The 44,883-nt window shown below is 44.2% G+C and carries 26 protein-coding genes (1 of these 26 cut by a window edge); 10 read left to right on the forward strand and 16 right to left on the reverse strand.

From position 1 onward, the window contains the following. From CFT61_RS08965 to CFT61_RS08985, 5 genes are all read left to right on the forward strand, one after another. Nucleotides 1–604: the 3' portion of a GLPGLI family protein gene (locus tag CFT61_RS08965; protein ID WP_089544100.1), read on the forward strand. It extends 221 nt beyond the left edge of the window; the window shows 604 of its 825 coding nt (coding positions 222–825); its start codon lies beyond the left edge, outside the window; the stop codon is at nucleotides 602–604. Nucleotides 605–761: 157 nt separating this feature from the next. After that, a complete protein-coding gene (locus CFT61_RS08970) occupies nucleotides 762–2,390 on the forward strand; it encodes a hypothetical protein (RefSeq protein WP_089544101.1) in 1,629 nt (542 codons plus the stop codon). Between the two features lie 190 nt (nucleotides 2,391–2,580). Then, the gene (locus CFT61_RS08975) at nucleotides 2,581–3,417 is read left to right on the forward strand and encodes a GLPGLI family protein (protein ID WP_089544102.1); all 837 of its coding nucleotides are present in this window, start codon (nucleotides 2,581–2,583) and stop codon (nucleotides 3,415–3,417) included. Nucleotides 3,418–3,475: 58 nt separating this feature from the next. Beyond that, nucleotides 3,476–4,597 (forward strand): tetratricopeptide repeat protein, encoded by a 1,122-nt coding sequence (locus CFT61_RS08980; RefSeq protein WP_089544103.1) that lies wholly within the window; start codon nucleotides 3,476–3,478, stop codon nucleotides 4,595–4,597. A 13-nt stretch (nucleotides 4,598–4,610) separates the two neighbouring features. Next, on the forward strand, nucleotides 4,611–7,214 hold the full coding sequence (locus tag CFT61_RS08985) for a TonB-dependent receptor (RefSeq protein ID WP_089544104.1): 2,604 nt from the start codon (nucleotides 4,611–4,613) through the stop codon (nucleotides 7,212–7,214). A gap of 271 nt (nucleotides 7,215–7,485) precedes the next feature. On the opposite strand, the gene CFT61_RS08990 is transcribed toward CFT61_RS08985, so the two are convergent. Continuing rightward, the gene (locus CFT61_RS08990; RefSeq protein ID WP_089544127.1) at nucleotides 7,486–9,837 is read right to left on the reverse strand and encodes a beta-glucosidase; all 2,352 of its coding nucleotides are present in this window, start codon (nucleotides 9,835–9,837) and stop codon (nucleotides 7,486–7,488) included. 422 nt (nucleotides 9,838–10,259) lie between these two features. On the opposite strand from CFT61_RS08990, the gene rhuM reads away from it, so the two are divergent. Then, complete coding sequence (rhuM, locus tag CFT61_RS08995; protein WP_089544128.1) at nucleotides 10,260–11,252, forward strand: virulence protein RhuM/Fic/DOC family protein; 993 nt, start codon at nucleotides 10,260–10,262, stop codon at nucleotides 11,250–11,252. Nucleotides 11,253–11,314: 62 nt separating this feature from the next. Here the strand turns inward: rhuM and trmB are convergent, their stop codons facing one another. The 7 genes from trmB to CFT61_RS09030 form a co-directional block, all read right to left on the reverse strand. Continuing rightward, nucleotides 11,315–12,085 carry a tRNA (guanosine(46)-N7)-methyltransferase TrmB gene (trmB, locus tag CFT61_RS09000; RefSeq protein ID WP_089544105.1) on the reverse strand — a complete coding sequence of 257 codons (771 nt, stop codon included), beginning with the start codon at nucleotides 12,083–12,085 and terminating at the stop codon, nucleotides 11,315–11,317. Between the two features lie 172 nt (nucleotides 12,086–12,257). Beyond that, nucleotides 12,258–12,968 (reverse strand): ABC transporter ATP-binding protein, encoded by a 711-nt coding sequence (locus CFT61_RS09005; protein ID WP_089544106.1) that lies wholly within the window; start codon nucleotides 12,966–12,968, stop codon nucleotides 12,258–12,260. A gap of 38 nt (nucleotides 12,969–13,006) precedes the next feature. Next, the gene (locus CFT61_RS09010) at nucleotides 13,007–14,407 is read right to left on the reverse strand and encodes a DUF5687 family protein (protein ID WP_089544107.1); all 1,401 of its coding nucleotides are present in this window, start codon (nucleotides 14,405–14,407) and stop codon (nucleotides 13,007–13,009) included. 244 nt (nucleotides 14,408–14,651) lie between these two features. Beyond that, nucleotides 14,652–15,608: a glycoside hydrolase family 43 protein gene (locus CFT61_RS09015; protein WP_089544108.1), complete on the reverse strand. Its 957-nt coding sequence runs from the start codon at nucleotides 15,606–15,608 to the stop codon at nucleotides 14,652–14,654. A gap of 61 nt (nucleotides 15,609–15,669) precedes the next feature. Continuing rightward, the gene (locus tag CFT61_RS09020) at nucleotides 15,670–16,794 is read right to left on the reverse strand and encodes an endo-1,4-beta-xylanase (protein WP_089544109.1); all 1,125 of its coding nucleotides are present in this window, start codon (nucleotides 16,792–16,794) and stop codon (nucleotides 15,670–15,672) included. A gap of 31 nt (nucleotides 16,795–16,825) precedes the next feature. Then, nucleotides 16,826–18,229, reverse strand: a complete 1,404-nt coding sequence (locus tag CFT61_RS09025) for an MFS transporter (RefSeq protein ID WP_089544110.1) — start codon at nucleotides 18,227–18,229, stop codon at nucleotides 16,826–16,828. Nucleotides 18,230–18,241: 12 nt separating this feature from the next. Continuing rightward, complete coding sequence (locus tag CFT61_RS09030; protein ID WP_176425557.1) at nucleotides 18,242–19,447, reverse strand: SGNH/GDSL hydrolase family protein; 1,206 nt, start codon at nucleotides 19,445–19,447, stop codon at nucleotides 18,242–18,244. Nucleotides 19,448–19,696: 249 nt separating this feature from the next. Between CFT61_RS09030 and CFT61_RS09035 the strand changes: the two genes are divergently transcribed. From CFT61_RS09035 to CFT61_RS09045, 3 genes are all read left to right on the forward strand, one after another. Continuing rightward, entirely contained in the window at nucleotides 19,697–23,617 is a 3,921-nt protein-coding gene (locus tag CFT61_RS09035) for a hybrid sensor histidine kinase/response regulator transcription factor (protein ID WP_089544111.1), read from the forward strand. Between the two features lie 84 nt (nucleotides 23,618–23,701). Further along, nucleotides 23,702–25,708 (forward strand): alpha-glucuronidase, encoded by a 2,007-nt coding sequence (locus tag CFT61_RS09040; protein WP_089544112.1) that lies wholly within the window; start codon nucleotides 23,702–23,704, stop codon nucleotides 25,706–25,708. Between the two features lie 142 nt (nucleotides 25,709–25,850). Next, on the forward strand, nucleotides 25,851–27,305 hold the full coding sequence (locus CFT61_RS09045; protein WP_089544113.1) for an AAA family ATPase: 1,455 nt from the start codon (nucleotides 25,851–25,853) through the stop codon (nucleotides 27,303–27,305). Between the two features lie 227 nt (nucleotides 27,306–27,532). Here CFT61_RS09045 and CFT61_RS09055 read toward each other — a convergent pair whose 3' ends face one another. From CFT61_RS09055 to CFT61_RS09085, 7 genes are all read right to left on the reverse strand, one after another. Next, nucleotides 27,533–28,432, reverse strand: a complete 900-nt coding sequence (locus CFT61_RS09055; protein ID WP_089544115.1) for an Rpn family recombination-promoting nuclease/putative transposase — start codon at nucleotides 28,430–28,432, stop codon at nucleotides 27,533–27,535. A gap of 260 nt (nucleotides 28,433–28,692) precedes the next feature. Beyond that, a complete protein-coding gene (locus CFT61_RS09060; protein WP_089544116.1) occupies nucleotides 28,693–30,342 on the reverse strand; it encodes a C10 family peptidase in 1,650 nt (549 codons plus the stop codon). Between the two features lie 63 nt (nucleotides 30,343–30,405). Continuing rightward, entirely contained in the window at nucleotides 30,406–31,158 is a 753-nt protein-coding gene (locus tag CFT61_RS09065; protein WP_142990600.1) for a hypothetical protein, read from the reverse strand. Nucleotides 31,159–31,180: 22 nt separating this feature from the next. Further along, on the reverse strand, nucleotides 31,181–32,791 hold the full coding sequence (locus CFT61_RS09070) for a RagB/SusD family nutrient uptake outer membrane protein (protein ID WP_089544118.1): 1,611 nt from the start codon (nucleotides 32,789–32,791) through the stop codon (nucleotides 31,181–31,183). Between the two features lie 21 nt (nucleotides 32,792–32,812). Further along, entirely contained in the window at nucleotides 32,813–35,983 is a 3,171-nt protein-coding gene (locus CFT61_RS09075) for a SusC/RagA family TonB-linked outer membrane protein (protein ID WP_089544119.1), read from the reverse strand. Between the two features lie 510 nt (nucleotides 35,984–36,493). Continuing rightward, nucleotides 36,494–38,035, reverse strand: a complete 1,542-nt coding sequence (locus CFT61_RS09080; protein WP_367379336.1) for a SusD/RagB family nutrient-binding outer membrane lipoprotein — start codon at nucleotides 38,033–38,035, stop codon at nucleotides 36,494–36,496. A gap of 56 nt (nucleotides 38,036–38,091) precedes the next feature. Beyond that, a complete protein-coding gene (locus CFT61_RS09085) occupies nucleotides 38,092–41,262 on the reverse strand; it encodes a SusC/RagA family TonB-linked outer membrane protein (RefSeq protein WP_089544120.1) in 3,171 nt (1,056 codons plus the stop codon). Nucleotides 41,263–41,780: 518 nt separating this feature from the next. Here CFT61_RS09085 and CFT61_RS09090 point away from each other — a divergent pair. Next, the gene (locus CFT61_RS09090) at nucleotides 41,781–43,037 is read left to right on the forward strand and encodes an ATP-binding protein (protein WP_089544121.1); all 1,257 of its coding nucleotides are present in this window, start codon (nucleotides 41,781–41,783) and stop codon (nucleotides 43,035–43,037) included. A 55-nt stretch (nucleotides 43,038–43,092) separates the two neighbouring features. Here CFT61_RS09090 and CFT61_RS09095 read toward each other — a convergent pair whose 3' ends face one another. Next, entirely contained in the window at nucleotides 43,093–44,412 is a 1,320-nt protein-coding gene (locus CFT61_RS09095) for an ATP-binding protein (protein WP_089544122.1), read from the reverse strand. Between the last annotated feature and the right edge of the window lie 471 nt (nucleotides 44,413–44,883).

Consider the following 44,883-nt stretch of genomic DNA (forward strand, 5'->3'; position numbering starts at 1 on the left):
CCAGTCCAAGGAGCAATGGGAACAGCAAGTCTTACAAATGATACTTTCAGGCGGTGTCATTGACCTAAGAAAAGCCGAGCCGGTAAAATGCATGGACTTTGAATTCCTCAAGAACTACCCAAAGAACGGTCTGACCCTATTTCAAGAATCGTGGGTTTTGACAACCTATCACTGCATCGAAAAGGCCGAGACTCCCGATTGGCAACTCATCCCAGACAGCACTACAACCATCATCGGCTATCATTGCCAACTCGCCAAGACCAACTTCAAGGGAAGAACTTGGTTAGCTTGGTATGCTGAGGATATCCCTGTGCCAGAAGGTCCTTGGAAACTCTGCGGTCTGCCAGGTCTTATACTCCGTGCCTACGATGCACAGCAACAATTCTATCTCAACGCCATCGGGCTGGAAGACCTGAAAGGCAAGGAGACTCTCAAATACGCCAAGCCAGAAAAGGCTGAGAAAGTTTCCCAGTCTGACCTCACCAAAATCAAGCAGAGAGACGATGGAAGTGAGATGCTAAGAGATGAAAAATGGACAGATGAGAATGGAAAACCTATCAAACCAAAAGCAAGGAAACGTGTTTTCAATCCAATCGAGCGATAGGGACATCTCAAAGGCTTTCCATTTCAGATTTTTGCGAGTTTCTACAAAAATCTGAAATAGAAAGCTTATTTTCTTGTTCTTATCGACAATTTATTGTACTTTTGCAAAAAGATTTCTGAAACAACAAATGTAAAGTTGATAATTTGACGATAACAATATGATTTATACAAGCAAGAAAATCATCATATTTCTGTTCACTATCATACAGCTAGCCATTCTCTCTAGTTGCATGGACTCAGGATATCGCCTATCCTTCCCTGAGATAGACGATCTTGCCGACGAATACCCAGCACAAGCCAAGGTATTCCTCTCTCGTGCTGACAGCAACGACAACAAAGGCTACTATAAGCTCTTAACAGCCAAGATAGAGTATCAACTCAATGGTTACATCTATAAAGAAAACTACATAGACGATGCCATCAACATCTTCGTGAACGAAAAGGATGACCCCCTTCTTGCACGTTCCTTATATTATAAGGGAGCCTCGATACTCAACAACTATCGAGATACCGCAAAAGCCATCAAATGGTTCTCACAGGCCATCGCCTACGATAGCAACATGAGAGAAAAGGAGAAGCTGGATATGTACGACATATTGTGTCGCATTACCCACCAAAACATTTACACCGTAGAGTTAGAAGACGAGGCTCGCCAAACCAACAATATCCGCTACCGTGCCTGGGCACTACTCTATCGCAGCATCAACAACCAGGATCAGGAACTTGCCAACCAAGCTTTCGAAGTAGCCAATCAAATCAAAGAGAACAAGGACAGTACCTTGGGACCCATGTACTATCATTACTTCCAAGCCTTGATGGACAGGGGCAATGTGCCTGATTCCATCTTGATAAGCTATGCAAAGAAAGCGCAAGACAATTTCGGAGTAAAATACGACAACAACATCGATTTCTATCGCTTGCTCACAAGAAACAGCAAGGAAACCCATGCCTTCGCCATGCAGCATATCAAAGAAGAATATAACATAAATCAGGAACTCATAAAGTCATGGGGATCCTATTTCTTTGCTTTAGGATATAAGTATTATCTCCCCTTATATTTTCTCTCCCTACAAAAAGGAGATACGCTCATGGCAAACCGTGTTGCCCACGAATTACGACAAGAAGCTCCTTTGCTTGTCAAAGACGAAAACTCAGAAAAGGAAAATCAAGTAAAACTGATGTACGAGGGTGGTAACACCCGTTATCGCTATGAAAAGGTTAAGACCTATATATTTGTAGGAATCATCATCGTGCTCATCATTCTCCTGACGATGACTTACCTCTCCATTTCCAGAATCCGAAAGGCTCACCAAACGATTAAGAACTTGCATGAGTCACTGCACCAGTTAAAAGATGTGGAGAACTCTTCATTATCGGAGCAATGCGAACGATTAAACCACGAAATCACCACCCAGCTTCGCAAACTGAAACGCCGTGACAAGGACATCGAGGAATACAAGGCTCAAATTACCGAGCTCACAGACATCAGCCAAGGCTTGGTGTATTATTCGATGACGATACAAAATCAAAACATCAGCCAGATAGGTAAGCAAGGCATCCGACAACTTCTCGCCAGCTTCAAGGTGATAGACGAGAAGTATAGCGAACGATTGGAGAACTACGACTTGAATCCATCACAAAGCCTCTTCTGCATCCTCTACCATATCGGCAAGAGCGATGAGGAAGTGATGCAAATATTGCAATACTCTCTCTCGAATATCAGGGTAAGAAAGTCGAGAATCAAGAGTGACACTGGAGTAGAGTCGTTCGATGACATCATCAGATAAGCACTCCCATCATTTTTCCGCTATGCTCCATTAAGTTATCGAAGCATTACAAAAAGCTTGTATTTTAAGTTTTTCCTAATCGTAACTCTCTCGTTATCAACATATCTATTCTCACTGGCATGTAATTCCGATTTGGCTATATCTATCATTTGTGTTACCTTTGCATCCGAAATTAAAACATCAAACGACTATGAGAAGAATAACATTATTATTAGCAGCCATACTCACAGTATGCAGCTTGAATGCTCAGAAAGGCAACAAAAATGAGAAAGTGGTCAATATTGACAAGGTAAACTATCGCATCACCTACAATGGGAAAATGGTACCAGATACCACAACAGTTCCCTACAACTATTGGGAGAGCGAAATGCGACTGGACATCGGTAGCAAGACAACTCATTTCTATGATAGAACCAAGCAAATATCCGATTCTATCATGGATGAACAAGCTAAGACTGGGCAATATGACATGAGTAAAATTCCTAGAGGTGGCAGAATCCATTGGGAATTTTACAAGAACTATCCATCAAAGGGGCAAACCACTTTACTGGATAAAGTCCTTGGTAACTATTACCAATGTACAGAACAATTAGAGGTACCAAACTGGCAGCTTATCCCAGATAGCACGACTACCATCATTGGCTATAAATGCCTGTTGGCAAAAGCACTCTTCAAAGGCAGAACCTGGTATGCCTGGTACTCAGAAGACATACCTATAAGCGAAGGACCTTGGAAAATTTCCGGACTGCCTGGTCTTGTTCTACTTGCTTACGACCAGAACAAACAATACATATTCAATGCTATCGGTATGAGCACATTGAATGGGACCGAAAGCATAACTTTCACGGAAAAGGCAAGAGAGAAAGTAACACAGAAAGAGTTAAGAGAGGCTAAGCATAAATTTGATGGCGCAGAAGCTCTCAAAGCAACAGCGAGAAAAACTGGATTTACGTTTAAGAAATTACCCGAAGGTGCCATCAAGGCTCTAAACCGAAGCAACAAGGGCAACCCTATCGAGCTGGAGTAACTCCAGCTCGATTAACTGATCGTATTCTACATCATAACAACAAACGAACAATATAAGAATGAAAAGATTTATATTCATCATCTGTTTGGTATTCCTTGGAATCATCGGAATATCAGCCAAGAAAGAACAAACTCCCATCCATCGCTTGATACTGCAGGGCGACAGTTGCATGAACGAGCATGACTCGTACCATGCCATCACCTATTACCAGCAATATATCAATGAGCATCCACACGATTTGAATGTTCTCAGAAAGCTCGCTTCTTGCTATCGTCTTCGTGGCGACAACAAGAAGTGCATCGCCTGCATGGATAGCATTCCTAACGACAGTCTCAACCATGAAGACTTGCGTATGATGTTCTATTCCTATCTTAATCTTGGCGATAAAAAAAAGGTAGAATTATATGGCATGACTATCTATGGCAAATACCCATACGACGGGGAGGTATTTGCCACCCTACTTCAGCAATGGAACAACTATGGGGAGCCTGAAAGCGTTTCAGCATTCGCCTTGTCGTATGTTGAAAAACGTGACTCCACGAACATTCTCATCAACAAGGAGCTTGCCTATTCACTCTATTTACAGCTTAGATACGAGCAAGCCATCCCTAGATACAAGAAGCTTATAGCCGATGGATTCGACAATTTTGAGTCTAACCTCGTCATAGGATTGTGCTATTATAACTTGGAAAAGTACCGAGAAGCCTATATCTATCTGAACAAGGCGGCAGAGATGAAGAAAGACAACCCAAATATGAACTGTCTCTTCTACTTGGGCATGACTTGCAAGAAGATTTCCGAACAGACTAAGAACATCGTGGAAAAGGAAACCCTGGCAAGACACGCCATCATCAACCTGGAACGGTCTATAACCGTGGCTTACCCTCGCAGTCGTGGACTATATGTAAACCAGCAACTTGCTGAGCTTTATTACTATAAAATGGAATACGAGAATGCAGGTCATGCCTTCGCCCAGTGCATCGAATATGATGACGAGGACGATCCTCACAACTATTATAATGCTGCGCAAATGTATATCGGAGCCAAGATGAAGCCACAGGCAAAACTCTATCTCCAGATGTTCTTGGCAAAAGCTGATAAGTTGAAGGATGAAAAGGAAAAAGCTAAACTTACAGCGAAAGTAAAGGAGCAACTAAAAGGTTTGCAAACAGATAAATAGAAAAAGGCGAATTATGAAGAGAATAATTATCAGTTTTATCGCTTTCTTTCTCTTGTTCTGCATCCCAATGGCGATGCAGAGCAAGAGAAACACTCCTATCTTACTCGATGACAATAACACTACTAGCGGGATTCATGGTTATGTAGAAGATTCATTGACCCATAACCGTCTAGCCAATGTCTCCATCACGCTGCTCCGCAATGGAAAGCCCTTGAAGTTTACAAGGACAAAGGAGGACGGAACCTTCGTGCTCCCTATCACCGAAAAGCAAGCCAACGACAAGGTGCAAGCCACGTTTATGGGGTATAAAAAGACAAAAACATCGATTTCATCGGGAAAAGAAACCATTATCAGCATGGCTTCAACAGCTTTTGTCTTGAAGGAAGTACAAGTAAAAGGCTCTCGCATCACGGGTCGAGACACCATATCTTTCGACCTCACCCGCTTTGCCAACGAACGAGATAACTCCCTGAAAGATGTACTGAAAAAGCTGCCTGGCGTGGATATAGAGAAGAATGGCCGTATCAACTACAATGGTAAGCCCATCAACCGATTCACTGTGGAAGGTCTCGACCTGACCGGTGTCAAATATAACCAGCTGGAAGAAAACATCAAGGCGAAAGATGTGAAAAAGGCCGAAGTCATCGAGCATGACCAGCCTATCAAGGCGCTCCAGAACAAGACCTTTACGGATAATGTAGCGATGAACATCGCCCTGAAGGATAGTGCCCGCGACAAACTGATGCCCACCCTCAAGCCTTACATGCTCGTAGGGCATCCGTCCCACATAGGCGGAAGCGTCAATATCATGCAAATTGGCAAGAAGAAACAGATGATGTATGATGCAGAATACGACAGAACAGGCAAAAATCTCGGCTATGCACTTACCCAACTCGCATCTTACAGCAATCGTCTGGCTCCTGCCTCCCTTCCATCATGGATATCAGTACCATCGCTTGACGCTCCTATCGACGAAGAACGCCTACGCTTCAACACCTCGCAAAAATACTCCATCAACCATATCAAGAAGAACAAGGACGATGCAGAGACTCGCATAGAAGCCAACTATCTTCATACGGTAACCCGACAAGAGCGAGAGAACATGAGTATTTACGACCTCGGCGGCGAAGCTCCCACAGTTACCACGGAGCACAACCACAAGACGATGATCAGCGATGCCTTCAATCTGCAATGGGAGAACAAGGTAAACAAGGCTGAGCATTATGGCAACGAGAGCATCAGCCTCAGCGCAGCACAAAGCGATGGTTTGTCAAACATCAACGACACGCTTACCCAACGTGTCCGCATCCCAAAGCTCGACCTCTCGGCAAGTATCTACCGCCTCTTCGTCTTCAAGAAAAGTCAACTCTCTTGGCGTAGCACTGCCGACTATCACCATGGTGTGGCAGACCTCTACGTTAACGACGAGCGCAATCGCATCCGCACCAACCTTTGGCATACAGCCCACGCCTTACAGTGGATGAGGAATCGCTTCCACTGGACACAGGAATATAGAATGAGTATCGACCTCAACAACATCTATGCGAAATATCAGGAAAGAAGCGATGAAATCGGCAAAAACAACGGATTCATCGAAAACAGTCACGATGAAATCGGTCAAAACAGCCTTAACATCACAGGGAAGTTCACCCCTTACTGGCAATACAAGACCGAGACGTTCCGTATGTCGTTCTCTCCCGATTTCATCTGGGAACGCTTCACCTATCCACAGAAAACTCTACTTACCATATCACCCTACCTTTACTTATATAAGAAATTGGATTTCCGTAGAGAGTTGACTATCTACACAGGATACAGTACAGGAACAGGCAATGCCACCAACTACGCCATGAAGCAATATCGTCAAAGTTATCGCTCTTGGTACACTTCGAGCGACATCATTCCGATAACTCGCTCTCTTTATGGCAAGTTGAGTTACGACTACAAACGCCCTATCAAGGAAATCTTCTTCAGCGCATCGGTCAATGCCAGCAAAAACTGGATGAACACGGCATCCGACCTACGCATCGAGGATGGCAAATACTATACCTCATTATATAAGCAGGACAGCAAGAGCGATAACATCGGAGGTTCGCTCTATATCTCCAAGGGTTTCTACGACCTTCATCTGAAGACCCGCCTGGAGGGCAGTTACAACTACAGCAAGGGTGAGCAATACAGCAGCGGCAAAGCCATCAGCTACACCGCCGACAACTATACTGTGAAGCCTAGTATCGACTTCTCGCCGTCCTGGTGTGCCTTTAGCTATGAGGGAGAATTCTCTTTTTACAACTCGAAACGTCAAAAAATGGCGAAGTCATCGTTATTTAATTGGCGTCAAAGCGTATCTGCCACCGCTACCATCAGCCATGTGGACCTCTCCTTCTCGCTCGTACATTATCGCAATGAACTGCAAGAGGGCAACCACCTAAACACCCTCCTTGGCGATGCATCGGCAGTTTGGAGAATGAAAAAGCTCCGCCTTTCAGCAGAGCTTCGAAACCTATTCAATAAGAAGAACTATATGGAAACCATCTATAGCGGCATCAGTACATTGACCGACAGCTATCATCTTCGCCCTCGTGAACTGATGATTTCCGCCCAGTATTCCTTTTAAACAAGAACTCCCATCTCAGAAAAGAGACGGGAGTTCTTTGCTTTTGAGGATAGGAAAATAGGTGCTGCGAAATTTATAAAGAAATAACTTTACAGACCAAATGTGGTGAAAAATATCTCTTAAGGGAAGATTTTATTTCCCTTAAGGAAAAATATATTTTCCCTTAAGGAAAAAAATAAATATCCTTAAGGGAAAATTTTCAATCTCTTCTTCCCCCATTTTCCGGGAGTTTCTTCTAGATTATCTCTTTCTAGAATATTATTTACACAGACTACTTCTGCTTCAGATAGTTCAACTGAACCTTAGGAGCGCAGGCATTGCTTGTCTTCTCGGTATATTCTGCCACCTTCAAAGTAGCAGTACCCTTGATGTTCTCTACATCACTACCTACCTTGAAGAGATAGTTACCTGCATCTACCTTCCACTGGCTGTGAGCCTCATCGAAGCTGGCGAGATCGCGCTTTTCAAGTGTCATCTTCAAAGTCTGGCTCTCACCTGGATTCAGCAACTTGGTCTTGCCGAAGGTCTTGAGTTCCTTGGCTGGCTTCTCGTAAGCGCCCTTTGGAGCGGTAACATAAACCTCAGCAACTTCCTTGCCGGCAACCTTACCGGTATTCTTGATAGTTACGCTAACCTCGATATTGTTGCCTTTTGCCTTGACAGATGGTTTGCCAAACTCGAAAGTAGTATAGCTCAAACCATAACCGAAAGGATAAGCCACATTCTTCTTGAAGGTGTCGAAGTAGCGATAGCCTACATAGATATCCTCCTCGTGGTTGCTATAATCGTAACCCTTGATGTTACCCTTGCTCCAATCCAGCAGATTCTTGTAGGTGTACATATCATAATCCTTGGCGAAGTTGGCGGTAGAAGGATGATCGGTAGCAGCGATAGGCCAGGTCATGGTCAACTTACCCGATGGATTTACCTTACCGGTCAGAATATCAGCTACAGAGTTACCACCCTCGATACCTGGCTGCCAAGCTACAAGAATAGCATCCACACGGTCTCTCCAGCTGGCTGTCTCCATCACAGAACCAGAGTTGATGATGACAATCACCTTCTTGCCCTTGGCATGGAAAGCATCAGATACACGGAAAATCATATCCTGCTCTATCTGACTGAGGTTGAACTCACCATTGATCTGGCGATCCATACCCTCACCTGCCTGACGACCGATGGTGATGATGGCAGCGTCTGCCTTTGGCTCCTCGCCAGCTACACAGCGCTCAGTAATCTCGATTTCATCGAGCTTTGGCTGACCCTGATCCAGGAACCACATCATCGGATTCTTGTCTGCCTTCAACTTAGCCTTGGCATACTTCACATAATTCTGATAGATTTCTGTAAGCTGAGGAGTAGTTGCCACGCCGATGTTCTTCAAACCGGTGACCATATCCACAGAATAGCCTACATTAACGGCTCCACTACCAAGACCACCCGACATGAAGTCGTAAGAATTGACACCGAAGAGCGCCACGGTCTTCAAGCCCTGGATAGGAAGAGCGGCATCATTCTTCAGAAGTACCATACCCTCGGTAGAACTCTGACGAGTGATGGCAGCATGAGCCTTCAAGTCTGGCTCACCACTATATTTATATCCCTTGAATCGAGGAGTCTTCACGATATATTCGAGCATACGGCGAACATTGCGGTCCACATCCTTGATATCCAGCTTGCCATTCTTTACAGCATCAACAATATCCTGCACCTGTGCTGGATAACCCGGCATCATCAAGTCGTTGCCTGCCTCAACTTCCTGTTCCAGCGGAAGGTCGGCACGCTTACCAATCCAGTCGGTTTCCACAATTCCCTTATATCCCCAGTCGTTGCGGAGAATATCGGTAAGGAGACCCTTGTTGCCCTGGGCATAAACACCATTGATTTTGTTATAGGCAGACATAATAGTCCAAGGATTGCTCTTGCGAACCATCATCTCGAAACCCTTCAGATACAACTCACGGAGAGCACGCTGGCTCAATCGCTCATCCACCTTGGTACGGTCAGTTTCCTGAGAGTTTACGGCAAAGTGCTTGGCACTCACGCCCACGCCCTGGCTCTGTACACCCTGAACAAAGGCGGTTCCGATAAGACCTGTTACGATTGGATCTTCTGAATAATACTCAAAGTTACGGCCGCAGAGCGGATTGCGGTGCAGGTTCATACCCGGTCCGAGCACGACATCACAGCCATACTCCAGGGTTTCGTTACCGATAGCCTCACCCACCTTGCGCACCAGGTCGGTGTTCCAGGTAGAAGCCAGACAGGTTCCGATAGGGAAACCGGTAGCAAAATAGCTACGGCTGTCACCTTCGCGATGAGCATCGATATGAACACCGGCAGGACCATCACACTGTACGGTAGTAGGAATGCCGAGACGAGGGATGGCTACAGTAGTACCCGCAGCACCCGGCACGAACTTCTTCTGATGTCCGAGCATAGCGCCACTGCCCACGAATCCATCGTTACCACCGCCCACCAGCATCTGGGCTTTTTCTTCCAAGGTCATCGCCTTGATTACTTCGTCGATGTTGTTGGCATTCAGCTGAGGTGCAGATTGCGCCATCATTGTAGTTGCCATTGCTCCTGCCGCAACGGTAAGAGCCAATTTCTTGTAGTTCATCATTTTGTCGTTTATTTAGTTAGTTATTACTTTTCTGTTCTTTTAGTCGTTTCGTCAGTTCCATACAGTCCCTGAGAATACTGCATTTCTTCAAAAACTTGCTGCAAATTTAATAAAATAAGGTGGAAACACCAAGCATTTCCACCTTTTTTTCTTGAATTCAACAAGATTATTCCCAGATTTAACAAAAGATATAGTAAGAGAATAACAAACTATACATATCCCTAGCCTAAGACTAGTCATGATATTTAATCTGGAAGTAATCAAAAACAAAACATTCCTTCCATTTCAATCTTTCGCAAATTTCGTCAAAAAGAAGAAAAAATACTCGAAAACCTTGTAGGAATCAGATAATTATCGTATCTTTGCCGAATTATCCAAAAGTTGGGTACTAGAGTAAGGACATTTAAATAATGAAAGGTATGGAGCAGGGAAATTCTTCCATCGAAATCTATCGTTCCCCAGAGGGCAACATAGAGCTGAATGTAAAATTAGAAAATGATACCGTTTGGCTTACACAAAGCCAAATGGCAGAGTTGTTTGCTGTTGACAGAACATCTGTTACACGACACATTCGCAACATTTACAAGAGTCAAGAACTAGACGAAAAGTCAACTTGTGCAAAAAATGCACAGGTTCGTTTTGAGGGTAAGAGACAAATCATTCGTGATATTCCTTATTATAATCTTGACATGATTATTTCGGTAGGGTACAGAGTGAATAGCAAGAATGCGACCTCTTTCCGCCGTTGGGCAACCTCTATCTTGAAGCAATACATTATCAAGGGTTATGCCATCAACCAGAAACGCCTAGACAATTACAACGAACTGAAAGAAGTGGTTCGTTTGATGTCACGTGCGATTACATTACAAGATCAGGTTTCAGAAGGTGAATATAACGGACTATTCAATGTCATCAGCGACTATGTTTATGCCCTGGATACTCTCGACAAATATGATTATCAGACATTGCTTATAGACAAGACGACTCAAGCCGAACCATTCCATGCCACCTACGAAAATGCAATGGAAGCCATCAATGCCTTGAAAGAAAAGTTTGGAGGCAGTAAATGGTTTGCCAATGAGAAGGATGATTCATTCAAGAGCAGCATAGGTCAGATTTACCAAACCTTCGGTGGTGAAGAACTCTACGCTTCGGTAGAAGAAAAAGCAGCCATGCTGCTCTACCTTGTCGTAAAAAACCATTCATTCAGCGATGGCAACAAGAGAATTGCGGCCATGCTTTTTCTTTGGTTTATGGAGAAAAATGGCATTCTGTATGCAGAAAATGGACATAAGAGGATTGCCGACAACACACTCGTAGCACTGACTCTGATGATTGCAGAAAGCAGAACTGAGGAAAAAGATGTAATGGTAAAAGTAGTCGTCAACTTGATTAACAAAGACAATCAATAAGAATTGCCATTAAAAAACCGCACAACAGCTATTGTGCGGTTTTAAATATATATTGCGATAACTTACTTCGCTGTATCCTTTGAGCTTCGCTTATCACGGCGATAACTGCGATAATCATCCAGCGGAATCTCAATATCAGGTTCCACCAGCTCGCCCTCACGTGGCAAGGCGAACTTCTGATACTTGATGTTCAAGCCACGCTCTATCCACATACTCTCATAATAGGTCTGGATAGAGAGAATCTTACGGGTTTCCTCATCGATACCCTCCTGATGATAGAGGTCCTCGGTGCGGAAGAGCACAGGCAGATGGTTGGCATCCACCATATAAGTGGTATAGGTGAAGAGGAAGTTGGAGTCCGTCTTCAGATGGATGATACCGCCATCCACGAGGAAGTGGCGATAACGGTTCATGAAGTATGTAGATGTAAGACGCTTGCGAGGGTTCTTCATCTGCGGGTCAGAGAAGGTGAGCCAGATTTCCTGCACCTCATCCTCGGCAAAGAAGCGGTCGATAATCTCGATGTTGGTACGGAGGAAAGCCACGTTTTTCTGTCCTTCCTCTATCGCCTTCTTGGCACCGGTCCACATTCGTGCGCCCTTGATATCCACACCGATGAAGTTCATCTCTGGATAGAGCTTGGCAAGTTCCACGGTATATTCACCCTTGCCGCATCCCAACTCCAGCACGATAGGGTTATCATTGTGGAAATACATCTCACGCCACTTGCCCTTCATATCGAAAGGCACGTCATCTACAACACTATATGGATACTGGAACACGTTCTCGAAACGCTCCATATCCGCAAACTTAGCTAATTTTCCTTTGCTCATTGATTCTTTTTTTCTTCGTTTGGGTACAAAGGTAATCATTTACCGATAATTATACAAATCGTATAATAGAAATTGTATAATATTAACGTAAAAAGAATCGCCAGAAAGCTATTCTGTAGCTTCGCTGGCGATTCTGAGAGAGAGAGAGATTTATCTATGTAATATCGTGTTCTTATTCCGCCTGAATACCGAAGTACTCGTTGAGTTCGGCGATGGCAGCACCATCAGCATTAGGAAGATCCTTCACCAGCTTGCCTTTCTCCAGCAGGAGGATGCGAGAGGAGATGTCGGCAATGAAGTTGAGGTTATGGCTGGAGATGATGACCGTGGTGCCCTGCTCCTTGCAGATACGCTGAATCATGTGGGCGATAGTCATCTGAGAAGAAGGATCAAGATAGTTGAAAGGCTCATCCAGAAGAAGGACCTTCGGATTGATGATCATCGCTCCAATGATGCCAATCTTCTGTCGGTTGCCCTGAGAGAAATCACGGAGATACTTCTTGGTTCCCATGATTTCATCGTGCATAAAGCCCTCAAACTGCGCCAGTCGCTCCTGCAAGGTCTCATCGTCGATGTTATAGACATCAGCGATGAAATCGAAGTATTCCTCAGGGGTGAGGAAGTCGATGAGGAATCTGCCGTCGATGTAACTGCCGGTATATTCCTTCCAGGTTTCACTCTCGTTCACCTTCTGTCCATTGCTTTCCACGAAACCATCATCAGCCTGAATCAGATCGAGAATCAGACGGAGCAAGGTGGTCTTGCCCGCACCATTATTACCTACGAGTCCTATCAGCTCGCCCTTTGCAACACCCAGATTATCAATATCGAGTACGGTATTGCCATTATATATCTTTTTGAGATTCTGAATCTTGATATCCATTGTTCTAATGTTTTTAATGTGTAGTGTTTAATGTTTACTTAATTTTCCATGAACTTCTCCATGCGCTTATACTTGTTCTTCTCGAAGATGGCAGCAATCTTGGCGATGAACCATTTATGGATGGCGATGCTGATGACTGCCAGCGCTACGCAGGTGATAAACCATGCCGTCTCACCGAAGAAATGATAGATGGCACAGACACCTGCCAGCGGGAAGAGGAAGGCCATGGCATAAAGATTGATCTTCAGATTCGCTCCCTGCATGCTGAACATGGAAGTCTGGAATATCTCCAGACGGGAAGAGAAGAGTGCTGTAGGCAGATTAAAGAGATTGATGAATACTGCCAGACAGAAACCGCTGATGAGCACCTGGATTCCGATTCCTGCCTCCAGGAAAAGGAACGGAAGGGTGAGCAGCAAGGCGACAGCACTCACTACCATATAATAATAGAAGCAATTCTGCAGCATCTGCTTTACCTTTACCGGCTTGGTCATCAAACCATGGAAGAAGTTTGCCTCAATACCAAAGGTCCATTGCGATAATACCACCGATGGCAGCAGGATGGCACCTGCCACATAGAGAGTAGTCATAGCCACCTTATCCCCCATTTCCTGTCCCGGCTCTAAAGGCATCAGGGCGAAGAGATAGGCATCGAAAAGGAAGATGGCGGTAATCATAATCACCATTGTACGGACACGTTTTGCTCTCAATGTGCCGATATATTGCAGGCTGAAGAGATTGATATGGCTGAATCCACGGAACTTGGAAACCTTCTGCTTCTGCTCGTTATAAATCTTTTCGTGATAGAGATAGGCGGTAAGTCCGGTGAATACCGCTCCTGCAAGGAAGAAGAGACCTATCCATCCCATATATACCGGGAAGAAAGAAGCCACAAACATATATCCTATCAGCACGGCAAACATTCCCATCCATCCCAGTATCAAGGGCCATTTCAGAATCCACTCCGTAGCCTTGCGGTAACAGGTGATATAGATGCCGTTGACAAAAGAGAACTCCAGGAACAGGAAGAAGCTGGCTACAACCTCACTTGCCGGCAGGAGATAGATGAACACCGGAAGCGTAAGCACCGGAAGCACATAGTTCCAGAAGCTCACGAGATTGGTAGTGAGCAGAAACTTGTTCCAGATTTTCTCTGGCACAGGGCGCGACTTCACATAATCATCCATTGCCGTAATATCCCGCTTCATCACCATCTTCATGATGATGTCTGGAATCAGCATGCCGATTACGATGCCCGCACCCAACAATGCCGGCATATCTTCACCCTCAAGTTCTCCTCCACTCTCGGTGAAGCCCTGGTAGAAGCCCACGCCCACCATCACATACAGGAAGATGATGTAGCACGCCACGACGGCATCTCTCTTGCGGAAGTTACGGCGCTGTTGCAGCCACCATAACCTTAACAGTAATTTCAACATAATTCTTTCATTTCATTGGTTTATGGATGCAAAGGTAAATAAAAAACTGAGAAATCTATGACAAAACGAAAGAAATAACTTAAAAATAACATTAGATAAGAAACAATTTGCAAGAAGAACTGAGAAGTTATAAGAGAAAAAACAAAAAAGCAGCATCTTCATCCCGAAGATGCTGCTCGTTTCTAACTAAAACTAACTCATGTATCAACTATTCTCCAAAACTATTAAAACCTAAAAAACAATTCTATTTTACCGGCAAGATGTTACCCTCCTCATCATAGAAGAGAGGAGCCACCTTTACGCTGCGAAGCCAGGTTGTATCATTTGATGGCACGCAGTCGTGATGGAACAGATACCACTGTCCCTTATACTCGCAGATGCTGTGATGGGTTGTCCAACCTACCACCGGCTCCAGAATAACGCCCTTGTAAGTGAACGGACCATAAGGATTATCACCTACTGCATAGCAGAGATAATGGGTATCACCCGTAGAGTAACTGAAGTAATACTTGCCCTTGTACTTGTGCATCCAGCTAGCCTCGAAGAAGCGATGAGGATCATCGGCTGGCAACACCTTACCCTCCTCGTCAACGATGACAACAGGCTTTGGCATCTCAGCAAACTGCTGAACATCATCAGTCATCATGGCTACACGGGATGGCAACGGATTCTCCTTGCCTTCTGGAAGATGCTCATCCTTCAGTGCCTTGTTGTCCTTGTACCACTGAAGCTGACCGCCCCAGATACCACCGAAGTAGCAGTAAATCTTGCCATCATCATCCTTGAACACGCAAGGGTCGATGCTGTATGACTTGCGGATTGGGTCGGCATTCGGAACGAAAGGACCTTCAGGCTTATCAGCCACAGCCACACCGAGATGGAACACGCCATTATAATCCTTGGCAGAGAAGATAAGATAGTACTTGCCATCCTTCTCCACTACATCATTGTCCCACATCTGCTTCTCAGCCCATGGCACATCCTTTACATCGAGAATCACACCATGATCGGTTACCTCACCTTCCATCACATCGTCCATAGAGAGAACATGATAGTCTTTCATCTGGAAGTGACCGCCATCATCGTCGAAGCTTTCGCCGCTGTCCCAATCATGGGATGGGTAAACATACAGGCGACCGTTAAACACATTGGCAGATGGATCTGCCATATAATCCTTAGGGAACAAATATCTTGCTTTCATTGTTATCTTATATTTAAAGAGATTGATGATATTATCTTATGAGATTCTATTTGAAGAGATCTTATTTAAAGAGATTGACGATTTCCTTCACCACTGGCTTCACCTCGTTGTTGCGGTCGATGAGCAGTGGATAGTTGGTTCTGCCAGGGATAGGCCAGCCATTCAACCAAGAGTGACCATCGTTGACACCCCAGAAGGTTACACGGCTGATGACATCCTTGTGACGCTCTACAATCTTGAAGAGATCGAGATAACGCTGGTTGAAGAGTTTCTGTGCCTTCTTGTTAAGTCCCTTCACGTATGGATTGTACTTCTTCTGAAGTTCAAACTTCTGACTGATTTCCGCACCGCCGAATCCTTCCGGATTAGGAAGCATGTTCATATCCAGCTCAGTCAGCATCACCTTGACACCTTCACCTGCAAAAGCCTCGATGCTCTTCTCATACTCAGCATAATCAGGATAATCAAAACCATTGTGGCTCTGCATACCTACAGCATCAATACGGAGACCCTTCGCCTTCAAATCGCGAACCAGCTTGCAAATAGCCTCACGCTTGGCTGGCTTCGAAGTAGAATAATCATTGTAGTAGAGTTCTACGTTTGGATCAGCCTCATGCGCAAAGCGGAAAGCCAGTTCGATGAACTCCGGACCGATAATCTTATAATATAGAGACTTGCGGTAAGAGCCATCATCCTCGAAAGCTTCGTTCACAACGTCCCATCCCTTTACTCTACCTTTATAATGAGTAACCACATTCATGATGTGATTATACATTCTGCCAATGAGCACTTCACGGCTTACCAGATTACCCTTATCATCGGTAAACATCCACTTAGGTGGCTGAGAGTGCCATACCAGACAATGACCTATCAAGGTCTTGCCGTTCTTCTCAGCCCAGTCAGCCAGCTTATCGCCATCGGTGAAATCAAAACGATTCACCTCCGGATGATTTTCCTCGCCCTTCATACAGTTCTCGGCAACCACCTGGTTAAACTGCTTCTTCACTACTTCCTCACCTGCCGGGTCTTGTCCGTCTGTCAGAGAAGTATTAACGGCTGCACCCACCAGGAAATATTTGCTCATGGCCTCCTGGAATGTTGGGATTGTCGTATTATTATTGCCTTTCTGGGCAAAAGCTGCAGAAGCAAGCATCAAGCCCAAGGCAAAAGTTGATATTTTCTTCATGTCTAATTTATATTTTTCTCAATTTTAAATGTTACTTTTTCTGTTTGTGCCGAGCCTCAATCTTCTTGTTGATATCATCGATAACCGCATCTGTCAACTCATACTTCGAGATAATGAAGATGGCGAGCAGCAACAAAGCAGCAGGAATGACACATACCAACCAGAGAATACCCTCCTGAGCCACAGGAGTCTGCTCCACGGCCTTCGGATTGTAAGCCACGTAAGCAAGGATGGCTGGAGCCACCACACTACCCAAGGTCATACCCGCCTTGAAGAAGATGCCCGTCAAGGCATTCACGATACCTGCAATACGCTTGCCACTCTTATACTCTCCATAAGAGATAACCTCAGGAACAAGAGCCCACATATAACCCGTAGCTACAATAACACCCGTTGACTTAACAAACTGGGCGATATAGACGAGCATCATACTTGGCTGATCCATCTTTGCCACCAGATAAAGGAATGCCATACCCACGATGGCGATGCCCAGGAACACATAGAACATGTTCTTCTTGCCGATTGCCTTCTTAATCATAGGCACCAGTGGCATGAAGATGAACGATGGTGCCGAACCCAAACCCATGAAGATGGAAAGCTGCTCGGAGGTTCCGTGAAGGTTGCTGTTCATGAAATAAGCTCCTGCCGCATTGCCGATAGACATCATGGCGAAGGCGGTGATGAAGAAGAAGGCTATGATACGCAAAGGACGGTTGTGGAAAAATTCCATCCAAAGGTCGCTTATCTTCACATTGGCACTCTCCTCGGCATTCATTACCACACGCTCCTTACACTGTGAGAAACAGAAGAGGAGCAACAACAAACCAATGACGGCATAGATGGTCATGGTGGTAAACCAAGCCACCGGATCCTTAGGCAAACCATCCGACTGCTGGTCGGTAAAGTATGCGATGAGCAACGGAAGGCCTGAGCCTACAGCCAAACCGCCACAGTTTGCCATAAACATACGAACTGACGTCATCACCGTGATTTCATCGGTATCACGAGTCAGCGATGAGTTCAAGGCTCCATAAGGTACATTGATAAATGTATAGAGCAATGTCATGGCAATGTATGTGATATAGGCATAGAGCAGGGATGGTGCAAAGCCATTCCAAAAGCAGAGGATGGCAAAGCCCGAAAGTGGGATTCCTACGAATACCAGATAAGAGCGATACTTACCCAACTTAGGATTGTGCTTGTCGATAAGGGCACCTACAATAGGGTCCCAAATCACATTTGCAACATTTCCTACCGTAAACATCACGGAAACGTCAACTGCATCGAGTCCATAGATATCGGTATAGAAGAACAACAAGTACATACATGTTGTCTGGAAGATGAGGTTTTGTGCCAAGTCACCAGAACCGAATCCGATGCGCTGCAACCAACTCAATTTGTAGAATCCCTGGGATTCCTGTGAATTCTTTTCCATATCTTTATTCTTTTATTTCAATTTTTCTGCGGCAAACTTGCCCATAGCTTCATATCCCTTAGGGTTGAGATGCAACCAGTCGTCTGAATATTCAGCCTTCAGGCGCTGAGGGTCTTTCGGGTCACGGGTTAATTCATCGAAATCGATGACCTCATCAAAGGCACCGCTCTTTCTGATCCATTCGTTCACGGTTTGGCGCATTGCCTCATGCCAGAAAGAATACCATCCGTTGCCCTTGGTTGGGGTGATCGTTCCGCCATATACCTTGATGCCTTTAGCCTTGGCTTTTGCTATCAGCACCTTGTAGCAAGCTATCAGGGTATCTGTTACATGTTCATAATTTCCTCCGCAGCAACCGATATCGTTGGTTCCTTCGAAGATAATGAGCTTATCCACACCTGTCTGTCCCAGGATGTCACGGTCGAAACGCTTCATGGCTGGTTCACTCAATCCGCCCTGCACCACGCAGTTGCCACCGATACCGAGATTCAATACACCGTATGGCCTCTCTGCATTCAGGGCATCCGAGAGGAAATCGGTCCATCGGTTCTGATGGTTGGTGGTACTTCCACGGCCATCGGTAATAGAGTTTCCGAGGATAGCCACCACAGGGGTAGTCTTATCGGTCTTCACATCAATGGCTGAAAGATTATACCAGTGGTCAGCCTTCTCCTGCTTATCGAAAGCAACATCCGTTGGCTTCACCGCCTTGCCCTTCACATTACTAACAATATAAGATGTGGTACGTGATCCGCGATGGGATGTTGCATTCACCGGTGTCAGCTTGCCATAATCGATGGTAATCGTAAGGCGCTGACCACTCTTCAAGGCATACTTCAAATCATCAGAGAAGATAGCCTTTCCAGGAGCAATGGTCACATTCTTCTTACCTCTGAATTTAAGATACTTCACCGTCTTGGTCTGAATACCCCAGTTACTAGGAACATCTGTATCTGCAATATACACCGATTTGATTTCCACCGGTTCCTTGCTCTGCTCATTGCTGAGCTTCACTCTGAGTTCCTTTCCACCAAAGGATACATGAACTATCTGTCGGCAAGAACGGTTGCTCAAGCTTTCCTTAGGCATATCTCCTTTGCCAGTCCATTCCACTGCAGTAGCCCAAGATCCTTTCCATACCTTCTGGGCAAAAGCTACAGAACTTGACGCAGCCAACACGAGTGCCAAAGATAAGATTTTTATTGCTTGTTTATTCATCGTTATTATGATGCCTTTAATGTTTCTATTGTTGTTGACGATGCAAATTTACTAATAAATTATGAAATAACAGGTATTTTATAGTTACCATTACTTTTCTATTTGTTTCATACTCACAAAAATGGCACAAAAAGATAAAGAAACAAAAAGAAACGAAACATATTGTTGCATTAGAATTTGTTTCTTTCATTGTTTTTTGTTACTTTTGCAGCCGTAATAACCTATTTAAATAAGAAACGGACAAAAAATATGAAGCATATCAGACATTGCCTCACAGCACTCTTTGCTATTGCCTTATCGCTTATGGTATGGGCCGACAGTGGTGAACTCTTCACTTCGGGCAAGCTATCCAGTTCGCTTATCAACTGTATTGTGCAAGACAAGTATGGCTATATCTGGGTGGGCACAGAATACGGACTCAGCAAGTTCGACGGCTACCGCTTTACCAACTATCTGCACAACGAAGAAGACACAACCTCCATCACCGACAATATTATCTCCGACCTTCTGGTAGATAAGAAAGGTAACCTCTGGATTGGTTGCGCCAAGGGATTGATGCGCTATAATTATGAGACGAACAATTTCTCCCGTCTCCAGTTTCCTGATGGCAGAAAGCCACGCATCTATTCGATGGTAGAAAGCCATCGCGGCGATATCCTGCTGGGCACTGCAGGTTACGGTCTCTACTCCGTGAAGAACAACGGCATAGAGAAAACGGCAAACAACAGATTCACCATCAAATGGGAGAGAGCATACGCCAAGCGCGACTCGGATGTATTCTTCACCCATATCTACGAAGACAAGCACCAATATCTCTGGCAGAGCAGTCACCTGTCAACCTTCACCCGATTCATCGAGAAGCAAGGCAAGGTGCAGCGCAAAGACTTCAAATCGCCATACGGAGCCCCTGTGGCATTCATCCAGCATCGCCCGCAAGCCATGCTCATCGTCTGCATGTATGGCATCATCTACTATGACTATCGAACGGGGCGTATAGCCGATGCCGGTTACGACCTGGGTACTTTCAAGAATCATGTAACCATCAACAATGCCACCTTCGACCACGATGGCAACCTCTATATCAGCACCTCTGAACATGGAGCCCTGATTATCAAGAAGGGAAGCAACAAGGTGGAACAGCTGGAAAACAGCAACAGCAATTTCAATCTTTCCACCGCCTTCGTCAACGATATCATCGAAGACAAGGACAACAACCTCTGGATAGGCTGTTACAAGAAAGGTCTCTATCTGCTCAACCAGCGCCAGCAAGCCTTCAGCAGCTGGAGTTTCTCGGCACAGAACTACATCATCGGCAGCAGCGTTTCTTCCATCGCCCCTGGCGAGAATGGCGAAACATGGTGTACGGTGCAAAACAGTGGCGTATTCTGTTTTGATGCTTCAGGAAAGATTATCGCCCACCCTACCTCGCCAGCAGGCACCTGCATCATCTACAAAGACCGCCGGGGTGCATACTGGATCAGCAACGGAAGTGCGCTCTACAGCTACAATCCGCATACGGGAGCCTATCAGGAAAAGCTCACCTTTACCAGCGCAGGTATCTACTGCATGACAGATGACAACCAGGGCAATCTCTATATCTCTGTATATAGCAAGGGCCTATATATATATAATGTGGAAAGCGGAAAGGTTACCGTACTCAATATGCGACAGAGAGGAAACAAGGGATTCCTCTGCAACGACTGGGTGCGCAGCATGGCATTCGACCATACCGGTCATCTGTGGATAGGTACTTCAAATGGCGTTTCCTGCCTCAACACGAAGACACTCAGCTTCAAGGACTTCGGATGGAATAACATTCTGAAAGACAGACAGGCAAATGGCATCTGCGAAGGAAAGAACGGCAATATGATTATCGGAACGGAAGAAGGACTCTATCTTTTCGACCGAAAGAACAACAAGACCCTTGCTCTCCCTCACGCCGAAGTTCTGAAGGGAAAGCAGGTGTGCAGCATCATCAAAGACCATCAGGGCGACTTGTGGATAAGCACCACCATGGGCATCTGGCAGTATGACCAGAAGAACAGACAGTTTATCGGGCACATCAATGGCAACGGACTCACCACCCGTGAATACGTGCTGGGTTCCTCCATGCATACCGCCAGCGACCTCATCGCCTTCGGAACAAGTGACGGCATCACCACCTTCTACCCGGAAAGAGTGAGAGCCAAGAAGATGGAACTGGGAGATGTACACCTCACCAACTTTATCATCGACGGCAAGCCAATCAACTGTCTGACGGATGAGTTCACTATACCATACGAGGAGAATTCGTTCACGCTGGAGTTCTCGCTGCTCAACTACAGGAACACCGACAACATCAGCTTTCAATATCGTATCAACGAGGGAAAATGGAACAGCACCAACGAAGGCTCCAACGCAGTATCATTCAACAAGTTGAAACCGGGCAGCTACACCCTGGAGGTAAGAGCCATGAGCAATGGCAACTTCTCCAAGAAGTCAACCATCATCCACATCAAGGTGTGCGACCCTTGGTATGCTTCCACCTGGGCATTTCTCCTCTATTTCCTGACAGCAGCAGGCATCATCCTGTATATCATCTACCGATATGAGCGCCATCGCAAGGAAGACCTGGAGGAAACCAAGATGCAGTTCCTCATCAATGCCACCCACGACATCCGTTCACCGTTGACACTGATTATGGGACCCCTCAACAAGTTGAAGACAAGAATCACGGATGCCGAAAGCAAACAGGATATCGATACGATAGACCGCAATGCCCAGCGCCTGCTGCTTCTGGTAAACCAGATTCTTGACGAGCGCAAGATAGACAAAGACCAGATGCACCTGCACTGTCAGAAAACCCAGCTCAGGGAATTCCTGAACGGCATCATATCGCTCTACCGTTTCAATGCAGAAGAGCGCAACATCGCACTCTCGCTCCAGGAAGATGCGAGCCTCAACGATGCCAATGGCAAGTTGTCTGTATGGATAGACCGCATCAACTTCGACAAGGTGATTTCCAACCTGCTCTCCAACGCCATGAAGTATACCTTCAATAGCGGCACCATCACTCTCATCATGGGCAAGGACGAGAAGAATGCCATCATCAAGGTACAGGATACCGGCATCGGACTGAAGGAAGAGAAGACCGACCGACTCTTTGACCGGTTCTACCAGGGCAACAACAGCAGCGACCTTCACATCGAAGGCACCGGCATAGGACTGAACCTCTGCAAGGCATTCGTAGAGATGCACGGAGGCAAGATCAAGGCATACAACCGCACCGATGGCATCAAGGGTTCCTGCTTCGAGGTAACCATTCCGCTGGGCAAGGAACATCTGAAGCCAGAAGAGATTCTCAACGAGGAAGAGGACAGAAGCATCGAATCCACCGGTAAAAGAACGCAAGCCAACCGCAATTTCAACATCCTGATAGTAGATGACGATGCAGAGATTGCCCATTATATCAAGACCGAACTGAGCGACTGGTACCGATTTGAACATGCCAGCAACGGTAAGGAAGGTCTCAAGATGTTGCTCACCGGCAAATATGATCTCGTGATAAGCGATGTGATGATGCCGGAAATGGATGGTGTTACCATGCTCAAGAAGATTAAAGGTAACTCTAACGTAAGCGATATTCCGGTCATCCTGCTCACCTCCAAGAGCGAGGTAGAGAACCGACTAGAGGGATTGCGCAAAGGTGCCGATGCCTTCCTGGCTAAACCTTTCAATATGGAAGAGCTTCATATTCTCATAGACAATCTGGTAGATAATGTCCGACGCATCCGTGGCAAATACAGCGGTGCGCAGGGACAGAAGGCTAAGATTGAGCAGATACAGGTAAAGGGCAATAACGACGCTCTCATGGAAAGAGTGATGAAATATATGAACGAGCACCTCGCCGACCCTGACCTCAACGTTGAGAAACTGACAGAGGATGTAGGCATCAGCCGTGCCCAACTGCACCGTAAGCTGAAAGAAATAGCAGGAGTCTCTGCCGGTGAATTCATCCGTAACTTACGATTAGAACAAGCTGCACGTCTTATTGAAGAAGGGCAGATCAACATCACGCAAGTAGCTTATTCTGTAGGATTTTGCAACCAGACCCACTTCTCTACAGTGTTCAAGAAACACTATGGCATGTCACCAAGTGAATATGCTGAAACAAAGAGGAATGAGAAATAAACAACAAATAAAAGAAAATAAGGTATTTTTTCGTATCTTTGCAGCAGAAACAATAATAATACAAAACTAACGATCTGCAAAGATATGAAGAAATACCTTATTTTATTATTTACGGTACTTACATCACTCCATGTTTCTGCACAGAGTGATGGCTCACAGTTATGGCTAGGAAAGCAGTATGCTAACTCATGCCAAGTCATCTCACAGTTGCCCGATGATGCAACAGCCAAGATTGCCAAGCAGGAGTTGGAAAACAACTGGCGCGGCAAGAATGTTGAGCTAAAGATAGACAAGGCTCTGAATCTTGGCGAGGGCTATAACCTCTATGCCCGTCCTGCACAGCAAGGCGACAACATTCAATACGAAGCAACTATCACCGCCAGCAATTCTATCGGTTTGCTCTATGGTGCCTACGAGCTGATTCGTCTTCAGAACACCGATGCCTACAACACAGGTAGCGGCAATCAGCAGAACTTCAGCAAAGCCATCGATGAGACCGAGAAACCACAAGTGGGTCTCCGCATCCTCAACCATTGGGATAATCTCGATGGCAGCATCGAACGTGGCTATGCCGGCAAGAGCATCTTCAAATGGGAAGAAATCAAACTCGGCAAAAACGGCAAGGGTGGCAGCATCAGCAAGAGTCTTCACGACCGCCTCATCACCTATGCCCGTGCCAACGCATCGCTCGGTATCAACGGAAGCGTACTGAACAATGTAAATGCATCGCCAAAGATGATGACGGCTGAATACATTAATAAGGTGAAAGTCATCGCCAACATCCTGCGTCCTTACGGCATCCGAGTGTATCTCAGCATCAACTTTGCTTCTCCTATGGCATTGGGCTATACCAAGACAGCAGACCCATTGGATAAAAAGGTGCAACAGTGGTGGAAGAAGAAAGCAAAGGAGATTTATGCTGCCATTCCAGACTTTGGCGGATTCCTGGTAAAAGCTAATTCTGAAGGACAACCAGGTCCTGGCGATTACCACCGCACTCATGCCGAGGGAGCCAACATGCTTGCCGATGCCGTCAAACCATACGGTGGCATTATCATGTGGCGAAGCTTTGTATATGGTGCTAACCATAAGGGAGAAGACCGTGTAAAGCAAGCTGTCAGCGAATTCAAAGGTATGGATGGAAAGTTCCGTGACAATGTAATTCTCCAGTCAAAGAACGGTCCGCTCGACTTCCAGCCTCGTGAACCATACGCTCCTATCTTCGACAACATCAAGAAAACTCCTCAGATAGCAGAACTTCAGATTACCCAGGAATATCTCGGACAGTCTAAACACCTCACCTATCTCGCCCCGATGTGGAAGGAATTCTTCGGATTCGTCAATCCAAGCAAACTGGCAGGTATCTCTGGCGTAGCCAATATCGGTGATGATGCCAACTGGTGCGGTCATCCTTTCTCACAGGCTAACTGGTATGCTTTTGGCCGATTGGCATGGAATCCTTCGCTCAGCGCAGAAGAGATTGCCCACGAATGGCTCGTTCAGACTTACGAGAATCAGGATGAGAAGTTCACCAAACCTGTGGAGATGATGATGATGACCTCACGTGAAGCTTGCGTCAACTATATGATGCCATTGGGCTTACATCATATCTTCAAGTTCGATCACCACTACGGTCCGGAGCCGGATGGTTTCATCGCCAGCTATCCATTGGAGTGGTGCCCTGTGTATTATCACAAGGCTGATGCCAAGGGTATCGGTTTCGACCGCTCATCCAAAGGTACAGATGCCGTAGGTCAGTATCCGGAACCATATCGCAGTCAGTATGACAACATCGAGACTTGCCCAGAAGAATATCTCCTATGGTTCCATCATGTGCCTTGGACTTACAAAATGAAATCAGGAAGCACCCTCTGGCAGGAACTCTGCATGAAGTACAACATGGGTGTAGCGATGGTTGAAGTATATCGCGACTTCTGGCACACCTCAGCCAAACAGTATATGAAGGGGCATGAGCAGGAATGGCAACATACCGATTCATTACTCAATGTACAGTTGGAAAACGCCAAGGAATGGCGCAATACCTGCCTCAAGTATTTCCAGAACTATGTATCTTCTACAGTAGATAAGTAATAGTAGAACCCGCAGGAAAGTAATGATAAAGTGTCGTAATCTCAGATTTTTCATGAGATTGCGACACTTTTCTCGCTAAAAAGTTGTCGTAATCTCATTTTTTTTGTAACTTTGCGACAGTTTTAAGCATAAAAAGACAGATATGAAAGAGAACATCATCGGAAGAGAACAAGAGATATCCAAGCTGGAGAACTACATCTCTAGTCGTAAATCGGAGTTTATTGCCATATACGGCAGACGACGTGTAGGTAAAACATTTCTCATCAAGGAAATGTTTGAGGGACGTTTTACCTTCCGAGTTACAGGCAAAGACAATGTCTCTACCAAGGAACAACTCACCAATTTTGGCTTTGCCCTCCTTGAGCAAATGAATGTGGATACAATGCCTAAAGACTGGGAAGAAGCCTTCAGATTATTACAAAAGGCTATAGAAAATATGCCGGAAGGCGCGAAGGTCATCTTCTTCGATGAACTTCCATGGTTTGACACTCGTTCCTCTCACTTCATCAGTGTCTTGGAGCACTTCTGGAACGACTGGGCTTTCTATCGCAACGACATCAAGTTGATAACCTGCGGAAGTGCCACTACCTGGATGATAGACAATGTCATCAACTCTCATGGCGGTCTCCACAATCGTGTTACGCACAATATCCTTCTCTCTCCTTTCTGCCTGAGAGAAGTAGAAGACTATTTCAAGGCACAGGGATTCAATTATGAGCGACCAGAAATCATCGAATGCTTCATGGCTGTAGGTGGAATTGCCTATTATCTCTCCCTCTTCGAAAGCGACAAGAGCGTGGCACAAAATATCCAGCAACTATGCTTTACACGTGGTGGCGAACTGACAGAAGAATTCGACCGTCTCTTCAAATCTTTATTCAAGAAAGCAGACAATTACCAAGCAATCGTAACGGCACTGAAAGACAAGGGCAAAGGCATGACGAGACAAGAACTCTTGGATGCTACGCATCTTCCCAACAACGGTAGGTTTACGAGCATGCTAAAGGAACTGGAGCAGTGCGACTTCATCCGCAGTTACAATCCTTTTGGAAAGACCAAAAAGGAATGTATGTATCAACTGATAGACCCATTCACATTGTTCTACTTCAAATTCATGCACAACAAAGGTACATTCTTTGACGACTACTGGATCAAGATGCAATCCACCAGCGAGTATGCCTCATGGTGTGGCCATGCCTTCGAGATAACTTGCCTTCATCACATCAACAATATTGTAAAAGCCCTTGGCATAGATGGTTGCATCAACATCCCATGCGCTTGGTCGTATCGCCCTACCAGCAAGACATTGGCAGACGAGGATGCCGATGAGGATTTGAAACAAGGTGCCCAGATAGACTTATTGATAGACCGCTCCGACAAGTCCATTTCCATCTGCGAGATGAAATACTGTCAGGGAGAATATGAAATCAACAAGGCATACGATGCCCATCTCATGCACCGCCTTAACATATTCAAGAAAGTGACCAAGACTAACAAGACCCTCATCCCTACCTTCATCACTCCATACGGACTATATAATAATATGTATGCAAGAAAAATAACAAGACAAGTAACAGGGGATGACTTGTTTGCATAACATAAGGTACAAAAAGTTGTACGACAACAAGGTATTCCCACTAGGCTCGACAGAGAAGTTACTTTCTAGCACCCAGAATGATACTTTCTCCAACCCGAGAAGATACGCTTTTCTTCTGAAAGATGCAAGGAATTATTGGAAAATGTTTGAGAGTGAGGGAGATAAAAAGAAAAAGGTGTATCCTCGCTTGCCCGATATATGGGGCAAGAAGGATACACCTTATTCTTTTATAGTCCTTTAATTTCCTGCTCTGTCAAACCAGTAATTAAAGCAATCTGCTCTATGCTCAATCCATTAGCCAGCATTTTGCGGGCAATGTTATTTTTCTCTTCAGCACGACCTTCTGCCCGGCCTTCAGCACGACCTTCAGCTTTGCCTTCTTCCATACCTTCCAGTCTTGCATTTCCCAAAACATCATTTTGAATCATGATGGCATTGATATGTTCATCGTATGCATAACGTTCTGCATCCGACATGGAATAGTATTTCAGTTTCTCACGAGCTTCCTGCAGACCTGGTGCCTGGGTTTCTGGCGAGATGACTCCATTTTTCAAGTATTCAACCCATTCTTCCAATGGTGATTTAGCCACCTTATTGAATTCATTAACTCGAACAAGAATATAGGTTGGGAATATCTCTGAAGGCGATTTCCTTACTATCGTATCTTTCTCCTTGGTGCTGATAACAAGATGGTCTTGGGTATGCAAACCCACGAAGTTATTTTGTCCCACATAGATGTAGTCTGATCCCTTGCCTAGATCAAAGTACAGAATGCTGATGGAATATACCTTCTTCACCTCTTTGTAGGTATTTCCCAGATTGATATGCTCTGTGATGGCTTTGGCTACTCCATAGAGCACACGCTCCAGGTAATATAGTTCACTTGTGTTCTGTATCTCGACGATAATGATTTCTCCCTTGCTGTTTTTCGCCTTGATATCAACCCTATTGAACTTATCATTAGCCTGCTGCTGATTACCTTCACTTTCCAGAATATCAACAATCTTGATAGGTTCATTCAGAAATACAGTCAGGAAGCCCTCAAGCACCCCAAAGTTCGCCTTCTGGCGAAGCAAACGCTTGATAGCCCAGTCAAAACGTATGTATTTATCTCTTAGCTCTGTCATATTTGCCTCCTTGTTTTAATGATTCAACTTTCGTGCTGCAAAGATTATGCCAGCGAGAGCAATGAAAGTTTACTTTCAAATTGCCGAGTGCAGCTTTTCTTCTGCAAAGATACGCTTTTCTTCTGAAAGATGCAAGGAATTATTGGAAAATGTTTGAGGGTGAAGGAGATAAAATAAAAAAGGTGTATCCTCACTTGCCCGATATGTTGGGCAAAAAGGATACACCTTATTATATATATGAGGGATATATGTCCGATTGCTTACTTTACAATCTTCATGGTATTGTTTCCACACTTCAGGATAAACAAGCCATTGCCAGGGATATTGTTCTTCTGGAACTCGGAGGTCTTCATCTTACATACCAGCTGGCCTTCGGCATTATATACATAGGTATATGGAGAAGTTTCGCCAGCATTATAAAACAAAGAATTTATACCGGTAGTTCCATGCCAATCTGCATCAGTCACAGCAGTTAAAGCTATGGAATTATCGCTTTTTACAAGAATATAACTATTGTTGTTTCCTTCCGAAATATGTACTGGCTCCCAATAATCATCTGTATCATCTTTCGAAGCCGGATATATACGGTATGAACCATCTGCCAAATCACTAGGCAACAAACACATATTAGATGATGCTTTTGTCAAATAATACATATTCGGCACATTCTTGTTTTCTTGTGATAACAATACATATTGCTTACCGTTTCCTTCAAGAACAACACCTAATAAACCCGTGAAATCCTGATCTGACAGGTTTGCATACTTTCCGTCATTTATCAGTAATTTAGTAGAGCCCAATTTGGTTACCTTGAAGTTGTCTTCTGAGACAATTTCAGAATGGTGTTTGATGTCTGCACTCGGTTTATCCACACCCGATAACATAGTCTGTCCAGTAGAAAATTTATTTCCTGTAGGATTAAGCAAAGCAATATCATAATATCCATCATTATTGCCATCCCATCCCCAATTGACATGAACAAAGTTATTTTGATCGAATCCATCCAATACAAAACAATGTCCACCATTACTTTCATCCACACCCGTATAGATGATAGGGCGACCAGCCTTTAATTCATCATATACTTTGTTTATCCATTCTTTAGTGGTATAATAGTCTCTATAATGAATCTGCAAATTCTTATGATACCCAAAGTTCTTTCGCAAAGCAGTAGCAGCATTATATGAATACGCTCCACTTCCACCTGTATTATACTGCATCTTGATAGAAACACCACACTGATACATCAAGGTTGCTACAGCCAAAGCAGACTCATCAGAGTATTCACCCTTTTTATATGTAGGTGTCATAAGATTCCATTGATAATAGGTATTATTAAAGTCTGCACTCAAAATTCTGTCTTGGAAAGAATAGGTAATGTTTCCAGTTCCCTTTTCAGGATATTGATGGTAATACATTACCTGTGCCATCGCTGTTGCCACACATCCCGTTGGATATATAGCCTTTTCATTCTCCCTTTCTGTAGGACACAAGTTATTGTATGGAGTATCCTGTCCCCATAGAGTTTTAAGTAGAGGCTCTATTGGTTCTTTACTTTCCAATGCTGATGAAGAAGCGGTATGTGACTGGAGAGCCTGATTGGCTGCATTTAGATACCACATCATATCTGGAGATTCCAAGTTTGTTTTCTTGTCAGAATATCCAAGAACGGGCGCATTCGTATCATCGTTACTTACAATAACAAAACCTCCATTACTATATCCCAACACAGACAAGGCATCAAGAGTTTTCAACTCAAGAATCTTATTCTGGTTGTTGGCTCTTGAAAAATTGTGATTTTTGATTAAATAACTTCTAGCAATGGCTAGCTTTTCTTCGCTTGTTCTTTCTTTAGCGAATAATGAACCAAGACTTAAAGTCAAGATCAGAATGAGTACAAGTCTTTTCATAAGCGTTATATTCAAAAAAAGAGAGATCGACCGTTTGATTCGGTCGGTCTCTCTTTATATTTATTATTTTGATGGTTCAAAATCTTCTGGGAAATAGAAATCTTCTGCAAAGTCACCAAATGAACCTACATTAGGAACAAAGTGGGTTAAAGTCATCTTAGCAACCTTATTCTTTGCATCATAGACACCACTACCTTGAACACCAATTACACCATAATCCGGATGAGTCCATGCTGCCTGACCTGCAACGGTAATTTTCTTAGTATTCCAATCAATGACGAAAGTAATGTTACGTCCCTGATCATAGAGATCTGGCAACATATACTTGCCATTACCAAGCTCATATACGATCTGCTCCCATGAATCCCCAGCAAATGCAGAACTGAATGTACCAACATACTTCTTTGGAGTCTTTACATTAATTGTAATAGTGTTAGCGCCATAGTGATAAGCCTGACCTTCAGCCACGCTGATATTTACATTCTCATCAGAACCGCTTTCCAAATTAGAAGTAACAGTAACAGTCTTTGTCTTCTCATTAGCACCGAAGCTTACCTGAGAAGGAACATTGAACTTGCTGTTATCAGATGTCAGAGTCACAGAACCAGCTTCTACAGTATCACGGCGCTGCACTGTAATCTCGAACTCCTGAGCCTGACCAGGTGTAAACATAAAACTTGTTGTGTTAGCAATCAAGAATGCTCCCTTATCTTCTGGTGCAGCAGGATCATAATCATAACTATCTGTACATGATGTCAATCCGATTACCATGATAGCACACAGTAAAGAAAGACTATATTTCAATAACTTTTTCATGTCTTTTTTCTATTTATAAGTTTTACTTACCTGTCCAAGGAGTATATTTATCAGATGGGTCAGGGTTATTGTATTCCTTAACCTGTACATTACCCTCTTCCTCGTTGGCAGAAATTACCCAGTTCATCCAAGCAGGACGACCATTAGAGTTGAATCTCTGCTGATCGAGATGGTTAGTTCCTTCATAACCACGTGTACTGCTATAGTTCAAACGCTTGAGGTCGAAGAAAGACTGACCTTCACCCCACAACTCAATACGCTTGTGGAATACGATTTCCTCTACGACAGCATCCTTGTCAGAAACCTTGCAAGTATAACTTGCATCACGATAAGTCTTCACGAATGATTCAAGAAGCTGCTTACCACGAGCAGGATCCTGATGAGCTGCAGCTTCAGCCTCAATCAGATACATTTCCTCTACACGCATCATTGGGAATGCAGTAGCACTAGCTACAGAATAAGGAGCAGCAACACCTCCGTTTGGACGGAACTTCAAGCCAGAATAGTCTGCCAAGCTCTTACCAAGAGCGTCGTCAACATACATATTCTGACCATCGAGAGCAGAACCAGCAGGAGCCTTCCACTCCAACTTACGCCAGTCTGTGTTACTCAGACGCTCATACAATCTGCGGTCGAGCATGTTGTTACAGCCACCGCCACCAGCATAACCATAGCTAGTCTCATTAGATACCATAGAAGCCCAGTTTGCCAAGTTGCTCCACAAAGACTCCTTAGTATCCTGTGCACCCCACATCCACTTAGAAAGATCGTTGAAACCAGTTGTGGTGTTCAAGCTCTCCTCCTGAGTCATTGGCTTGCCCTTATATTCGTTGATAGCCATGCGAGCATACTTCTCTGCGTTAGCATAGTCCTCAACCCACATATACAAACGAGCATAGAGACCATATACACAATCCAGGTGAGGCAGTGTCTTAGTTGTCTTATTCAACATAGGAATATATTCAGCAGCCTTGTCAAGGTCGCTCTTAATAAATTCCTTCATTTCCTCACGTGTAGCACGCTTGTTGTCACGAGCCTCAGCCTCTGTTGTTTTTTCTGTTACAATAGGGACTGTGAGACCAGCAACATCATTACCATAAGGACTCTTTGGATCAGTACCATCAGTTGGAAGATACTCATACTCACGTGCCATATCCAGATAAAGCAATGCACGATATGCGTATGCGGCACCAAGATAACCCTTCTGGATATCTGTTGCATTCTCTGGATTAACTGCAGAAATCACATTGTTTGTTGTATTAACAAACTTTGTCTGATAGTTGTACAGATACTGTGCAAAGATATAATCACGTCCAGCATACTTATTCTCTGCAAAATAGCTGAACTGGTAATAACCAGCATCGTCTGTTGCACAGAGATCACTAGACTGGATGTCACGAATGTGCATAAGAGCACCATAACCAAAAGCCCAATCATAACGATCTTTGAAATAGCTAGCTGTTGAATATGCAGGAATAGCCATCAAAAGTGCTTCTGTTGCAGAAGATGACTGCTGTACCTGTGATGTTGTTGCTGATCTTGTAGGCTCTGTCTCTTCGATACAACTAGTCAATGACATCGTTGATGCAACAAGAGTCAAAGCAGAAAGGCCATATATTAAACTCTTTTTCATATAATTCTTTCTTTATAAAAATTAGAATGTTACTGTAATACCACCAGATATTGTACGAATTGGTGAATAGTATGCGTTTGATGTTGCACCGGTGATGCTCTGACGTGGGTCAAGACCCTGACGCTTTGACCAAAGCCACAGATTAGAGCCTGTAGCGTAAACACGAACCTTGTTGATACCAACCTTAGAGCACAACGCACGTGGGAGTGTATAGCCCAAAGTTACATCCTGCAAGCTCAAGTACGAACCAGATACGAGGAATCGGTCGGATGTATATGCTGCATATGAATCACCATACTGAATGCGTGGAATATCAGATGAAGTGTTAGATGGAGTCCAAGCATCAAGCAAGTCTGCATGGAAAGAATAACCTCTAGAAATACTCATCAATGAAGAATAAGAAGAATCATAGATCTTACCACCCAACTGATAAGTGAAGTCCATAGAGAAATCAAATCCCTTATATGACACACTTGTACCGAAACCACCGTATGCATCTGGCAAGGCTGTACCGCAAAGGTGCATAGTTGCCTCGCTGGCATTAGTAGTTGTAGTCTCACCCTTGTCAGTATCCTTATAGTAAAGAGCCTCACCAGTCTCCTTATCTACACCAGCATATTTTGCCATATACCATGTATAGATAGGCTGACCTTCACCATAGAAGTAACCACCACCAGCATAACCTCTTACGCCATCAACGGTAATAGCCTTTTTCTCTTCTGGCATAGAAGTAATCTTGTTCTTATATGCTGTAAAGTTGAAATTTGCACTCCATGTAAAGTCCTTGGTACGGATAATATCACCATTCAACTCCAACTCGACACCAGAGTTACGCATATCACCTACATTGTCATAGTAACCAGAGTATCCATAAGATACAGGCAATGAGAAGAATGCCAACATATCGGTTGTCTTACGATAGAAGTATTCTACACTACCAGTCAAACGACCCTTCCAGAGAGAGAACTCAGCACCAACATTCAAGTTACCGCCCTTCTCCCAGCTAATCTTACGGTTACCCTTTGTTGAAGATGGCTTCAAAGAGATACTACCGTTTGAGTTACCGATAGAATAACGGTCGGTGTACAAGTAGTCACCAATGTTGTCATTACCCTGCTCACCATAAGAAGCCTTCAACTTCAACTCGTCAATCCATGAAGACTCAAACCACTTCTCCTTAGAAAGGATCCAGGCAGCTCCAAATGACCAGAAGTTACCCCAACGATTATCTGGATCGAAGCGAGAAGAAGCATCACGACGATAAGAGAAAGAACCGAAGTACTTCTGTGAATAGTTATACTGTGCACGACCAAAGAAACCTTCTGTATTATAATCGGTTGTATATGAGCCAATGCTACCATCAACAATAGCTGCATCCAACTCAGAATTATAGATAGAGAAGATATTACTCTTGCTACCTGACAATACATACTTACGTGTACGATAGTACTCATGACCTACCATTGCCTCAACATCATGCTCGCCAAACTGGTGGTGCCAGTTGAGCAACTGCTGGAAGTTGTAAGACCATCTGCGGGTATGATACTTTGATACATAACCATTTGACTTAGCAGGCTGGCCAAAGAAAGGCTGGCTCAAATTAGACTGACGAGCCTCATCTACCATTGTACTATTGGTAGAAGTAAACTTAAAGTCCTTCAAGAATCGAACCTCAGCAGAACCTACTGCATTGAATGCATTACCCTCTACGTTATTAGTTTCCAGCTGAATATCACTGATAGGGTTAGACTGCTGGTAAATAGGACGCATCAAACCGATTACAGTACCATCACCATAATCATAAGAGTTCATGTTGGTAGTCTGGTTGAACATGATATTACCCTTACCATCACGGATGTACAAAGGATAGATTGGAGCAACGCTGTTTACAGCAAACATATTGCCAGAATCGGCACTATCACCATCACTACCCAAATAGTTTGAATCACTATGAGTATAGTTCATATTACCAGAAACCTTCAACCAAGACTTAATCTGATAATCAGCCTTCATACGACCAGTGAAACGAGTATAATCTGATCCCATGGTGATACCTTCATTCTTCAAATAGTTGGCAGAACCATAGAATGAACCCTGTGTACTGTTAGCAGTAGCAGTAAGGGTATATTCCTGGCGCAAACCATTCTGATAGGTAGCATCTCTCCAATCATCAGGCATCAACATATACTCCTGACCCTTGTAATTGATAACATTACCCAATGTAGCATTAGGGTTAAGCTTACCATTTACACCAATAAGATTCTCACCTGTAGGAACAGAATAAACGTTATAGTTCAAGCCATAATCAGCAGAGTTGATCATATTCTTGTTTGCCCAACCATAAGCCTCGCTAGCACTGTAACCCAACTTATTCTGAGCATAATTGTTCAAAGCTGCGTACCAAGTCTCATAGTACTTAGCAGGGCTTTTAACTATATTATAATCAGGAAGAGCCTTAGAGTTAGAACCCCATTTAGCATCAAATGTAAATGAAGTAGAACCCTCACGACCACTCTTTGTAGTGATGATAACAACACCGTTGGCACCACGAGCACCATAAAGAGCAGCAGAAGCTGCATCCTTCAATACGGTCATAGAAGCAATATCGCTTGGGTTGATAGAGTTCATATCACCATCGTAAGGTGAACCATCAACAACGATCAAAGGAGCATTACCAGCATTGATAGAGCTAATACCACGAACACGGATATTAAAGCTTTCCTGACCAGGCTGACCTGTAGCAGTATTAATCTGCACACCAGAGACCTTACCTGTCAAGGCTGAAACGGCATTAGAGTTTGAAATTTTAGCAATTTCATCGCTTTTAATAACTGCAGCAGAACCTGTAAAAGAGCTCTTCTTGGCTGTACCGTAAGCAACAACCATCACCTCGTCCAGAGAATGATTGTCTGCATCCAAAACAATCATCATGTTCTTGCCAGCCTTTACAGACTTTCTCTGCATACCGATGTATGTAATCTCCAACTTGGCACCAGCAGGAGCATTCAAAGAGAAGTTACCATCAATATCGGTAACTGTACCTGTGTTAGTACCTACAACCTTGATAGAAGCACCGATAACAGGGCTTCCATCCTCAGAAGCAGTAACTTTACCAGAGATTTGACTTTGTGCAAAAGCCATGCTCGTACTGAGAGCAAGACCTGCAACTACTGTCATGAGTCTTTTTTCCATAAATCTCTCTCGTTTTAAATAAATGAATATATAATGTTTATAATTTCTTTCTCTCAACTTTTCTTATATGATTACTCACAAGGAGTTATCGTCATCTTTTTGCCCCCTCCTCTTGCCCCGAGGTGGAGGAGTTCGCTTTTTATACCTTATATTATATAAGGGTCTGTAAGTCTAAAACTTACTTAATTTTAAAGAATATTTTTAATCGGGTGCAAAATTAAGCATTATTTAGGAAACCGCCAAACTTTTTTCAGAAAAAGTTGCACTTCGCCCTGCATTTTGTTATAAAAATCCAGTTTTTATGCACTTTTTCTTATAAAATGTAAAGAAACGGGCGACAGTTCATTTTAAAACCGCCGCCCGTTTAAGAGTTTAGCTTTCTGCCTCCAACTCCTTGCCGGGAAAACAAGGTGTATTACCAAATAATAGAAACGAAAAAGGTGTACCCCCTACTGCCCGATAGCAATAAAAGGGTACACCTTATTTTATGTGATACTTGTAAGTTGCCGATTAGCGGTTACCACCAGCCCACCATACATTTTCGGTAAAGATATACTTACCTGCATCGTTGCCTGAACCGAAAGCTTCCTTCACGTTAGGGTTTGAAAGAACATCGCTTGAACCATAAGGCAAACGAAGTGGCAAACGGTTCTGACCTGCCTGAGTATTGTTAGGGTTGGTCATGGCTACAGGATAGCTACCATCAAGATACTTGCAGCGGCGCATATCGTTGAAGGTCTCCAACTGCTCGTCACGAGTCTGGGCGATATACTTCTGAACCAGAATCTCGTTCAAAGGATTTGCTGCAAACTTAGCAGCAGTCTCACCAGCAAGATAAGCAGCAACAGCATCGTCGCTGAACTCTGTAGCACCTACAGTTGCATAGTCGGCAAGAGAAGCCTTGACTGCAGTCTCGAAGTCAGCCTTGGCATCCTGACCCAAGCGAGCCTTTACCTCTGCGATGATGAAGTAAAGCTCTGACTTGCTCATCAAATGGCTAGGAATCTTAACCTCGTTCACACCATTCAAGAACCAGAGAGGGAAATTGGTAGCACTGGTTGCACCGGCAGCTTCCTTGTCACCAGGAGTCATCAAGCCCAACTCAGCAGGAGCACCATAGTAGTCTGCACCATTATAATTATAGATAGCCTCACGTGGGTCCTGACGAGCTACCATCAAGTCATCAACAGTCTTGGATGAAGCACTATACTCACGGCTATACCAGTAAGCAGACCATGCATCAATCTGGTTGTTGCCATCGAAGATATTCAGGTTAGCACCATCGAAGCCATCAGCTACAGCAGCATTAGCCTCTTCCAGAATCTGAGCATACTGTGCATTCTTGTCGGTAGCACGACCTGCCTCATGCAAGAGATAGCGAGCCTTCAAGGCATGAGCAAGTCCACGCCACTGAGTCAAGTTGCCATTGAACAAGACATCGTAGGCACCAGCATTCTTCATCTTGCCGGCAATAGCCTGATCCAGATTACCCTTGGCAGCATCCAGCAATTCCAGGATGTGCTTGTAAATATCTTCCTGAGAATCGAGCTTAGGAGCAGATACCTTGAAAGCCTCAGAGCAAGGAATGTTACCAAACAAATCGGTCATGATTCCCCAATCGTAAGCTGCCAGAATCTGACCCATAGCCTTGATATCAAGCTGTCCGGCACTATTGCCACCCTCTTCACACTTAGCAATCATCTGCTGAATGTTGTTGAGGTTAAGATAAGTACCGTTCCACTCATTATCGAAACTAGAAGCAGCAGCAATCTCATTGATGCTGCGGAGCTCTGCATTCTTAAGCTGGTTGTTACCTGTACCCAGGATTTGCTCTGTATAAGAAGCAACATACCAGGCGAAGTTACCCGTGTTGGTAGTGAAAACACTAGAAACGATGGCATCTGTGAGCTGGAACTTGGCAGAAACAACGCTTTCACCTGGGTGAGCCTCGTCTTTGTTGATTCTGTCCATGATATCCTCTGAGCAAGATACAGTCATCATAGAAACTGCAGAGATTGCCAAGATACCAAATATATTCTTAAAATTCATCATTGTTTTATCCTTTATTAATATTGATACTTTAAATGATTCCGAGGTGGGTCAGCCGATTAGAATGTAATCTTGAAACCACCACCGAAGCTTGAAGTATTTGGCACAGAGAAACGCTCGAAAGTACCACTCATGTTACCATTACCCTGAGATGACTCAGGATCCAAATCCTTCATCTTTGACCAGAGGAGCAAGTTGCGTGCGAATCCATATACAGAGATATCGATGCCAGCAAACTTAGGAAGCTGGTAGCTCAAGGTTACATCGCGGAGCTTCAGGAAGCTACGGTCGTAGATACCTGCCTCTGTCACGTCATTGTAAGCCATCCAGTAATCCTGCTTGCTTACCTCTACCTTGTTTGGTTCACCTGTTGCAATATCAATACCCTCAGCTACCATAGTACCCTCGTGGTATGGGATAGACTCCTTGGTTGCACCGAAGTAGTTCAATGTCAAGAGTGTACCGTTATACATCTTGCCACCCTTCTGCCAATCCATGGTTGCACTCAAAGACAAGCGCTTCCAGCGAGCCTTCAGGTTGAAGCCCATATTAAAATCAGGTGTACACTCACCCAGGTTCTGGCTACCGGCAGTACCGATAGGAAGACCATCCTGAAGTAAGAGGCGTCCCTGCTCATCGCGCTGGAATGCTACACCATAGATATTTGGATAGGTATAACCTGCCTGAGCACGTACCTGTGGCTCAACGAAACCACCCAGCATGATACTCTCTACGCCATCAGCCAAAGACTTAACCTTGTTGGTCAGCTTGGTGAAGTTTACACCAAGATCCAAATCCCAATCTCTGGTCTGGATGATGCTTGCGTTGATGGCAAACTCATGAGACCATGTGGTCATCTCACCGGCATTGGTACGGAGGTACTGATAACCTGTAGAACCGGCTGTAGGAACATCGAAAATCTGATCCTTGATATCCTGATAGCTGGCTGTATATTCCAAGCGAACACGATTGTCGAAGAAGTTCAAGTCTGCACCAAACTCCCAGTTCACGGTGTTCTGTGGCTTCAGGTTAGGGTCATACTTCACGTAGTAAGGCACATAAGAGCTTACGCCGTTGACAGGATAACTGATAGGAGTGAGACCATACATGCCGCTACCATAAACTGGAACAGAGTAATAGTTAGCATAGTAGTGACCTGCCTGACCTACCTGAGCGAATGAAGCACGGAGCTTACCATAAGAGAGGATGTGATTATCCTTCAATGCAGGAAGCTCTGTGAAAATCCAGCCGAGTGATACAGATGGATAGAAGAAGCTGCGGTTGTTGCGTGGCATGGTAGAAACGATATCGTTACGACCAGTCACAGTCAAATAAACCTGATTGGCATAGCTCAAAGACAGCTGACCGAAGAAACCTACGGTACGCTCCTGAGCCTGATATTCCTCTGTTACTGGCTTAACAGTGGTATTGGTCATAGTAGGCTGACCATAGAAAAGAAAATTGGTTCCATCATAATCCCAGTGACGCTGATAGTCGTGATTGAACTCAGAACCGAGCAATGCACCGAAATCCCATGCGCTGTCAGCACCCAACTTAGCTGTGAAGTTGGCTGTGAGAAGGTTATTGAAGATATTGTGCTGAACACCATAGTTTTCAATCTCGCCACCAGCATTCTGTGCTGATCCCTTTTCATATACATCGCTATTGTTAGTGGTGTAAACATCAAGACCAGCCTGCTCACGGATTACCAGGTTGTAACGTTCTGTATCCCAGCCGAAGTTAGGACGATACTCAAGATAAGCGTTACCGAATACACGGTTGGTATGCTGCTTGAATTCATTGTTATCCTTCCACCAATATGGGTTGTTGAATGAGGTAGAACGGAACAAAATCTGATTTGTAGGGTCGTTTGGCGCATGAGTAGGAGTGCCCTTCAGATTATACTCAGAAGGAGCAGAATAAACCACATTCATAATACCGCTGTTGGCACCAGGAGCAGATGTAATCTTGGTTGCGCTATAGTTAGCAGAGAAACCTGTCTTCCACTGCTTGTTGATTTCAAAGTCAACAGCACCACGGGCTGTAGTACGCATCATACCTGTAGAAGGGATGATACCTGTCTGGTATGTATCACCAATACCGAAAGAATAAGCCAAGTTGCCGTTCTTCTGTGAAATACCCAGGTTAGAGTTCTGGGTGAAACCTGTATCAAAGAAATCACCTACATTGTCATAAATCTGTGGAGTAGTCCAGCCGTCAAGACCTGCAGCAGCATACTTAGGGTTGTAGTACATACCCGCATGCTTGCCATACTGCTGTGTATAAGCATTGTCGGTATTACCTCCATAAGTAGCATCGTTGGCCAAATCTGCAATCTTAGGACCCCAAGTCATAGAAGATGATGGGTTATAAGCATTTATGCCATTACCCTGGGCATAAATATCCTGACGCTCAAACTTCTTGCTGACAGTCTGAGCACTCAAGTCGGTAGAGAATGTAATCTGAGGGCGACCACCATTTGCCTTACCACGCTTGGTGGTAATGATGATGACACCATTAGATGCACGGATACCATAAAGGGCAGAAGCAGCCTGACCCTTCAATACGTCGATGCTCTCGATATCGTCTGGGTTGATATCGATAGAACGGTTTGCCTTATCTGAACCTACTACACCATTATTAAGCGCATCCATATCAAAATCTGCAGAAGAAGCAATAGGCATACCATCTACAACATAAAGAGGAGTGTTATCGCCTGAGAATGAACGGGCACCACGGATGACAATCTGAGAAGAAGCACCAGGAGCACCAGAAGACTGGCGGATATCAACACCGGTCAACTTACCCTGCATAGCGCTAGCCAAAGAGCTAGTACCTGCTGTGTTCAGATCTTCAGCACCCAGTTTCTGAGAAGCGTAACCCAAGGCTTTCTTATCACGAGAAATACCCATAGCTGTTACAACCACCTCATCAAGAGTCTTGTTATCCGCATCCAATACAATCTTCATCTTCTGACCTGCCTTTACTGTCTGAGGCAACATACCGAGGTATGTTACTTCCAGCTTGGCACCAGCAGGAGCATTCAATGAGAAGTTACCATCTACATCGGTAACTGTACCGGTCTTAGTACCTACGATCTTGACAGAAGCGCCGATTACAGGGCTTCCATCCTCAGAAGAGGTAACCTTACCGGAGATTTGACTTTGCGCAAACGCCATGCTCGTACTAACGACGAGGGCTGCGGCTACTGTCATAAGTCTTTGTTCCATAATCTCTCTCTTTTAAATAAATATATTATGTTTGTTATTTCTTTCTCTCTACATTTCTTTTCGCCTTACTTCTCACGAAGTGTAACCTTGAATTAAGAAATTACTTAATTTTAAATAATATTTTAATTCGGGGTGCAAAATTAAGCATTATTTAGGAAACCACCAAACTTTTTTCCAAAAAAACATCATTCCTCCCAACATTTTGTTATAATTACCCTATTTCCCGTCACTTTTTTCTCATATTTAAAAGAAAAAGGCGACAGTTTTACAAAAACTGTCGCCCATTCCAGATTCTAGTTTTCCACCTCCAGTTCCTTACCGAGAACAAAGAGCATATAGAGAGGAATATCCAGTATCTTGGAATCCTCATTTTCCGAAGGAGTTTGAAGAAAGTTTCCTTTATAGGGGGAAGGTTTTTAAGAAAAGTCCCCCCTATAAAGGAAATATCTTATGATTTTTCTTCCTTTATAAAGGAAAATGTTGTATCTTTGCACCCAGATTAACATAAAACGGAAGATATGGACAAGAGAATAGCAAAACTGCTGATAGCGGAGAACCAAAGGATGATTCAGAATGTGGAGATGGTGAAAAGAAACATCAGCTTCGAATCTCATTCTAACTATGTGCTGGTAGGACTAAGAAGGGTCGGTAAGTCTTACTTGCTATATCAGCGTGCCCAAGAGATGATAGCTCAGGGACATCTGCCAGAGGAAATCCTTTACTTCAATTTTGAGGACGACCGATTGGAAAATCTCCAGCTTTCCGACCTGGATGCCATCAAGCAGGCTTACGAGGAGATGTATGGGCATCAGCCTATCTTCATGCTCGACGAGATACAAATCATTGATGGGTGGGAGAAATTTGCACGCAGACTTGCTGACCAGAAATATAGAGTATATATCACTGGTAGCAACGCCAAGATGCTGAGTAGCGAGATTTCTACTACGCTTGGTGGCAGATATATGGTGCAACCCGTTTTTCCTTTCTCCTTTCAGGAATACTTGACAGCCCAGCATATCTCCTTGCCTGCGCAGTGGGAGTATCTGCAAAATTCTGACCTCAAGAGGGCTTTTCTGGAGTATTTTCATATTGGCGGTTTGCCAGAATTGGTGATTGTTGATAATCAGTTTAAGCGAGAGTGGTTGGGCAATCTATACAACAAGATTTACTTTGGAGATTTAATTACCAGATACGGAATCCGTAACCCTCTGGCGATGAAGACTTTGATACGTAAACTTTCTGAGAGCGTAAAGCAGCCACAGTCTTATAATAGACTGGCTAATCTGGTTTCTACTGTGGCTGGAAAGGTAAAGCAAGAGACGATAGTGGACTATCTGAGATATATCAAGGACACTTGCCTGGTCTTCTCCATAGAAAACATTTGCGCAAAATTACAAGATAGAATGTCGAACCAGAAGTATTACTTTATAGATAATGGTTTTCTGAGTCTATTCCTCTTTGATCCAGAAACATCTCTCTTGGAGAATCTGGTAGCCATTCACCTGCATGAGAAGTATGGGGAAGACCTCTTCTATTATCATAATAATGTGGAGGTGGACTTTTGTCTCTTTGAGCATCAATGTGCTTTCCAAGTGTCGTATAGTATCAAGGATGCTGCTACTCGTGAGCGAGAATTGGGGGCTTTGAATGCTTATCAGAAGAGGTATCCAGGAAGTAGACTTTTTGTTATTACGATGGATGAAGAGGAGACGATAGAACTGGATGACTTGAAGATTGAAGTGATACCAGTATGGAAGTGGTTGCTTACCTCGTAGTTGTTGTTTGTTCCTCACTGGGGCACCAAGGTCCGTCAGTGAGGACACTTAGATTTTAGCTTTCAGTCTCCAGCTCCTTTCCGAGAACAAAGAGCATGTAGAGAGGAATATCCAGCATCTTGGAAACTTCGTTTCGCTCGTATGGCAGGAGACTGGTTCGGAGAGACCACTTGGGTGAATACTTCTCCCGATATAATTTCAGGCTCTTGGCATTCATGGTTACTCCAGCCTTTGCCTCCAGAGGATAAACATCCCAGCCATCAGAAAGGAGGAAGTCAACCTCGGATGTGGCTGAAGAAGACCAATAGTAATTGGTTTCCAGGGTATCAGAGAGACATTGAAGCTCCTGACAGACATACTGTTCCGTCAATGCCCCCTTAAATTCCTCAAAAATTCTGCTACCTTCAAGTATGACTTTCGGGGAGACTCTGCTCATGGCTCTCAAGAGTCCTACATCGAGTAGGAACACCTTAAAGGATTTCAGATCAGCATAAGCCGAAATAGGAATATCCGGCTTGCTTACATTATGGGTTCTGATGATTTCACCAGCATCACAAAGCCACATGATGGCATCTTCATATTCTCTTGCCCTAGCTCCCTCTCTCACCAATCCATAAACAAACTTCTTGTTTTCCTTGGCTAACTGAGAAGGAATACTGTTCCAGATATAGCGGATTTTCTCTACCATTGGTTTAGGAGCATGCTTGGAGAAGTCCTTCTGATAGGCTGATATCAGTTCCTGCTGGATGCGATTTACCTTATTATAATCCTTGCTATCCAACCACTCCATTACAACAGCTGGCATTCCACCTATTATCATATACTTTTTCAGGTAATCGGTGAGCCGCTCCGTAAAAGCCCCAAGGTTTCTATTTCCCTTGTCTATATAGTCAACCAGCATTTTCTCTCCATTAGCTATCAGAAATTCCTTGAAAGACAAGGGATAGAGATGCAGGAAGTCTGTTTTGCCTACAGGGAAGGATGTTCCTTCGTGCAGGGCTATACCCAGCAAAGAACCAGCACAGCAAATAACATACTCGGGTGCCTCCTCGCAGAAATATTTCAGAGAAGTGAGGACCCTAGGCATTTCCTGCACTTCATCGAAGATGATGAGAGTCTGCTCTGGCTCTATGACTTTGCCATTATAAATAGAGAGTTGTTCTATAATACGCTGCGGTGACAGGTCGCCGGCAAAGACTTCTCCGAGCACATCACTCTGCTCGAAGTTGATATAGCAAATGTCTTTAAAGTACTTTCTGCCGAATTCTTTCAGCAGCCAGGTTTTACCCACCTGTCTTGCACCCTCTAAAACCAAAGGCTTTCTGCCATGGCTTTCTTTCCATTTCAGCAACTGAGAAATAAGCAATCTTTCCATATTTTCGTATTTTTCTGCAAATATACTAATAAACAGCGAATTACGAAAGGAAAATCACATTTTTCGAAGGAGTTTTAAGGATATTTATCACATTTTTCGAAGGAGTTTTCGACAGATTCTCACATTTTCCTAAGGACTTTTTGCCCAAATCCTCACATTTTCCGAAGGAGTTTTGCTGCGTTTGATGAATAGAGAGCTACTTTCAAAAACACTCTTCACTCTTCACAAATACGACATAACCAACTGTATATAAGAGGTTTGCACGGGTGAAGAGTGACTATACACTCTTCACCACTCTTCACCTCTCTTCACCCTGTATTTTTTGAGGCTCCGAGATCATTACCTACTCCATGCTTCAGCCATCATTGAAGACCAGCGCTGGTCATCTATGATGACCGAGCTTCGTGATAAGTAGCGGCTCAGCAGTACTCCCTTGCATAAGTAAGCGGCTCCGCGTTTATACGGTGAAGA

The sequence above is a fragment of the Segatella copri genome, assembly GCF_002224675.1.
Taxonomy (GTDB): domain Bacteria; phylum Bacteroidota; class Bacteroidia; order Bacteroidales; family Bacteroidaceae; genus Prevotella; species Prevotella copri_U.

Excerpts from the sequence above, each read along its gene's own strand:
- CFT61_RS09095 (WP_089544122.1), bottom strand. The coding sequence starts at position 44,412 with ATGGAAAGATTGCTTATTTCTCAGTTGCTGAAATGGAAAGAAAGCCAT.
- CFT61_RS09070 (WP_089544118.1), bottom strand. The coding sequence starts at position 32,791 with ATGAAAAAGAGTTTAATATATGGCCTTTCTGCTTTGACTCTTGTTGCA.
- CFT61_RS09085 (WP_089544120.1), bottom strand. The coding sequence starts at position 41,262 with ATGGAACAAAGACTTATGACAGTAGCCGCAGCCCTCGTCGTTAGTACG.
- CFT61_RS09060 (WP_089544116.1), bottom strand. The coding sequence starts at position 30,342 with ATGAAAAGACTTGTACTCATTCTGATCTTGACTTTAAGTCTTGGTTCA.
- CFT61_RS09075 (WP_089544119.1), bottom strand. The coding sequence starts at position 35,983 with ATGGAAAAAAGACTCATGACAGTAGTTGCAGGTCTTGCTCTCAGTACG.
- CFT61_RS09040 (WP_089544112.1), top strand. The coding sequence starts at position 23,702 with ATGAAGAAATACCTTATTTTATTATTTACGGTACTTACATCACTCCAT.
- CFT61_RS09005 (WP_089544106.1), bottom strand. The coding sequence starts at position 12,968 with ATGGATATCAAGATTCAGAATCTCAAAAAGATATATAATGGCAATACC.
- CFT61_RS08985 (WP_089544104.1), top strand. The coding sequence starts at position 4,611 with ATGAAGAGAATAATTATCAGTTTTATCGCTTTCTTTCTCTTGTTCTGC.
- CFT61_RS09090 (WP_089544121.1), top strand. The coding sequence starts at position 41,781 with ATGGACAAGAGAATAGCAAAACTGCTGATAGCGGAGAACCAAAGGATG.
- CFT61_RS08990 (WP_089544127.1), bottom strand. The coding sequence starts at position 9,837 with ATGAACTACAAGAAATTGGCTCTTACCGTTGCGGCAGGAGCAATGGCA.
- CFT61_RS09045 (WP_089544113.1), top strand. The coding sequence starts at position 25,851 with ATGAAAGAGAACATCATCGGAAGAGAACAAGAGATATCCAAGCTGGAG.
- trmB (WP_089544105.1), bottom strand. The coding sequence starts at position 12,085 with ATGAGCAAAGGAAAATTAGCTAAGTTTGCGGATATGGAGCGTTTCGAG.
- CFT61_RS09030 (WP_176425557.1), bottom strand. The coding sequence starts at position 19,447 with ATGAATAAACAAGCAATAAAAATCTTATCTTTGGCACTCGTGTTGGCT.
- CFT61_RS09015 (WP_089544108.1), bottom strand. The coding sequence starts at position 15,608 with ATGAAAGCAAGATATTTGTTCCCTAAGGATTATATGGCAGATCCATCT.
- CFT61_RS09010 (WP_089544107.1), bottom strand. The coding sequence starts at position 14,407 with ATGTTGAAATTACTGTTAAGGTTATGGTGGCTGCAACAGCGCCGTAAC.
- CFT61_RS08975 (WP_089544102.1), top strand. The coding sequence starts at position 2,581 with ATGAGAAGAATAACATTATTATTAGCAGCCATACTCACAGTATGCAGC.
- CFT61_RS08980 (WP_089544103.1), top strand. The coding sequence starts at position 3,476 with ATGAAAAGATTTATATTCATCATCTGTTTGGTATTCCTTGGAATCATC.
- CFT61_RS09055 (WP_089544115.1), bottom strand. The coding sequence starts at position 28,432 with ATGACAGAGCTAAGAGATAAATACATACGTTTTGACTGGGCTATCAAG.
- CFT61_RS09065 (WP_142990600.1), bottom strand. The coding sequence starts at position 31,158 with ATGAAAAAGTTATTGAAATATAGTCTTTCTTTACTGTGTGCTATCATG.
- CFT61_RS09080 (WP_367379336.1), bottom strand. The coding sequence starts at position 38,035 with ATGATGAATTTTAAGAATATATTTGGTATCTTGGCAATCTCTGCAGTT.
- CFT61_RS09020 (WP_089544109.1), bottom strand. The coding sequence starts at position 16,794 with ATGAAGAAAATATCAACTTTTGCCTTGGGCTTGATGCTTGCTTCTGCA.
- CFT61_RS09035 (WP_089544111.1), top strand. The coding sequence starts at position 19,697 with ATGAAGCATATCAGACATTGCCTCACAGCACTCTTTGCTATTGCCTTA.
- CFT61_RS09025 (WP_089544110.1), bottom strand. The coding sequence starts at position 18,229 with ATGGAAAAGAATTCACAGGAATCCCAGGGATTCTACAAATTGAGTTGG.
- rhuM (WP_089544128.1), top strand. The coding sequence starts at position 10,260 with ATGGAGCAGGGAAATTCTTCCATCGAAATCTATCGTTCCCCAGAGGGC.
- CFT61_RS08970 (WP_089544101.1), top strand. The coding sequence starts at position 762 with ATGATTTATACAAGCAAGAAAATCATCATATTTCTGTTCACTATCATA.